The 55,324-nt window shown below is 67.7% G+C and carries 55 protein-coding genes and 2 tRNA genes (1 of these 57 cut by a window edge); 27 read left to right on the forward strand and 30 right to left on the reverse strand.

The window, feature by feature from the left end:
- Window positions 1-130: 130 nt before the first annotated feature.
- The 4 genes from D1610_RS14325 to D1610_RS14340 form a co-directional block, all read right to left on the reverse strand.
- The gene (locus D1610_RS14325; protein WP_182466848.1) at window positions 131-1,345 is read right to left on the reverse strand and encodes an acyl-CoA dehydrogenase family protein; all 1,215 of its coding nucleotides are present in this window, start codon (window positions 1,343-1,345) and stop codon (window positions 131-133) included.
- Window positions 1,346-1,447: 102 nt separating this feature from the next.
- On the reverse strand, window positions 1,448-3,010 hold the full coding sequence (locus D1610_RS14330) for an MFS transporter (RefSeq protein WP_118864888.1): 1,563 nt from the start codon (window positions 3,008-3,010) through the stop codon (window positions 1,448-1,450).
- Window positions 3,011-3,274: 264 nt separating this feature from the next.
- Window positions 3,275-4,129, reverse strand: coding sequence for an HpcH/HpaI aldolase/citrate lyase family protein (locus D1610_RS14335; protein WP_118864889.1), 855 nt, complete (start codon window positions 4,127-4,129; stop codon window positions 3,275-3,277).
- 23 nt (window positions 4,130-4,152) lie between these two features.
- Window positions 4,153-4,229, reverse strand: a tRNA-Arg gene (locus tag D1610_RS14340).
- A 73-nt stretch (window positions 4,230-4,302) separates the two neighbouring features.
- On the opposite strand from D1610_RS14340, the gene D1610_RS14345 reads away from it, so the two are divergent.
- Window positions 4,303-4,788 (forward strand): hypothetical protein, encoded by a 486-nt coding sequence (locus D1610_RS14345; RefSeq protein ID WP_118864890.1) that lies wholly within the window; start codon window positions 4,303-4,305, stop codon window positions 4,786-4,788.
- Between the two features lie 171 nt (window positions 4,789-4,959).
- Here the strand turns inward: D1610_RS14345 and D1610_RS14350 are convergent, their stop codons facing one another.
- Window positions 4,960-7,224, reverse strand: coding sequence for a spermidine synthase (locus tag D1610_RS14350; RefSeq protein WP_425453241.1), 2,265 nt, complete (start codon window positions 7,222-7,224; stop codon window positions 4,960-4,962).
- A 2-nt stretch (window positions 7,225-7,226) separates the two neighbouring features.
- Window positions 7,227-8,216 carry a porphobilinogen synthase gene (gene hemB / locus D1610_RS14355; RefSeq protein ID WP_118864891.1) on the reverse strand — a complete coding sequence of 330 codons (990 nt, stop codon included), beginning with the start codon at window positions 8,214-8,216 and terminating at the stop codon, window positions 7,227-7,229.
- 90 nt (window positions 8,217-8,306) lie between these two features.
- On the opposite strand from hemB, the gene D1610_RS14360 reads away from it, so the two are divergent.
- Window positions 8,307-9,200 (forward strand): diacylglycerol/lipid kinase family protein, encoded by an 894-nt coding sequence (locus D1610_RS14360; protein WP_118864892.1) that lies wholly within the window; start codon window positions 8,307-8,309, stop codon window positions 9,198-9,200.
- Here the strand turns inward: D1610_RS14360 and D1610_RS14365 are convergent.
- The 6 genes from D1610_RS14365 to D1610_RS14390 are packed head-to-tail and all read right to left on the reverse strand — an operon-like array spanning window position 9,197 to window position 15,857.
- A complete protein-coding gene (locus tag D1610_RS14365; protein WP_118865012.1) occupies window positions 9,197-12,145 on the reverse strand; it encodes a valine--tRNA ligase in 2,949 nt (982 codons plus the stop codon). The genes D1610_RS14360 and D1610_RS14365 overlap by 4 nt on opposite strands.
- A gap of 54 nt (window positions 12,146-12,199) precedes the next feature.
- A complete protein-coding gene (locus tag D1610_RS14370; RefSeq protein WP_118864893.1) occupies window positions 12,200-12,841 on the reverse strand; it encodes an ATPase in 642 nt (213 codons plus the stop codon).
- Window positions 12,816-13,022, reverse strand: coding sequence for a hypothetical protein (locus D1610_RS17285; RefSeq protein WP_118864894.1), 207 nt, complete (start codon window positions 13,020-13,022; stop codon window positions 12,816-12,818). The genes D1610_RS14370 and D1610_RS17285 overlap by 26 nt, the downstream gene beginning before the upstream one ends.
- Window positions 13,023-13,068: 46 nt before the next feature.
- Entirely contained in the window at window positions 13,069-13,569 is a 501-nt protein-coding gene (locus tag D1610_RS14380; RefSeq protein WP_118864895.1) for a DUF2497 domain-containing protein, read from the reverse strand.
- An 18-nt stretch (window positions 13,570-13,587) separates the two neighbouring features.
- On the reverse strand, window positions 13,588-15,180 hold the full coding sequence (locus D1610_RS14385) for a TolC family outer membrane protein (RefSeq protein ID WP_245942273.1): 1,593 nt from the start codon (window positions 15,178-15,180) through the stop codon (window positions 13,588-13,590).
- Between the two features lie 8 nt (window positions 15,181-15,188).
- Entirely contained in the window at window positions 15,189-15,857 is a 669-nt protein-coding gene (locus D1610_RS14390) for a protein-L-isoaspartate O-methyltransferase family protein (protein WP_118864896.1), read from the reverse strand.
- A 174-nt stretch (window positions 15,858-16,031) separates the two neighbouring features.
- Between D1610_RS14390 and D1610_RS14395 the strand changes: the two genes are divergently transcribed.
- Together D1610_RS14395 and D1610_RS14400 are read left to right on the forward strand one after the other, a co-directional pair.
- Window positions 16,032-16,105, forward strand: a tRNA-Cys gene (locus D1610_RS14395).
- Between the two features lie 122 nt (window positions 16,106-16,227).
- Window positions 16,228-16,767 (forward strand): hemerythrin domain-containing protein, encoded by a 540-nt coding sequence (locus D1610_RS14400; protein WP_118864897.1) that lies wholly within the window; start codon window positions 16,228-16,230, stop codon window positions 16,765-16,767.
- A 12-nt stretch (window positions 16,768-16,779) separates the two neighbouring features.
- Here D1610_RS14400 and D1610_RS14405 read toward each other — a convergent pair whose 3' ends face one another.
- From D1610_RS14405 to D1610_RS14415, 3 genes are read right to left on the reverse strand one after another with little or no spacing between them, the layout of a single operon-like run.
- Window positions 16,780-17,172 (reverse strand): YdbL family probable chaperone protein, encoded by a 393-nt coding sequence (locus D1610_RS14405; RefSeq protein WP_118864898.1) that lies wholly within the window; start codon window positions 17,170-17,172, stop codon window positions 16,780-16,782.
- Window positions 17,169-17,354: a YnbE family lipoprotein gene (locus D1610_RS14410; protein ID WP_118865014.1), complete on the reverse strand. Its 186-nt coding sequence runs from the start codon at window positions 17,352-17,354 to the stop codon at window positions 17,169-17,171. Before D1610_RS14410 ends, D1610_RS14405 begins: the two co-directional genes overlap by 4 nt.
- Window positions 17,355-17,401: 47 nt before the next feature.
- Entirely contained in the window at window positions 17,402-20,536 is a 3,135-nt protein-coding gene (locus D1610_RS14415; protein ID WP_118864899.1) for an intermembrane phospholipid transport YdbH family protein, read from the reverse strand.
- A gap of 130 nt (window positions 20,537-20,666) precedes the next feature.
- Here D1610_RS14415 and radC point away from each other — a divergent pair, with 130 nt between their 5' ends.
- Window positions 20,667-21,350, forward strand: a complete 684-nt coding sequence (gene radC, locus D1610_RS14420; RefSeq protein ID WP_118864900.1) for a RadC family protein — start codon at window positions 20,667-20,669, stop codon at window positions 21,348-21,350.
- A gap of 210 nt (window positions 21,351-21,560) precedes the next feature.
- Here radC and D1610_RS14425 read toward each other — a convergent pair whose 3' ends face one another.
- A complete protein-coding gene (locus tag D1610_RS14425; protein WP_118864901.1) occupies window positions 21,561-22,019 on the reverse strand; it encodes an EF-hand domain-containing protein in 459 nt (152 codons plus the stop codon).
- A 209-nt stretch (window positions 22,020-22,228) separates the two neighbouring features.
- On the opposite strand from D1610_RS14425, the gene purB reads away from it, so the two are divergent.
- Complete coding sequence (gene purB / locus D1610_RS14430; protein WP_118864902.1) at window positions 22,229-23,527, forward strand: adenylosuccinate lyase; 1,299 nt, start codon at window positions 22,229-22,231, stop codon at window positions 23,525-23,527.
- Window positions 23,528-23,937: 410 nt separating this feature from the next.
- Here the strand turns inward: purB and dnaJ are convergent, their stop codons facing one another.
- Entirely contained in the window at window positions 23,938-25,044 is a 1,107-nt protein-coding gene (dnaJ, locus tag D1610_RS14435; RefSeq protein ID WP_118864903.1) for a molecular chaperone DnaJ, read from the reverse strand.
- A 194-nt stretch (window positions 25,045-25,238) separates the two neighbouring features.
- Window positions 25,239-27,152 (reverse strand): molecular chaperone DnaK, encoded by a 1,914-nt coding sequence (gene dnaK, locus D1610_RS14440; RefSeq protein WP_118864904.1) that lies wholly within the window; start codon window positions 27,150-27,152, stop codon window positions 25,239-25,241.
- A 158-nt stretch (window positions 27,153-27,310) separates the two neighbouring features.
- Between dnaK and D1610_RS14445 the strand changes: the two genes are divergently transcribed.
- Genes D1610_RS14445 through D1610_RS14460 form a run of 4 tightly spaced genes read left to right on the forward strand, consistent with a single transcriptional unit; the run spans window position 27,311 to window position 29,258 of the window.
- Window positions 27,311-27,754, forward strand: a complete 444-nt coding sequence (locus D1610_RS14445) for a copper chaperone PCu(A)C (protein ID WP_118864905.1) — start codon at window positions 27,311-27,313, stop codon at window positions 27,752-27,754.
- The gene (locus D1610_RS14450) at window positions 27,751-28,224 is read left to right on the forward strand and encodes a vgr related protein (protein ID WP_118864906.1); all 474 of its coding nucleotides are present in this window, start codon (window positions 27,751-27,753) and stop codon (window positions 28,222-28,224) included. Before D1610_RS14445 ends, D1610_RS14450 begins: the two co-directional genes overlap by 4 nt.
- Before the next feature lie 27 nt (window positions 28,225-28,251).
- Window positions 28,252-28,767 carry a PH domain-containing protein gene (locus D1610_RS14455; protein ID WP_118864907.1) on the forward strand — a complete coding sequence of 172 codons (516 nt, stop codon included), beginning with the start codon at window positions 28,252-28,254 and terminating at the stop codon, window positions 28,765-28,767.
- Between the two features lie 41 nt (window positions 28,768-28,808).
- Window positions 28,809-29,258, forward strand: a complete 450-nt coding sequence (locus D1610_RS14460; protein WP_118864908.1) for a hypothetical protein — start codon at window positions 28,809-28,811, stop codon at window positions 29,256-29,258.
- Window positions 29,259-29,368: 110 nt separating this feature from the next.
- Here D1610_RS14460 and grpE read toward each other — a convergent pair whose 3' ends face one another.
- Together grpE and hrcA are read right to left on the reverse strand one after the other, a co-directional pair.
- On the reverse strand, window positions 29,369-29,932 hold the full coding sequence (gene grpE, locus D1610_RS14465; protein WP_182466849.1) for a nucleotide exchange factor GrpE: 564 nt from the start codon (window positions 29,930-29,932) through the stop codon (window positions 29,369-29,371).
- A complete protein-coding gene (gene hrcA, locus D1610_RS14470) occupies window positions 29,929-30,969 on the reverse strand; it encodes a heat-inducible transcriptional repressor HrcA (protein WP_118864910.1) in 1,041 nt (346 codons plus the stop codon). Before hrcA ends, grpE begins: the two co-directional genes overlap by 4 nt.
- Window positions 30,970-31,312: 343 nt before the next feature.
- Here hrcA and rph point away from each other — a divergent pair, with 343 nt between their 5' ends.
- The gene (rph, locus tag D1610_RS14475) at window positions 31,313-32,017 is read left to right on the forward strand and encodes a ribonuclease PH (protein ID WP_118864911.1); all 705 of its coding nucleotides are present in this window, start codon (window positions 31,313-31,315) and stop codon (window positions 32,015-32,017) included.
- Complete coding sequence (rdgB, locus tag D1610_RS14480) at window positions 32,014-32,643, forward strand: RdgB/HAM1 family non-canonical purine NTP pyrophosphatase (protein ID WP_118864912.1); 630 nt, start codon at window positions 32,014-32,016, stop codon at window positions 32,641-32,643. The genes rph and rdgB overlap by 4 nt, the downstream gene beginning before the upstream one ends.
- A gap of 149 nt (window positions 32,644-32,792) precedes the next feature.
- On the opposite strand, the gene D1610_RS14485 is transcribed toward rdgB, so the two are convergent.
- Entirely contained in the window at window positions 32,793-33,338 is a 546-nt protein-coding gene (locus D1610_RS14485) for a CAP domain-containing protein (protein WP_118864913.1), read from the reverse strand.
- A 20-nt stretch (window positions 33,339-33,358) separates the two neighbouring features.
- On the opposite strand from D1610_RS14485, the gene hemW reads away from it, so the two are divergent.
- Entirely contained in the window at window positions 33,359-34,519 is a 1,161-nt protein-coding gene (gene hemW / locus D1610_RS14490; RefSeq protein ID WP_118864914.1) for a radical SAM family heme chaperone HemW, read from the forward strand.
- Window positions 34,520-34,617: 98 nt separating this feature from the next.
- On the opposite strand, the gene D1610_RS14495 is transcribed toward hemW, so the two are convergent.
- Window positions 34,618-35,811 carry a penicillin-binding protein activator gene (locus D1610_RS14495; RefSeq protein WP_118864915.1) on the reverse strand — a complete coding sequence of 398 codons (1,194 nt, stop codon included), beginning with the start codon at window positions 35,809-35,811 and terminating at the stop codon, window positions 34,618-34,620.
- 13 nt (window positions 35,812-35,824) lie between these two features.
- Between D1610_RS14495 and rsmI the strand changes: the two genes are divergently transcribed.
- The 4 genes from rsmI to D1610_RS14515 are packed head-to-tail and all read left to right on the forward strand — an operon-like array spanning window position 35,825 to window position 38,626.
- A complete protein-coding gene (rsmI, locus tag D1610_RS14500) occupies window positions 35,825-36,661 on the forward strand; it encodes a 16S rRNA (cytidine(1402)-2'-O)-methyltransferase (RefSeq protein ID WP_118864916.1) in 837 nt (278 codons plus the stop codon).
- Window positions 36,658-37,011 (forward strand): YraN family protein, encoded by a 354-nt coding sequence (locus D1610_RS14505; RefSeq protein WP_118864917.1) that lies wholly within the window; start codon window positions 36,658-36,660, stop codon window positions 37,009-37,011. The genes rsmI and D1610_RS14505 overlap by 4 nt, the downstream gene beginning before the upstream one ends.
- Before the next feature lie 53 nt (window positions 37,012-37,064).
- Window positions 37,065-38,024, forward strand: coding sequence for a glutathione synthase (gene gshB / locus D1610_RS14510; RefSeq protein WP_118864918.1), 960 nt, complete (start codon window positions 37,065-37,067; stop codon window positions 38,022-38,024).
- Complete coding sequence (locus D1610_RS14515; protein ID WP_118864919.1) at window positions 38,021-38,626, forward strand: DedA family protein; 606 nt, start codon at window positions 38,021-38,023, stop codon at window positions 38,624-38,626. The genes gshB and D1610_RS14515 overlap by 4 nt, the downstream gene beginning before the upstream one ends.
- Window positions 38,627-38,795: 169 nt before the next feature.
- On the opposite strand, the gene D1610_RS14520 is transcribed toward D1610_RS14515, so the two are convergent.
- Both D1610_RS14520 and fsa read right to left on the reverse strand, forming a co-directional pair.
- Window positions 38,796-39,662: a tyrosine recombinase XerC gene (locus D1610_RS14520; RefSeq protein ID WP_118864920.1), complete on the reverse strand. Its 867-nt coding sequence runs from the start codon at window positions 39,660-39,662 to the stop codon at window positions 38,796-38,798.
- Between the two features lie 174 nt (window positions 39,663-39,836).
- On the reverse strand, window positions 39,837-40,490 hold the full coding sequence (gene fsa / locus D1610_RS14525) for a fructose-6-phosphate aldolase (RefSeq protein WP_118864921.1): 654 nt from the start codon (window positions 40,488-40,490) through the stop codon (window positions 39,837-39,839).
- 64 nt (window positions 40,491-40,554) lie between these two features.
- On the opposite strand from fsa, the gene D1610_RS14530 reads away from it, so the two are divergent.
- Window positions 40,555-41,307 (forward strand): DUF2490 domain-containing protein, encoded by a 753-nt coding sequence (locus D1610_RS14530; protein ID WP_118864922.1) that lies wholly within the window; start codon window positions 40,555-40,557, stop codon window positions 41,305-41,307.
- Here the strand turns inward: D1610_RS14530 and D1610_RS14535 are convergent.
- Window positions 41,295-41,726 carry a hypothetical protein gene (locus D1610_RS14535; protein WP_245942275.1) on the reverse strand — a complete coding sequence of 144 codons (432 nt, stop codon included), beginning with the start codon at window positions 41,724-41,726 and terminating at the stop codon, window positions 41,295-41,297. The genes D1610_RS14530 and D1610_RS14535 overlap by 13 nt on opposite strands.
- Window positions 41,727-41,808: 82 nt before the next feature.
- On the opposite strand from D1610_RS14535, the gene D1610_RS14540 reads away from it, so the two are divergent.
- Complete coding sequence (locus tag D1610_RS14540) at window positions 41,809-43,977, forward strand: primosomal protein N' (protein ID WP_118864923.1); 2,169 nt, start codon at window positions 41,809-41,811, stop codon at window positions 43,975-43,977.
- Here D1610_RS14540 and ada read toward each other — a convergent pair whose 3' ends face one another.
- The 4 genes from ada to D1610_RS14560 all read right to left on the reverse strand — a co-directional run bounded on the left by ada (window position 43,978) and on the right by D1610_RS14560 (window position 46,307).
- Window positions 43,978-45,009 (reverse strand): bifunctional DNA-binding transcriptional regulator/O6-methylguanine-DNA methyltransferase Ada, encoded by a 1,032-nt coding sequence (ada, locus tag D1610_RS14545; RefSeq protein ID WP_118864924.1) that lies wholly within the window; start codon window positions 45,007-45,009, stop codon window positions 43,978-43,980.
- Between the two features lie 62 nt (window positions 45,010-45,071).
- Entirely contained in the window at window positions 45,072-45,347 is a 276-nt protein-coding gene (locus D1610_RS14550; RefSeq protein WP_118864925.1) for a Txe/YoeB family addiction module toxin, read from the reverse strand.
- Entirely contained in the window at window positions 45,344-45,598 is a 255-nt protein-coding gene (locus D1610_RS14555; protein ID WP_118864926.1) for a type II toxin-antitoxin system Phd/YefM family antitoxin, read from the reverse strand. The genes D1610_RS14550 and D1610_RS14555 overlap by 4 nt, the downstream gene beginning before the upstream one ends.
- A gap of 31 nt (window positions 45,599-45,629) precedes the next feature.
- Window positions 45,630-46,307, reverse strand: a complete 678-nt coding sequence (locus D1610_RS14560) for a dienelactone hydrolase family protein (protein WP_118864927.1) — start codon at window positions 46,305-46,307, stop codon at window positions 45,630-45,632.
- A 175-nt stretch (window positions 46,308-46,482) separates the two neighbouring features.
- Here D1610_RS14560 and D1610_RS14565 point away from each other — a divergent pair, with 175 nt between their 5' ends.
- The 5 genes from D1610_RS14565 to D1610_RS14585 all read left to right on the forward strand — a co-directional run bounded on the left by D1610_RS14565 (window position 46,483) and on the right by D1610_RS14585 (window position 51,435).
- Window positions 46,483-47,037: a F0F1 ATP synthase subunit delta gene (locus D1610_RS14565; protein ID WP_118865016.1), complete on the forward strand. Its 555-nt coding sequence runs from the start codon at window positions 46,483-46,485 to the stop codon at window positions 47,035-47,037.
- Between the two features lie 10 nt (window positions 47,038-47,047).
- Window positions 47,048-48,577 carry a F0F1 ATP synthase subunit alpha gene (gene atpA, locus D1610_RS14570; protein ID WP_118864928.1) on the forward strand — a complete coding sequence of 510 codons (1,530 nt, stop codon included), beginning with the start codon at window positions 47,048-47,050 and terminating at the stop codon, window positions 48,575-48,577.
- Between the two features lie 123 nt (window positions 48,578-48,700).
- A complete protein-coding gene (locus tag D1610_RS14575; protein ID WP_118864929.1) occupies window positions 48,701-49,576 on the forward strand; it encodes a F0F1 ATP synthase subunit gamma in 876 nt (291 codons plus the stop codon).
- Window positions 49,577-49,601: 25 nt separating this feature from the next.
- On the forward strand, window positions 49,602-51,059 hold the full coding sequence (atpD, locus tag D1610_RS14580) for a F0F1 ATP synthase subunit beta (RefSeq protein WP_118864930.1): 1,458 nt from the start codon (window positions 49,602-49,604) through the stop codon (window positions 51,057-51,059).
- A gap of 124 nt (window positions 51,060-51,183) precedes the next feature.
- Entirely contained in the window at window positions 51,184-51,435 is a 252-nt protein-coding gene (locus D1610_RS14585) for an ATP synthase F1 subunit epsilon (protein WP_118864931.1), read from the forward strand.
- Here D1610_RS14585 and D1610_RS14590 read toward each other — a convergent pair whose 3' ends face one another.
- Window positions 51,436-51,876: a DUF6265 family protein gene (locus tag D1610_RS14590; protein ID WP_118864932.1), complete on the reverse strand. Its 441-nt coding sequence runs from the start codon at window positions 51,874-51,876 to the stop codon at window positions 51,436-51,438.
- 118 nt (window positions 51,877-51,994) lie between these two features.
- Between D1610_RS14590 and D1610_RS14595 the strand changes: the two genes are divergently transcribed.
- The 3 genes from D1610_RS14595 to D1610_RS14605 form a co-directional block, all read left to right on the forward strand.
- Window positions 51,995-53,503: a TadA family conjugal transfer-associated ATPase gene (locus D1610_RS14595; protein WP_118864933.1), complete on the forward strand. Its 1,509-nt coding sequence runs from the start codon at window positions 51,995-51,997 to the stop codon at window positions 53,501-53,503.
- 18 nt (window positions 53,504-53,521) lie between these two features.
- Window positions 53,522-54,982: a glycosyltransferase family protein gene (locus D1610_RS14600; RefSeq protein ID WP_222927021.1), complete on the forward strand. Its 1,461-nt coding sequence runs from the start codon at window positions 53,522-53,524 to the stop codon at window positions 54,980-54,982.
- Between the two features lie 327 nt (window positions 54,983-55,309).
- Window positions 55,310-55,324 carry the start of an ArnT family glycosyltransferase gene (locus D1610_RS14605; protein WP_245942276.1) on the forward strand. The gene runs 1,443 nt beyond the window's last position, so 15 of the gene's 1,458 nt are visible here — the first part of the coding sequence; it begins with the start codon at window positions 55,310-55,312; its stop codon lies off the right edge, out of view.

Below are 55,324 nucleotides of genomic sequence, written 5' to 3' on the forward strand. Positions count from 1 at the left end.
GCTGTGTGTCGGGCTTTTGGTTTCCCCCCCCCCCTTCGGGGGTGTGGGCTTGGGTGGGGGCCCTGTTCGCCACCTCTCGAACTGCCCCTCTCCCCGACCCTCTCCCCTGAAGGGGAGAGGGAGGTTTCAATTACTGATGGTCCAGCATCCCCAGGATGCGCTTCGCCACCACGTTGTTCTGGATCTCGGTCGACCCGCCATAGATCGTCGTTGCCTTGCCGAAGAGCCAGGCGCGGACGTTCGAGAGCTCGGTGGGGCTGAAGCCTTCGCCTTCCCAGCCGAGGCCCTGCATCCCCATGATCTCGATCAGCAGCTCGGCGCGTTCCTGGCCCAGCCTGGTGCCGACGGTCTTGAGGATCGACGACACCTCCGAGACGCCGCCCGCCGCCTTCGATTCGGCCTGGACGCGCATCGCCGTCAGCAGGAAGGCGCGCCAGTCCATCTCGAACTTGGCGATGCGCACGCGAAGCTCGGGATCGGCGATGCGCCCTTCCTCGTCCGCGCCCACATATCTCTTGGCGATGTCGGCGAGGGTCGGCCCGCTCGGCATCAGCCGAGACCCGCCGCCCGAAAGGTTGGTGCGCTCGTGCTGGAGCAGCCGCTTGCCGATCGTCCAGCCCTGCCCCTCCTCGCCGACCAGATTCTCCTTGGGCACCTTCACATTGGTGAAGAAGGTTTCGCAGAAGGGCGACATGCCGCTGATCATCCGGATCGGCTTCACCTCGACGCCGGGCGAATCCATGTCGATCAAGAGGAAGCTGATGCCCTCATGCTTGTGGCTCTTGTCGGTGCGCACCAGCGCGAAGCACTTGTCCGCCCATTGCCCGCCCGAGGTCCAGGTCTTCTGCCCGTTGACCAGATAATGATCGCCCTTGTCCTCCGCGAACATCTGGAGGTTGGCGAGGTCGGAGCCGGCATTGGGCTCCGAATAGCCCTGGCACCAGCGGACGTCCGCTTTCGCAATCGCGGGGATATGCTCGCGCTTCTGCGCTTCGTTGCCATATTCGAGCAGCGTCGGGCCGAACATCATCACGCCCATGCCGCCGATCGGGTTCCACGCGCCGATCCGCGCCATCTCCTCGGAGAGGATGCGCGCCTCGGCGCGGCTCAGTCCGCCGCCGCCATATTCCCTGGGCCAGGTCGGCACCCCCCAGCCCTTCTCGCCCATCGCCTTGCGCCACGCCTCGCCATCGGGCGTCGGCTCGCTCGGCCCCTCGATCGAGGCGAGCGCATTGTCCTTGCCCTTCAGCGAGGGCGGGAAGTTCGCCGCAAGCCATTCGCGCGCCTCGGCGCGGAAGCGCTCGAGCGGATCGGTGGGCGCGTCGGTCGCCACCAATGTTGCCATGATCCAGTGCTTCTCCCTCGCGGCGACGGCGAAAGGCCGTAGCGCCATACTCTGATTTCCAATCCTTTAGAATTTGCGGTATGTGGAGGCTGGCGTCAAGCCTCAGCGTGCGGGCGCGCCGACCGCGGCATCCTGCGCCTCGGCGCTCATCGCCTCCGCCTGACGCGCGCGCAGCAGCTCGACGTTGCGCGCATGGCGTTGCTTGGTGATCGGATAGAACAGCAGGAACAGGCTGCCGATCGCCCATAAGCCGAACGAGCAGGGGATGTAGTGGATGAGCAGGCTGTCGGTCATCGCCTCCGTCACCGACGCCGGATCGACGCGCGCGGGGAAGGCCGACCAGGCGAGGATGGCGGACGCCGCCGAGATGCCCAGCGCGTTGGAGCATTGCTGCATGAAGCTCGACGCCGCGAAGAAGGTGCCGGCGGTGTGGCGACCGGTCTCGACCGCGCTGTCCTCCACCACGTCGGCAAGCATCGACGAAGTGTTGATCAGCGAGATCGCCACCATCGCGCCGTACACCGCGCCGTTGACGAACAGCACCGGCACCAGCATCGGATCGCCGGGCACGAAGAACAGGTCGAGATAGCTCAGCATCAAGGGCGTCAGCCCGATCGCCACGCCCAGCACGGCGAAGATCATCGAGCTCGCCCGCTTGCCGATCCGGTCCGAGAACCACGGCGCGAGCGGCGCGGCGAGCGTCGCCGCGACCAGGCTGTCGAAGGTCAGCAGCGCGAGCTGGGCGGTGTCGAGCTTGAACAGATAGGTGCTGAAATAGAGCGTCGTCGCGCTGTAGAGCCCGATCGCGGTGTATTTGAACACGCCGAAGCCGAAGATCGCCAGGAAAGCGCGATTGCGGAAGGATTCGAGCATTTCGCGGAAGTGCCGCCCCACCGGCATCGAATCCTCGCCGAAATCGCGCTGGCGCAGCCAGGGGATGCGGTTGTGCGTGCCGAGCCCGCAGATGAGGATCGCGGCGAAGATCAGCAGCGCACCGAAGATCGCGAAATTGACGTAGCTCGCCGGGTTGAGCTGGCCCTGCGGGTAGGCGGGCGTCTCGACGAAGATCAGCGCGAGCGACAGCGCGGCGAAGCCGAAGGCGCCGGCATAGCCGAACCAGTATCGATAGGAGAACAGCCGCGTCCGCTCGCGGTAGTCCTCCGCCATTTCGGGCGCCATCGCCGATGTCGTGATCTCGAATGCGCTGATCGAGATGCGCGTGAGCGCCGCCATGGCGAAGATCCAGAAACCCATCGCCATGTCGCTCAACCCGGTGGGCGGGAACCAGGTGAGCAGGAAGAACAAGGCGGTCGGCAGGATCGCGCCGTAGATGAAGGGATGCCGCCGACCCCAGCGCGACCGCGTCACGTCCGACCAGCGGCCAAGGAACGGATCGGCCACGGCATCGACGATCAGCGTCGCGGCGAGCGCGGCGCCGACGATCGCCGCGGGCACGCCGATCACCTGGTTGAAATAGAGCATCAGATAGCTGGTGAAGGCGGCGTTCTTGACGCCGTTGGCGATCGCGCCAGCGCCGTAGCTCATCCGCGTGCCGAGACGAATGGGCGGCGGCGCGGCTATGGCCGGTTTGTCGTCGACCGCCGGTACGCCGTCAGCCGCCGGCGACGCCGATCCGGCGCCGCCTTCCTCAACGCTCCACGCCATGTCCTCATCCTTCCCGATCGTCCGTCGCGACCGATGTTTAGAAGGTGCGGTATGGCCAGCCGCGCGTCAACCCCCAGGCGTGACTCCATACAGAACCGTTCGTGCTGAGTAGAGACCGAGTAGCGCGCCAGCGCGTATCGAGGGTTCGTATCGAAGCACTATCCCGGCGCCGGTCCTTCGATACGCCGTCTCGATACGCTGCTACGCAGCTACTCGACGGCTACTCAGGACAAACGGATTCCAGAAAAGTCTTGCGCTCCAGATTTAACGCTCAGCTCGGGCGAGCAACGCTTCGGCTTGCTTGAGATGCGGCCGGTCGAGCATCCGGCCGTCGAGGCCGACCGTTCCCGCCTGCGGATCGGCGGCGAAAGCGGCCACGACACGCCGGGCATGCGCGATTTCGGCCTCATCGGGCGTAAAGGCGGCGTTGATCGGATCGACCTGCGCCGGGTGGATCGCGAGCATCCCGGTAAAGCCCTCGCGCCGCGCGGCGCGCGCCATCGCCACCAATCCTGCCTCGTCGCGGAAATCGGCGTAGAGCGTCTCGACCGGCTGCACCCCGGCGGCGACCGCCCCCGCCAGGGTCAGCGAGCGCGCCATGCGATAGGTGAAGCTCAGGCCGCCATCGGCACCGGTCTTCGCCGAGGCGCCGAGCGCGGCGGAGAGGTCCTCCGCGCCCCAACTGAGCGCCGCCAGCCGCGGGCTGCCGCCATAGCTGCCGAGCTGGAACAGGCTGGCGGCGGTCTCGGTCGCCACCGCATGGATCTGCATCATGCCGCCGCCCCGCAGGTCGATCAGCTTGGCGAGCGAGGCGATGTCGCTTCCGCCCTGCGCCTTGGGCAGCACCACGCCGTCCGCGCCGATTGCGATGGCGACGCCGACATCCTGCGCCATGTCGGGATGATCGAGCGGGTTGATCCGCACCCATAAGGACGGCCCACCCGCGCGCGATCGAGGCACGAGATCGGGCAGCATCGCGCGCGCCTCCGCCTTGCGATCGGGCGCGACGGCGTCTTCCAGATCGAGGATCACCGCGTCGGCGGCGCTCGCCAGCCCCTTCGCGATCTTCTTCTCGCTATCCGCGGGAACGAACAGCCAGCTGCGGGGCGCGAATGTCATGGAGGCCTCCGGCGGGAGGAAAGTGGCGCGCCCGGAACGATTCGAACGTCCGACCCTCAGATTCGTAGTCTGATGCTCTATCCAGCTGAGCTACGGGCGCGCATTGGAGGGGGCGACATAGAGAGGGCTTCGGAGCATTGCAAGCCTGATCCGCGCACCCTAGACCCGCCGCCATGCGCACCCTTGCCGCCCTGCCGCTGGCGCTTGCCGCCGTGGCTTGCTCATCCTCCACGGGCGATTTCCCGGAGCTTGGCGTTCGTCCGATCGAAAGCCGCGGCGACGAGGTCCAGGGGCCGCCGCCCTCGACCGCGACGGCCGATCCCGCGGTCGCCGCGCGCGCCAGGGCGATCGCCGCCGAATCGGCCGATGCGGGCGCCGCGTTCGACGCAGCGCTGCCGGTCGCGCGGGCCAAGGCGGCGCGCGCAGGCCCCGCCGGCAGCGAAACATGGATCGAGGCGCAGCTGGCGCTGACCGCGCTCGACCAGGCCCGCGCGCGGACGGTGAGCGGGCTCGCCGAGATCGACCGGCTGCTCGTCGCCGAATATGCCGCCAACCGCCCCGTCGCGCCCGAGACAGCGGCGGTGGCGACCGAGCTGCAGGTCCGCGCCGAACAGCAGGCGCAGGCGATCGAGGCGGTGAAAGAGAGTCTTGCGCGCTAATGTTTAGGGGCGGGTGATTTGCCTCATCCTTCAACCCCGTCCGTCACCCCGGACCTGTTCCGGGGTCCATCGTGCCGCGAGAGCAACGGAGGCGGCGCTTGGGGAGACATGGACCCCGGAACAGGTCCGGGGTGACGGGGAAGTATGGATCCGCTGCGATCCCGAACAGGCCTACTCCTTCGGATTGAGCGCCTTCACCAGCGGCAGGATGGTCGAGAAATCGTCGGTCCAGGGCGTGAAGCCGGGCCGCGCCCTCAATGCGCGCCAGTTCGAATCGCCCGCCGCCAGCGCCTCCAGCTTGGCCGGGTTGCGCGACAGCGCGATCCAGGACGACGAAGCGGCGAGCGAATCGCTCTCGGCCAGAGCGCTCGGCTTGTAGTCGAGCATCGCGACGCTCCACCCGCCCGCGCGCGCCGCCGCCGCGACCACCGGATCGAGATCGAGATAGCGGTTGGAGACATGCACCAGCAGCAGCCCGTCGCGCGTCAGCACGCGGCCATAGGTCTCGAACGCCTCGGTGGTCAGCAGGTGCATCGGCACCGCGTCCGAGGAGAAGGCGTCGAGCGCGAGCAGGTCGAGGCTGCCCACCTCTCCTTCGGCCAGGCGGAGGCGCGCGTCGCCCATCACCACCTTGGCGTTCGGCAGGCAGCGCGCCAGGAAGGTGAACAGCCGCGGATTGGCGGCGATGTCGACCACCGTCGGATCGATCTCGTAGAAGCGCCAGTCCTGCCCCGGCTGCGAATAGCAGGCGAGCGTGCCCGCTCCCAGCCCGACCACGCCGACGCGGGCGTTGGGGCCGTAGAGCTGGGGCAGCGCCAGCATCGCCTGGCCGATGCCCGATTCGGCGACATAATAGCTGGTCGGCCGCCGCTCGCGATCGGGCGTGCCGTAGAGCTGAAGGCCGTGATAGGTGGTGCCGTGCGCCAGCGAGCGGATGCCCGCCGAGGGCAGGTCGCGCAGCGTGTAGACGCCGAAATAGCTGCGCGTTCGGGCATGGGGATCGAGGCTCAGGCTGATCGCGCGCCAGCCGCCGAACAGGAACAGCGCGCCCGCCAATGCGATGACGAAGGCGGCGCGGTAGCCGATGGCGAGGAAGCCGATCGCGGCGAGCGCGATGAACGCGATCCCCTCATGCTTCTCGCCCAGCCAGCCGCCCGGATTGAGCACGCCGATGATGACGATGTCGATCACCAGCAGCGTGAAGAACGCCAGGCGGATCACGCGCGCGCGCGGCGTGCCGCGCCAGAGCGCCGAGATTTTCTCGATCAGCCATTGCTGCGGCGCGAGCGCGCCCGCGGCGAGGATCAGGATCGGATACTCATAGGTCCAATCGAAGATCACCGGCGCGATCACCGCGGCGAACACGCCGCCCAGCGCACCCCCTACCGACATGGCGAGATAGAAGCCGGTCAGCCGGTCGGGCTCCGGCCGGCTGCGGTACATGGCGGTGTGCAGCGCGACCGCGATGATGAACAAGAGGAGGATGGCGATCGCCGCCGACAGGATCGGCCGCTCCTGGTTGCCCGAGACGACCACCCCGCCAAAGGCCAGGATCGATAATGGCGCGAGCCTGGTGATGGTGTCGGCCAGCGCGCGCCTGGGGCTGAACGCGACCGAGAAGCTGAGCAGATAGAGGCCGAGCGGGATCACCCACAATAGCGGCATCGCGACGATGTCGGTGGTGATGAAGGTCGTCGTCGCCAGCATCAGGCCCGAGGGGACCAGCGCGCAGGCGATCCAGTAGACGATGCGCCGCGCGGCCGGGCGCGCGCTGGTCGGCGGCTGCACCTCGCGCCCGACCACACCGCGCGGCAGGCGCAGCGCGCAGGCGATCACCAAAAGGGCGAGCAGCAGATAGCCGCCGCTCCACAGCCAGCTCTGGTTGTGGAGCGCCATCTGCGGCTCGACCAGCAGGGGATAGGCGATCAGCCCGCCGAAGCTGCCCAGGTTCGACGCGGCGTAGAGCGCGTAGGGATCCTTGCCGCCCGAGGCGAGCGCGTACCACCGCTGCATCAGCGGCGCCTGCGCGGCGACGGCGAAGAATAGCGGCCCGATCGACAGGCTGAGCAGCCACGGCACCCACACCACCGGATCGGCGGTGATCGACGGGTTCATCGCGATCAGCCCGATCGGCAGCCACAAGGCGGCGACGGCGAGCAGGGTGATGTGGATCAGCGACTGGTTGCGCGGCGAGAACCGGCCGATGCCGTGGGCATAGGCGTAGCCGCCGAGCAGCAGCGCCTGATAGACCAGCATCGCCGAGTTCCACACCGCCGGCGCGCCGCCGAGCCGGGGCAGCGCCATGCGCGCGATCATCGGCTGAACGAGGAACAGCAGGAACGAGCCGACCAGGATCGTCGCGACGAACAGCCAACCGCTGCGGCGCGGTGCGCTCTCGCCTTCTGCGGTTCGCGCCTCCAGCGCCGGAGCGTCCAAGCTCAAATCCCCAGCAGCCGCGCGGCATGCGCCGCATGATAGGTCAGCACGCCCGAGCAGCCGGCACGCTTGAACGCCATCAGCGTCTCCAGCACCAGCGCGTCGCGGTCTCCGGCTCCGGCCGCCGCGGCCGCCTCGATCATCGCATATTCGCCGGACACCTGATAGGCGAACACGGGCACGCGGAACTCCGCCTTCACCCGCGCAACGATGTCGAGATAAGGCAGGCCCGGCTTGACCATCACGCTGTCCGCGCCTTCGGCAAGGTCGAGCGCGACTTCGCGCAGCGCTTCCTCGCTGTTGGCCGGGTCCATCTGATAGGTCGCCTTGTCGCCCTTCAGCAGCCCGCGGCTGCCGACCGCGTCGCGGAACGGGCCGTAGAAGGCGCTGGCGTATTTGGCGGCATAGGTCATGATCTGGACGTTGGGCAGGCCGTTCTCCTCCAGCGCCGCGCGGATCGCGCCGACGCGTCCGTCCATCATGTCCGAAGGCGCGATCACGTCCGCCCCCGCCAGCGCCTGCACCACCGCCTGCTCGACCAGCACGTCGACCGTCTCGTCGTTCAGGACATAGCCCGCATCGTCGACGATGCCGTCATGCCCGTGCGCGGTGTAGGGATCGAGCGCGACATCGGTCAGCACGCCGATTTGGGGCGCCGCGTCCTTCAGCTCGCGGATCGCGCGGCACATCAGGTTATCGGGGTTGAGCGCTTCCTCGCCGCGCTCGCTGCGGCGGTCATGCGGCGTATTGGGAAACAACGCCACGCAGGGAATGCCGAGCGACGCCGCCTCGCGCGCGCGCTCGGCGATCCGCGCCACCGGCCAGCGCGATACGCCCGGAAGGCTGGCGATCGGCTCCTCATCGTCGCCGCTCGCGATAAACAGCGGCCAGATCAGATCGGCGGGGGTGAGCGTGTTTTCGGCATGAAGCCGGCGGCTCCACGCGGAGGCGCGCGTGCGGCGCAGGCGGAGCGCGGGAAAGCTGGCGGTCATCGCCGTCTTGCCTAGCCGGTTTCGATCCGAACGCAAAAGGGCTTCGGTTGCGAATGCACCCGAACCGATCGTTGCTGCGTTGCAGCGCATATGCGCCAGATCAAAACCGCCGCGATGGTCATCAACGCCAAATCCCGCAAGGGACAGGCATTGTTCGAGCAAGCGCGCGACATCGTCCGCGATTTCCCCTTCCCGGTCGAGTGCCACGCGGTGGAGAGGCCGGAAAAGCTGGACGAGATCGTGCTCGCGGCGCTGGCGAAGAAGCCCGATATCCTGATCCTGGGCGGCGGGGACGGCACCATCTCCGGCCTGGTCGATCACCTCGTCCATTCGGACTGCGCGCTCGGCGTGCTGCCCCTCGGCACCGCCAACAGCTTTGCGCGCACGCTCGGCATTCCGCTCGATCTGCCGGGCGCGCTCGACGTGATCCGCACAGGCCAGCTCAAGCGCATCGATCTCGGCATGATCGACAAGGATTATTACGCCAATTGCGCCGCGATCGGCATCTCGCCGCAGATCGCCGAAAGCGTGCCGCACAACCTCAAGAAATATCTCGGCCGCGCCGGCTATCTCAGCTGGGCGGTGTGGCAGTACGTCAAGTTCCGCCCCTTCACCCTCATCGTGGACGACGGCACAGACGTGACGCGGATGCGCGTGGTGGAGGTGCGCATCTCCAACGGCCGCTTCCATGGCGGCACCGAATTGGTCGAGGAGGCCGAGCTCGATTCGGGCGAGATCATCGTCCAGGCGGTGCGCGGCGGGGTGAAGCGCAACCTGCTATGGAGCTGGTTCGCCAGCGCGACCAAGCTGGAGGCGCGCCACGCCACGCTGATGCACTTCACCGGCAAGACGCTGAAGGTCGACACTCTCCCCCGCCTGCCCATCTCGATCGACGGCGAGGTGCTGGCGCACACCCCGGTGACCGCACGCGTCGCGGCGGGAGTGATCGAGGTGGCCGTGCCGGTCGAGGATGCCGGCGTCTAGCCCAACCGTTCGAGCGCCGCCGTCAGCCGCTCGGCCTCCGCCGCCTTGTCGGCATGGTCGGCCCGCGCCTTCTCCACCGCCTCCGGCTTAGCGCGCTCGACAAAGGAGGGGTTGTTGAGGCGGCCTGCTAGAGCATCGCGTTCCTTGGCGGCGGCGGCAATGCCCTTTTCGAGGCGCGTGCGCTCGGCGTCCAGATCGATCACACCTTCGAGTGGGATCATATAAACTACACCATTTGACACGATTTGAATTACGCTGCGGGCATCCACTGGGGCATCTTTACGACTGATTTCCTCACCCGTTTCAAGGTCGAGAGCCAAGTTCGAACTTAGAATGTCGAGCCGCTTCAAGCGCGCCACCTTGGCAAACGCAGACCGATGACGGGAGAACAATGCCATTATCGGTTCCGCTGGAACTTCTTTTCCCCACATGCCCTCGATTGAGAACTTAGAGTCCACCCATAGGTCCGTGCGAGCGCTAGGCGGAATATTCAATTCCGTCCGCGCGGTTCTAATCTCGCTCACCAGTGACATTAGCCAATCGACCTCGCGCGCCGCCACAGGATCGATCGCGCGCGCATCAGCCATCGGCCATTTAGCGACGATCAGGTCGTAGGGCCGCTCGCCCATCGCATGCCACAGCTCCTCGGTGATGAAGGGCATGAACGGGTGCAGCATGACGAGGATCTGGTCGATCACCCAGCCGGCGACCGTCTTGGTCTCCTCGTCGATCGCGCCCTTGATCAACTCCAGATACCAGTCGCAGAAGCGGCTCCAGACGAACTGGTAGATCGCGTTCGCCGCGGCGTCGAAACGCAAGTCGGCGAGCGCGAGGTCCACCGCCTGCACGGTCTTCACCGTTTCGCCGATGATCCACTTGTTGACCGCTTGGGCAGCCGCGGGCGGCTCCAGCGATGTGCTCGCGCCGATGCCGTTCGACTGGCAGAAGCGCGCGGCATTCCACAGCTTGGTGGCGAAGTTGCGATACCCCTCGACCCGCCTTTCATCCATCTTGATGTCGCGGCCCTGACTTTCCATCGCCGCCATGAAGAAGCGGAGCGCATCGGCGCCGTAGCGGTCGATCAGGCCCAGCGGATCGACCGTGTTGCCCTTGGACTTGGACATTTTCTGCCCGTCCGCCGCGCGCACCAGCCCGTGCAGGTACAGCCGCTTGAACGGGACATCGCCGAGGAAATGCATCCCCTGCATCATCATCCTCGCGTCCCAGAAGAACAGGATGTCGAAGCCGGAGATCAGCAGATCGTTGGGATAACGGCCGCTTAGGGTCTCCCTCGCCCCTTCAGGGGAGAGGGGCCTGTCCGCGGACGATAGACTCGGTGAGAAATCCCCCTCTCCCAACCCTCTCCCCTGAAGGGGAGAGGGCTCTTTTTCCGGCCAGCCGATCGTCGCGAAGGGCCAGAGCGCGGACGAGAACCAGGTGTCGAGCACGTCGCTGTCGCGCGTGACATAGACCTCCACCCGCTCGCCGCCGGCATCGGCAAGGATACGCCGCACCGCCTCTTCGTCGTCCTCGACGATGACGACATGGCGGCCTTCGCCATAATAGGCGCACATCTCCGCGAGCGCGGCCTCCTCGCTCTCGGCGACGAACAGCCGCTGCGCATTGCGGTCGCCGGGCGCGATCTTGAGCGTATCGCCCTCCAGCACGGGACCGTACCAGGCGGGGATGCGGTGACCCCACCACAGCTGGCGGCTGACGCACCAGGGCTGGATGTTCTCCATCCAGTTGAAGAAGGTCTTCTCCCAGGTCTTGGGCACGATCTCGATCGCGCCCGATCGCACCGCCTCGATCGCCGGCTGGGCCAATGTCGCCGCATCGACATACCATTGATCGGTCAGCCAGGGTTCGATCACCACGCCGGAACGGTCACCGAACGGTGTCTGGATCACGCGGTCCTCGACGCGTTCGAGATGGCCCGACGCATCGAGCATCTCGACCACCTTCGTTCGCGCCTCGAACCGGTCGAGCCCGAGCAGTTCCTCGGGGATCAGCCCGTCCGCGGTCTGGCAGACACGCGCGGTCGGCCCAAGCATGTTGAGCATCTGCCCCGCCTGCACGCCCGCGCGCCTGGCCACCTCGAAATCGTTGAAGTCGTGTCCCGGCGTGATCTTGACCGCGCCCGATCCCAGCTCCGGATCGGCATGCGCATCGGCGACGATCGGCACCAGCCGTCCCGTGATGGGAAGGCGCACCTCCTTGCCGATCAGCGCGGTGTAGCGCGGATCGTCGGGGTGAACGGCCACCGCGATGTCGGCGAGCATCGTCTCGGGCCGCGTCGTCGCGACCGACACGCTGCCGCTGCCGTCCGCCAGCGGATAGGTCAGATGCCAGAACTTGCCTTGCACCTCGCGCGTCTCGACCTCCAGGTCGCTGATCGCGGTGCCGAGCTTCGGATCCCAGTTGACCAGGCGCTTGTCGCGGTAGAGCAGCCCCTCGCGGTGGAGTTGGGCGAACACCTTGAGCACCGCGGCGGAGAAGCCCTCGTCCATGGTGAAGCGCTCGTCGCTCCAGTCCATCGAGCAGCCCAGCCGGCGCAGCTGGCGCGTGATCTGTCCGCCCGATTGCGCCTTCCACTCCCACACATGATCGAGGAACGCCTCGCGCCCCATTTCGCGCCGGTCGATACCCTGGCTGGCGAGATTGCGCTCGACCACCATCTGCGTCGCGATGCCGGCATGATCGGTGCCGACCACCCAACGCGCATCCTTCCCGCGCAGCCGCTCGTAGCGCGTCATCACGTCCTGCAGCGTATTGTCCAGCGCATGGCCGATATGCAGGCTGCCCGTCACGTTGGGCGGCGGGTTGACCAGCGTCCACGGCTCCGCCGTCGGGCGATCGGGGCGGAACAGCCCCTTCTCCTCCCAATGCGCATACCAGCGCGGTTCGATTGTGGCCGGGTCGAAGGTCTTGGCGAGTTCGGTCATGCGGCCGCGCATAACCGCGCCGCCCGCGCGGCGCCAGTGCCGGAGAATCGGGCTTCAGCCGTCGCGCGGCAACCGACGCGCGAAAATGCCCGAATCATCAATCGTCCGCTGAAGATCGGACGGCAGGTCGTGGAGAATCATCAGGTCGCCTTCGACCTTCTCCGCAACCAGCAATGGCTCCCCAGTCGAATTGTCGAACACATAGCAGTGGTCGACATGCTCCGCGAACCAAGGAAACTGCTCGAACGATCGCCGCCGCCGGGCGACGATCTTGTCGACCGGCACATCATGGCCGCCATTCCTCACCCGCTGACGAACCCGATCGATCTGCAGCTGAGCCGATTCGAGGAGGACATATATCATCCGTACTTCAAAGCCGGCCGCTTTGGCACGCTCGACCAGAGGGCGGTATTTGCCGGAAGATAATACCGTCTCGACCCCGATGGTCTGATACACGGCGATCGATGCGTTCAGCCATTCCTCGATGCGCTCAACGGCATGCAGATTGGCGGTTTCCAGGTCGGCATGCTCCATATCCAGGATATGCGCCGTCAGCAGGTCCGGATTGATGATCCAGACCGAGCCGCCCCAGCCTTCGATATCGGTGTGGTTATAAAGCGAGCTTTTGCCAGACCCGTTCGGCCCCGCGACCATCCATAATATTGGCCGTTCAGGCCGTCGCGGTGTCAGGCTCATGCTTCCGGCGATCAGCCGCTCTGATCCGACGGACGTTCGACCGGAAGGCCGCCTGAAGATCCAGGCCCAATGTCGGGCTGTCGGCTTGCACCACCTTCATGCGCACGATCGTGCCGTCGGCCGCCCGGACAGTCTTCGTCGGAAGGTCGCTCGGACGGATGGATTGGGTGCGCTTCGCCATAGTGTCAATGTGCGACTTTCGCACGTGAAGCGCAAGCCTGCGGCGTTCAGCGCCCCGTGATTCGCGCGATTTCGCGGGCGACCTGCTGATCGACGATCTGCGGCAGGTTGGCGTCGAGCCATTCGGCCAGCATCGGCTTCAGCATCTCGCGAACCATGCCCTCCAGCGTATCGCTGCCGGTCACCTCCGGGCGGACGACGAGGCGCGACAGCGCGTCGAGAGAGGTCTTGCTGGCGGCGGCGGCCTGGGCGGAGACCAGCTCCGCCTTGGGCGTTTCCTCCGCCGCGGCGTCGGTATCGACCTCGACTTGGGGGCCAAGCGCTTCGGGCATGTCGGCCATGGTCTCGCCGTCCTCCTGGTTGGTTTCGGCCATGGGCTCGCTCAGCTCCAGCACATCGTCTTCGGCCGTCTGGACCTCACGCGCCAGCGGCATGCGCGGCCGGCGCTCGCGGCGCTCGGCCACCGCCGCCTCGCCGTCTTCGGCGATGATGCGTTTGATGGAGGACAGGATATGTTCCATCGACGGCTCGCCACTCATGTCACCCATCCGCCGTCGACCCTATAGCTACGGTGCCGCTGTTCCTGCGGGATCATAGGGGGCCGTGTCAACGGGCCTGTCGAGCGCGGGATCCTCGATCGGCCCGACGACCGCCGATTGCGGGCGCGTGCCCGTGGTCGGCGGGGCGATGGGCCTTGGTGCGGGATCATCGTCCCAATCCCAGATCTTGCCGCGCACGCGGTCGTAATTCGCCACCGGATCATAGAGCGGGCCGCCGTCGAGGCCCAGGTCGTTGGCCTCGGCGCGGCCCATCGCCGCGAGCAGCGCGAAGCCCGCGACATAGGCGTCGCGCCGTGCGGTGACGAGCGTCACCTGCGAGTTGAGCAGTTCCTGCTCCGCATTGAGGATGTCGAGGATGGTGCGGTTGCCGACGCTGTTCTCGGCGCGCACGCCCTCCAGGCTCAGCCGGTTGGCGTCGACCGCGACCTGCGACGATTCGATCACCGCCAGCGCCGAACGCCAGCTCGAATAGGCGGCGCGGACATTGGCGATCACCGAGCGCTCGGTCTCGGTCACCTGCTCCAGCGCCTGGCTCCTGAGCGCCTGCGCCTGGCGCACGCGCGCCGCGGGCTCGCCGCCCTGGAACAGCGGCAGCGTCAGCGACAGGCCGCCGCTCGCCGCGGTGCCCGACTGGCCGACATTCACGCCGGTGTCGTCACCCAGCGAGCCGAGATAATTGGTGTAGTTGCCGCCGACGACCGCCGAGATCCGCGGCAGACGGCTGGCGCGCGCGACGCCGACATCGTAGCGGGTCGCGTCGGCCTGCTGGCGCGCCGCGCCCAGAAAGGGGTTCTCGGTCAGCGCGACATCGACCGCGGTGGTCGGCGCGTCGGGCATGTTGGGCAAGGGCGGCGGCGGGGTCAGCGTGCCGGGCGCGTCGCCGACCAGGCGGACATAGTTCTCGCGGCTGGAGATCAGCCCCGCCTCGGCCCCGCGCAGCTGCCCGCGCGCGATCGCCAGGCGCGCCTCGGACTGGGCGACGTCGGTGCGCGTCAGATCGCCCACCTCGAACCGGTCCTGCGTCGCCTGCAGATTGACCTCGAGCACCCGGACATTCTGCTGGTTGAGCTGGACGATCGATTCGTCGCGGATCACGTCCATATAGGCGCTGACGACATCGGTGAAGAGATCGGATTCGGTGCCGCGCAACCCCTGCCGCGCGGCGAGCACGCGCGCTTCGGCGGCATTGACGCTGTTGCGCACCAATCCGCCCTGGAACAGCGGCACCGACAGGTTGACGCCGGCGCGCAGCGAACGATCGGGCGAGGCCAGGCTGTTCGAATCGCTGATGATGTTGTTGTCGAAATCGGCCGTCGCGCCGATGCTGGGAAGGCCGGCGGCGCGCGCGATCGGCACATTCTCGTCGGTCGCGCGCACCTGCGCCCGCGCGCCCGAGAGCGTCGGGTTGCCGTTATACGCCTTCACCAGCGCCTCGCGCAGCGTCGAAACCGGTCCCGTCGCGGCGATCTGCGCCTGGGTCGGCGCGGGGGGCTGCGTCGCGGCCAGGGGCGTGGCAGGCGTCGCGGTCTGCGCCATTACAGGCGCTGCGAGCGACATCGCCGAAACCGCGGCGAGCAGGAAGGACGGGCGCTTGATCATGCTGTCTCTCAGAAACTGAAGCTCTTGGGACGTGCGAAGCCGGGCAGCGTTGCACAGTCCGCATCGGCGAAATCGATCAGGCCGAAGCCGGAAGAGGTCTTGCTGCCCACGGCAAGCCGCGTCACGCCGTGCTCGACGAGGCCGGTCGTCATACGGCCGCCGGGGGCGAGCTGCGCGACCAGCGCATCGGGCACCTGCTCCAGCGCCCCGTCGACGACGATCACGTCATAGGGCGCGCCGACGGCATGGCCTTCCGCAAGCGCACCTTCGACCAGCTCGACATTGCCGATGTTCGCCAGCGCGGCGCGGGCATGCGCCACGAGCGCGGCATCGCTCTCCACCGCGACCACCTTGGCCGCAAGCCGCGCGAGCACCGCTGCGGTATAGCCTCCCGCCGCGCCGATCAGCAGCACCTTGTCGGCGGGCGCCATGCGCGCCTCGGTCAGCAGCCGCCCCGTCGCCATCGGCGGGTTCTGCGTCCGCCCGCCGCCCAGCGCCACGCCGGTGTCGCGATAGGCGAGCGCGCGCGCTTCGGTCGGCACGAAATCCTCGCGCGGCACCCGCGACATCGCCTCGACGACGCGCGGATCGTTCACCGCATTCGTGCGCAGCTGGCTCGCGACCATCGCGTGGCGCATCGTCTCGAAGCTGGCGGAATCGATCGCGGGGCTGTTCATCCGGTCCTCGTGGCACAACTGTGTTATTGGCGCAATACACTATTGCTGCAGCGCCTTCTATCCGTTCGCCGCGCCGCCAACAAGGCGTTGCATTATGAAACTGAAATTATCTTCGCGGCACAGCCAGCTTGACACGGCCCCCGCCAGACCGCATCTGCCGCGCCTCACCTCCGGGGCCCGATGGCGGAGTGGTGACGCAGAGGACTGCAAATCCTTGCACCCGGGTTCGATTCCCGGTCGGGCCTCCAATCACGGAACTTGATATAGGTTAATATTGTTAATTATTTCAGGAACATAAGCGCTTCGCGCCCTGTTTAGGCTGGGATCGGTGTCTCGCCGGTCAGCCATGCTGAGCAGGAGTAGTTTTCCGATGTCCGTTCTCGACAAAGTCATCGCTGCCGTCACGCCGCCCGAAGGCGAAGAGGCCCGCGCAGATGCCCGCCAGCGAGCGCGCGCCACAGCACAACCCGGCGACTGGTTCTCGCTGATCCTCGACCATCATCTGAAGCTCGAAGATGCCTTCGCCGCCGTGAAGGCTGCCGGCGATCCCGCATCGCGCCGCGCCGCGCAAAAGCATCTCGGTGTCGTCCTCACCGGCCACGCCATCGCAGAGGAAGCGGTGATCTATCCCGCGATGGGCGAGACCGGTGAAAAGATGCATGCCGAACTGGGCTATAACGAGCAAGCCATGGTCAAGATGCAGATGGCGATGCTCGAGGCGCTCGATCCTATGAGCCAGGATTATCTCGACAAGCTCGAGCACATCCGTGGCGCGGTCGCGCACCACATGTACCAGGAGGAAGGCACTTGGTTCATCGACCTGAAGGAAAGCGCCCCGATGGCCGAGCAGGCGACGCTGACCGCGCGTTACAAGGAAGAATGGGACCGCTACGTCGGAAGTGACGCCTGATCGCGGGCAGCCTCAGGCGCAGTAATCGGGCAGCGGGATCGGGGTCGATCCGCTGCGCGTGCGCCATACGCCGTCGTTCAGCTTGTACGCCTGGCCTGCGCCGACGCGATTCTTGAGCGTGGTGCAGCCGACCGAGGCGGCGACGTCCTGCACCGTCACGCCCCGTTTGGCGGCGAGATCGGTATAGGCGGCGCGGCGCTTGATGTTGATCTGCTCCACCTCGGCGCGCAGCGCCGCGGAAGGCGAGCCGTTGAAGCCGAGATAGCCGTCGGCCTGCTCGCCGACCGCGCCCTTGGCGATCGCCGCCTGCACCGATGCCGATTGCGCATAGGCGACGCGCGACGCGCCCAATGCCGTGCCGGCGATGAGCGCGGCGGCGATGATCAGCTTGGTCCTGGTCTTCATTGCGGAAACAGCTCCGGATTGTTCTGGATGAGGTCCTGCGCATCCTGCTGAAGGCGCACCACCACTTCCTGGCGTACGTTCACGTTCAGGTTGATCTCGATGGGCTTTTCGGGCGCGGTGACCTGGACGCAGCCCGCCAGCGCCAATGCGGCGCCGATCAGCGGGAGGCCCAGTGTCTTCATGCCCGTCGGCTTCGCATCGCGACAGTCCGGCGTCAACATGGTTGGGATCATGGCAGCTCCTCGCTTTCCTGAGGCTGAACGTTCGGTTTTGGCGATGAAATGTCGGGCGAATCGATCTCGGGCAGCTGGCTGCGGATCAACTCGCTGGGATCGGTGAAGCTGCGCGCGGTGCTCAACAGCCCGCGGAACGGCGCCCGAATCGTGATGTTGAAGATGAACGGCAGGCCGATCAGCTCCTTGAAATAGCCCGCCTGCCCCTCGGTCGTGCCCTGGTTGACGCCGTTGAAGCGAATCTGCGTGACGATCTCGCCATCGATCGCGCCATCGAGATCGATCGTCAGGCGATCGTAGCGGATCGACTTGAGCGCATCGAAGGCGAGCTTGCCCCAGGTGCCGAGATCGGCGTTGGACACCTCGCCGACATAAGCCAGTGTGCCGCCGCCCGGCCGCACCGTCAGCCGGCCGTCGTCGATGCGTCCCCCGTTCGCGTCGAACACCATCGGCAGCTTGCCGTCGAAGATGCCGGTCGCAGCGACATTCTCGAACTCGAGCTGCTGGATGAAGCGCGCCGCGTCGAGCCCGTCGACGGTGAAGGTCAGCCGCCGCTCCGCCTGCTCGCCGAAATCGAGCACTGTCGGCTCCAGGATCAGTTCGCCGCCCGCGAAAGGCCAGCGTCCACCCTCGACCTGGACCTTCTGGTCGGCGAGCAGGCGGTAACGGATGACCCCGTCATTGACTGCGATCCCCGGATTGACCTCGGCGACCGTTGCGGTCTGACCGGGCGCCGAAACCAACCCGAGCAGGTCGGTGAAGCGGATCTCGGTCGTCAGCCCCTTCACCGGTCCGAAAGCGGCGGCGAGATCGGCGCCTGCGGTGCGGAACACGCCGGTGCTCGTCACGCCGCGCTGATCCCAGTCGATCCGGCCCTCGCCGGTCACGGTGCCGCGCACATTGGCGGCGACGCCCAGCGTCAGGCGCGTCAGCATCTCGGGCTGGAGGCCTTCATCGAAGGTGATGCCCGGCACCGCGAGCAGCGCGCGGCCCTCGCCCGCCGACAGGTCATGGCGGATATCGACATCGCCGACGCGCCGCGATGTCGTGGGCTCGGTTATGGTGCCGGTCGCGGTGATGACATTGTCGGCCAGCTTCAGCGCGACATCGGGCACGGTCATCGGTTGGAAACGCGGCGGCGTCTGCTCGTCGCTCACGCCCGTCGCGCCGGTCACGTCGAGCACGCCGTCCAGCAGCCGCCAGCGCCCCGCCGCGTCGGACAGGATCAGCGGCACGTTGGCGATCTGCCCGCCGCCGCCGCTGAACGCGCCCGATACCGCATCGCCCTCGATCCGGCCTTCGAGCCTGCCGAAGTCGAGCCGCGTCACCCGCCCCTCCGCGCCCAGCCGCGCGGCGAGGCCGTCGATCGCGAAGCCGCCCTGCGCCAGGCTGACGTCCGATCCGGCGGCCGCGAGCGTCACCGGCGTGCTGCCCAGCCGCCCGCTGAGGCGCGGCGCGGCGATGCGCGCGCCGCCGGTCACCCGCCCGTCCGCGATGCGTAACATGGCGCCCGATGCCGGGCACAGCCTGAGCGTCGCCGGATCGAGCACCAGCCCGGAGATCGCCAGTCGCTGGAACGCCATCGCCCCGCAATCGGGGTTGAGCGCCAGCGCGCCCGCGCCGTCCCAGGTTCCGGACAAGGGCAGCGTCAGCCCGTCGACCCGACCATCGCCGAGCGGCCCCGACAGCTCGATCCGCGTGGAGAAACGCGTGCCACCGCCCGGCGCCACGGTGAAATCGACCGGCCTGAGCGCCAGCCGCGCGCCTTCACCGGTGAGCGGCGACACCAGGGCGGTGCCGGTGATCGCCCCGCCCGGCCCCGCCTGCGCGATACGCACCGTCGCCGAAGGGAAGCCGCCGCCGCTCAGCGTCGCCAGCCCGTCAACCTCGGGACGGCCGCCCGGCCAGGCGAAGCGCAGCCCGTCCCCGTCGGAAAGCGTCAGACGCGCGCCCGATCCGCTTCGCGCGTCAAGCCCGGAGAGCGCCGCCCAGCCGCGTCCGTCATGCTGCTCGATGGCCAGCGCGGCGCGCGCGCGCACCTCGCCGCTCGCGCGTCGGGCCGCCTGCGCCAGTCGGTCGAGCAGCGGGCCGGCGGGGGTTCCGTCCGCCGCGCCGCGCGCACCATCCAGCGAGGCGATCATGGCCGGGGCGATCCGCGCGCGCCGCACCGCGACCGTGCCGTCGAACCGCCGCCCGGTCTGACCGAGCATATAGCCGCCCGCAGCCTCCAGCCCCTGCCCGCGATTGCCCGCGAGCAGGAAGTCGCGCACGGCGAGGCGCAGATTGCCGTCAGTGCGCGGCGTGCCGCCGTTGAAATCGATCTCGCCCGAAACCCCGCCCAGCCAATTCTCGCCGCTCGCCACTCGCGCGACCGCGATCTCCGCCTTGCCGCGCCAGCGGTCGAGGCTCTCCTCCAGCGCGAGATCGACGTCGATCGTGCCGTCCTGCGCACGAGCCTCACCGCAATCGGCCGCGTCGAAGCGCACCGGCCCGGCGATATGCGGCTGGCGCTCGACGACGCTGACCCGCACCCACGCAGTCGGGCTGGCGAGCGTACACCCTCCCGCCGCCAGCTGCTCGGACACCGCCGCCAGGCGGCCGGAGAAGCCGTCGGTGAGCGGCCCCGCGCCGTCCAGCTTGAGGCCGATCACGCCCGCCGGAGTCTCCAGCCGCATCCGCGCATCGGTGAAGCCGGCGGCGATGTCGGGCAGCGTGAAGGGCTTTCCCGAAGGCGGGGGGAGCAGCTTGTCGATCTCGCCGAGCGACAGCCGCCCGTCGACCAGCCGCCCGCGCACGCGCAGCCCCTCGGCATGGAAGCCGTGCAGCTCGGCCCCCGAAAAGCCGACCGAGATGTTGAGGTCGATCACCCGCGCGGTAAGATCGGGATTGAGCGGATCGCCGATCACAACATCGGTCAGCCGCTGGCGGTTGAACCCCAGATCGGCGATCTCGTAGCGCGCCTCCACCCCGCGCGCGGTGAGCTCGCGGTTGACATAGCCTTCGACGATCGGCTTGCGCTGAGTCCACACGCCCAGCAGCCCGACCGCCGCCACGCCTCCGGCGACGAGCGCGACACGCATCCGCCAGCGGCGCCGCGGCGGCGAATCGACCTCTGGGCCGGGATCATCCATGATGGCAGAAAGCTCTCGCCGGGAACGCGGTCATCGCAAGGCTTGCTAGCACGCCCCCATCCCCTTCGTCACGCACACAGGCGCGAAGCGGATTGCGACCGCCTGCGCAACGACTTAATCCCCCAGAAGCATGAGCGTTCCCGATCCAGAAACAGCCGGCCACCGCGCGCGCCTGCGCAAACGGCTGATCGAGAGCGGCGGCGATGCGCTGCTCGATCACGAGCTGCTCGAATTCCTGCTGACCCTCGCCATTCCACGGCGCGACACCAAGCCCATCGCCAAGGCGCTGCTGCGCGAGTTCGGCGGGCTGGCGGCGGTGTTCACCGCCGACGCCGAGGCGCTGTCACGCGTCGACGGGGTGGGCGAAGGCGCGGTGTCGGCGATCAAGATCGCGCAGGCCGCCGCGCTGCGCCTGCTGCGCGACCAGGCGAGCGAGCGGCCGGTGCTGGCGAGCTGGCAGGCGCTGCTCGACTATCTGCGCGCCGACATGGCGCACCATGCGATCGAGCGCGTCCGCGTGCTCCACCTCAACAGCCGCAACATGCTCATCCGCGACGAGCTGGTGAGCCAGGGCACCATCGACGAATCGGCGGTGCATGTTCGGGAGGTGATCCGCCGCGCGATCGATCTCGGCTCCGCTGCGATCATCCTCGTCCACAACCACCCGAGCGGCGATCCCGCCCCCAGCCGCGCCGATATCGAGCTCACCCGCCACATCATCGAAGCCGGCAGGCGCCTCGGCATCGCGGTGCACGATCACGTCATCATCGGCACCAAGGGTCATGCCAGCCTGCGCGCGATGGGATTGATCTGAGTCCACCTCGTCGCCCCTGCCCTTCGACTGCCTGCAAGGCAGGCGCTCAGGATAAACTTCAGCCTGCGGCTGAAGGCAGGGGCCGCTGAGCTTGTGGCGCTTCCGACGTCCCGTTTGCCGACTGCGGCCCCTGCCTTCGCAGGGGCGACGAATACGAAAACGGCCGCCGGATCGCTCCGGCGGCCGCATCGAGGCATGCATTGCCTTGGCTTAGGACGGCTGGCCAGCCGTCAGGAAGGTGGTCAGCTCACCCTCGGTCACCGCCTTGTCCTTGTCGGTGTCCGCACTGGCGAACGCACCCTCGATCCAGGTCTTCACTTCGGCACTTTCGGTGTCGACCGTCGGCTCGCTGGCCTTGCGCAGCGCGCCCATCCACGAAGCGAATTCGGTGTCGCTGAGCGAGCCGCTCGAATCCTTGTCATAGGTCGGGAACTCGGCCTTCACGACTTCGGCGACCTGCGCAGGGCCGGCTGCCGGGGCCTGCTCGGTCGGGGCGGACGCCGTCGTGTCGGGCGTCGCGGGCTGGGCCTGCGGCGCCTGCTGCATCGGATCGGTCTGCGGCGCGGTCTGCGTGGGCGCCTGCTGCTGCGGCGCCGGGGTCGTCATATCCTGGGCGATCGCCGGGGCGCCTATCGCGAGGGCGCTCGCAAGAAGGGCATATTTCAACATGATTTGCTCCTGACGTTGTGGTTGGGAATGCCGCTAGGGGGAAGCGCGCATTCCCGTGGGGATTGGTCACTTGAACAATCCCTAGATGGGCGGCATGGCTCCGCGCGGCCAGCCTTTGGGCGAATCCCCCGCCTCCCCGATGGCCCGATCCGTCCCGATTCCGTGGCGGTTGCGCGACGAACCGTTCATTGACGCGAAAGGCAGTCCCTATGGTCCCCCGTTATTCGCGGCCCGAAATGGCCAAAATCTGGGAACCCGAGACGCGATTCCGCATCTGGTTCGAGATCGAGGCGCACGCCACCGACGCGCTGGCCGAGCTGGGCGTGGTGCCCAAGGAAGCCGCCGCCGCGATCTGGGAGAAGGGCGCGTTCGAGGTCGAGCGAATCGACGAGATCGAGCGCGAGACCAAGCATGACGTCATCGCCTTCCTGACCAATGTCGCCGAACATGTGGGGCCCGAAGCGCGCTTCATGCACCAGGGCATGACCAGCTCGGACGTGCTCGACACCTGCCTGGCGGTGCAGCTGGCGCGCGCGAGCGACATTTTGATCGCCGATCTCGACGCGCTGCTGGAAGTGATCAAGCGCCGCGCGCTGGAGCACAAACTGACCCCGACGATCGGCCGCAGCCACGGCATCCACGCCGAGCCGGTCACCTTCGGCCTCAAGCTCGCCCAGGCTTATGCCGAATTCGCACGCAACCGGGAGAGGTTGATCGCGGCGCGCGCCGATGTCGCCACCTGCGCGATCTCCGGCGCGGTCGGCACCTTCGCCAATATCGATCCGCGCGTGGAAGCACATGTCGCCGAAAAGCTCGGCCTGGCTGTCGAGCCCGTCTCCACCCAGGTCATCCCGCGCGACCGCCACGCCATGTTCTTCGCGACCCTCGGCGTCATCGCCAGCTCGATCGAACGGCTAGCGACCGAGATCCGCCACCTCCAGCGCACCGAGGTGCTGGAGGCCGAGGAATATTTCTCGCCGGGCCAGAAGGGCTCGTCGGCGATGCCGCACAAGCGCAACCCGGTGCTGACCGAGAATCTCACCGGCCTCGCCCGTATGGTGCGCGGCTATGTCACCCCCGCGCTCGAGAATGTCGCGCTGTGGCACGAGCGCGACATCAGCCATTCGTCGGTCGAGCGCTATATCGGCCCCGACGCCACGATCACGCTCGATTTCGCGCTCGCGCGCCTCACCGGCGTGATCGACAAGCTCGTCGTCTATCCCGCCCGGATGGAGAAGAACCTCGACCGCATGGGCGGCCTGGTCCATTCGCAACGCGTGCTGCTGGCGCTGACGCAAGCCGGCGTCAGCCGCGAGGACGCCTACGCCCAAGTCCAGCGCAACGCGATGAAGGTGTGGGAGAGCGATGGCGCGCTGTCGCTGCTCGATCTGCTCAAGGCCGATACAGAGGTGACCGCCGCACTGTCGCCCGAGGAAATCGAGAGCCGTTTCGATCTCGATTATCACTTCAAGCACGTCGATACGATCTTCACGCGGGTGTTCGGCTAGCCTCGATTCACATAGACGCGATCACCCTCCCCGTTCGTCACCTCTCTCCCCGTTCGTGCTGAGCTTGTCGAAGCACCGTTCTGCCTTTTGCACGCCCAAGAAGGCCGCACTTCGACCAGATCGGTGCAAACAGGCTTGGACGGTTCAACCTGGTGGAAAAACAAGCCAGACGATTGCACTTTCTGCAATCGCGATTGATTGTAATAATATTGCGACGAAGCGCAACAAATCATAGGTGAGCCGAGCCGGAGCCAGTCCGGCGTCTCAAGGACCAGACCATGCGCACGCTTGAAAATGTCGTCACCAGCCTTCTTGCGCTGGCGGCACAGGCGCTGGTGGTCGGGGTGTTCGTCGCCCTTTGATCCATCGGCCGCCGCCCCTCGGCAGAGGGGCGGACAGGCCGGATGGGATCAGCCGATCACATCCTTCAGCTTGGCGAAGAAGCCCTTGGACTGGGGGCATTCCTCACCCGTCTCGGTCTCGCGGAACTGCTGGAGCAGCTCCTTTTGCCGGGCGGAGAGCCGGGTCGGCGTCTCGACGTCGATCTGGACGACCATGTCGCCGCGCCCGCGGCCCTGCAGCACCGGCATGCCCCCGCCGCGCTGGCGGATCTGCTTGCCCGACTGGATCCCCGCCGGGATACGGATCTCGTTGGGCTCGCCGTCCAGGCCCGGAATGGTGATCGTCCCGCCCAGCGCGGCGGTGGTGAAGCTGACCGGGCAGCGCGCGAGCAAGGTCGTTCCCTCGCGCTCGAAGATGCGGTGCCGCGCGACATGGAGGAAGATATAGAGGTCGCCCGGAGGCGCGCCTCGCGCCCCGCACTCGCCCTCGCCGGACAGGCGGATGCGCGTGCCTTCGTCGACGCCCGCCGGGATATTGACCGAAAGCGTCTTGGGCTTGTCCACCCGCCCCTCGCCGCGGCAGGCGGTGCACGGATCGGCGATCACCTGGCCCGCGCCGTGGCAGGACGGGCAGGTGCGCTCGACGACGAAGAAGCCCTGCTGCGCACGCACCTTGCCGTGGCCGCCGCAGGTCGGGCATTGCCTGGCGGCGGTGCCCGGCTTGGCGCCGGTGCCGGCGCACGGCTCGCAGGCGGCGGAGACCTCGATGGTCACCTCGGTCTGCTTGCCGTGAAACGCCTCTTCCAGCGTGATTTCCAGATCATAACGCAGATCCGCACCGCGCCGCGCGGCGGCGCGCCCGCCGGCCCGGCCGCCCATGAACTCGCCGAACACGCTTTCGAAGATGTCGGAAAAGCCGCCGAAATCCTGCGCGCCGTGCCCGCCGCCATTCTTGAACGCGGCGTGGCCGAACCGGTCATAGGCGGCGCGCTTCTGCGGGTCCTTCAGGCATTCATAGGCTTCGCTGACCGCCTTGAACTTCGCTTCGTGATCCTTGCAGCCGCCATTCTTGTCGGGATGGTACTTCATCGCGAGCTTGCGATAGGCCGACTTGATCGTCCCGGCATCCGCGCCGCGATCGCATTCGAGCAATTCGTAATAATCGACTTCGGTCATTAAAAAGCCCTCTCCCCTTCAGGGGAGCTTTGGGTCGGCCATGCTCCCAGCATGGCCTCAACAGCGCGGGGCGCTGTTGACCCCAAGCTGGTTGGGAGAGGGGCAGTATCAAATGCAATCATTTGAAACATCGCCACCTTACTCCCCCTCTCCCCGACCCTCTCCCCTGAAGGGGAAAGGGAGGAGACACGTCCTTACGCCTTGTTGTTCTCGTCAACTTCCGAGAATTCGGCGTCGACCACATTGTCGTCCTTGGCCGCTTCGGCCTCGGGCGCGTCGGGCTGCGGAGAGGCCTGCGCGGCCTGCTCCTTCTCGTAGATCGCCTGGCCCAGCTTCATCGCGACCTGCCCGAGCGCGGTGGTCTTTTCCTTCATCGCCTCGGCGTCGCCGCCTTCGACAGCGGTCTTGGCCTCGGCGACCGCCGCCTCGATCTCGGACTTGAGGCTCGCATCGACCTTGTCGCCATGCTCGGCGAGCTGACGCTCGGTCGAATGGATCAGGCTCTCGGCGTTGTTCTTCGCCTCGGCCCCTTCGCGGCGCTTCTTGTCCTCCTCGGCGAACTTCTCCGCGTCCTGCACCATCTGCTCGATATCGGCGTCCGAAAGACCGCCCGACGCCTGGATGCGGATCTGCTGCTCCTTGCCGGTGCCCTTGTCGCGCGCGCTGACGTTGACGATGCCGTTGGCGTCGATGTCGAACGTCACCTCGATCTGCGGCACGCCGCGCGGCGCCGGCGGGATGCCGACCAGATCGAACTGGCCGAGAATCTTGTTGTCCGCCGCCATCTCGCGCTCGCCCTGGAAGACGCGGATGGTCACCGCATTCTGGTTGTCGTCCGCGGTCGAATAGGTCTGCGACTTCTTGGTCGGGATCGTCGTGTTGCGGTCGATCATGCGGGTGAACACGCCGCCCAGCGTCTCGATGCCCAGCGACAGCGGGGTCACGTCGAGCAGCAGCACGTCCTTCACTTCGCCCTGCAGCACGCCCGCCTGGATCGCCGCGCCCATCGCGACGACCTCGTCGGGGTTGACGCCGACATGCGGCTCCTTGCCGAAGAACGCCTTCACCGCGTCGCGCACCTTGGGCATGCGGGTCATGCCGCCGACCAGCACCACCTCGGCGATGTCGGACGCCTTCAGCCCGGCATCGGCGAGCGCCTTCTTGACCGGCTCGATCGAGCGCTGGATCAGCGGTTCGACCAGCTTTTCCAGGTCGGTGCGGCTGATCGACTTGACCAGATGCTTCGGGCCGTTCTGATCGGCGGTGATGAAGGGCAGGTTGACCTCGGTCGACTGCGCCGAGGACAGCTCGATCTTCGCCTTCTCGGCGGCTTCCTTGAGCCGCTGGAGGGCGAGCTTGTCCTTGGTCAGGTCGATGCCCTCGTCCTTCTTGAACCCTTCGGCGAGATATTCGACCAGCTTGGCGTCGAAATCCTCGCCGCCCAGGAAGGTGTCGCCGTTGGTCGCCTTCACCTCGAACACGCCGTCGCCGATCTCGAGGATCGAGATGTCGAAGGTGCCGCCGCCGAGATCGTAGACCGCGATGGTCTTGCCGTCCTGCTTCTCCAGGCCGTAGGCGAGCGCGGCCGCGGTCGGCTCGTTGATGATGCGCAGCACTTCGAGACCCGCGATCTGGCCGGCGTCCTTGGTCGCCTGGCGCTGCGCGTCGTTGAAGTACGCCGGCACGGTGATCACCGCCTGGGTCACCGTCTCGCCGAGATACGCCTCGGCGGTCTCCTTCATCTTCTGGAGGGTGAAGGCCGAAATCTGGCTCGGCGAATAATCCTTCCCGCCCGCCTGCACCCAGGCGTCGCCGTTCGGTCCCTTGACGATGTGGTACGGGACCAGCTCAGTATCCTTCTTGGTGATCGGATCGTCGAACCGGCGGCCGATCAGCCGCTTCACCGCGAAGATCGTGTTGTCGCCGTTGGTGACCGCCTGGCGCTTGGCCGGCTGGCCGACCAGCCGCTCGCCGTCCTTGGCGAAGGCGACGATCGACGGCGTCGTGCGCGCGCCCTCGGCGTTCTCGATCACCTTGGGCTTGCCGCCTTCCATCACCGCGACGCAGCTGTTGGTGGTCCCCAGATCGATCCCGATAACTTTAGCCATGAATGTCCTCTTTCACCCCAAGAATAGATGTGCCCGGCCGCGGCCCGACAGGGTGGCCGCCGCCAGCTTTACCGGGGCGATATAGGGACCGTTTCGGTTGCCGCAAGTCGCCGCCGCCGCTACGAAAGCAGCGAGATTTCCTTGAGGATCGTACCGAAATGAAACCCGTTTCCCTCCTCGCCCCGTTCGCCCTGCTGGCGCTCGCCGGATGCGGGCAGGAGCCGCAGCTGCGCGTCAGCGACGGATGGGTGCGGCTGGCGGCCGCCCCCGGCCGCCCGGCGGCGGCCTATTTCACCGTGCATGGCGGCCCCGCGCCCGCGCGCCTGATCAGCGTCGATTCGAGCGTCGTGGTCCGCGCCGAGATGCACGAGACGACGAAGCAGGACGGCGCGATGCGCATGCGGCCGATCGAGAGCGTCGAGATTCCGGCGGAAGGCGAGGTTTCGTTCGCCCCCGGCGGCAAGCATGTGATGTTCTTCAACGTCAATCCCGGCATCAAGCCCGGCAGCGCGGTGCCGATGATCTTCACCTTCGCCGACGGCATGCGCATCCAGTACAGCGCCCGCGCCTTGGCCGCCGGCGATCCCCCGCCGGAGACGTGAGCCGCGGCCGCCCCCTCACTCCCGCCGAAACCGCGCTCGCCGCATCGGTCTTCGGCGACGCGATCGACTATGCGCGGGTGCGCATCCACAACCTAAAATGGGCGTTCTTCCAGCCGCGGCATGTGACGATGGCGCCCATGGGCGACATCCATTTCCACCCCAAGGGCGGCCTCTATTGCGACGATTTCTGCGCCGCGCCGCTCTCCGCGCAGGGGCTGTTCATCCATGAGATGACGCATGTCTGGCAGGCGCAGACGCGCGGACGCTGGTGGCTGCCGCTGATGCGCCACCCCTTCTGCCGCTACGATTACGCGCTGAGGCCCGGCCTGCCCTTCGAACGCTACGGCATCGAGCAGCAGGCCGAGATCGTCCGCCACGCCTTCCTGACCGCACGGGGCGCGTCGGTCCCCGGCGCGCCCGATGCCGGCGCCTATCGCGCGCTGCTTCCGTTTCGCCCCGCCCCGGCGTAGCATCCGCGCACGAAGGGGGGCTCAACCATGTCACAGACGCTCGATCGTTTCCGCTCGTCCACCTGGGGCTGGCTGCGCGGCACATTCGCCGGCTGGGGAACGCTGGCGCTGTTCGTCGCCGGCCCGGTCGGGATGGTGCTGGCGGGCGGCGGCGTGATCGCCGTGCCGTCAGCCGCGCCGCTCGTTCTCAGTCTTGCAGCGCTGGTGATCGTCCTGGTGAAATGGATAGCCAACCTCTCCACCACCTATGAGGTGACCGAGGACCGCCTCGTCCTCCACCGCGGCATCATCATGAAGTCGATCGACGAGATCGAGCTCTACCGCATCAAGGACGTGCGGATCGATTTCTCGCTGCTCAACCAGACCGCCGACATCGGCACCATCGGCATCACCTCGTCCGACGAAACGACCCGCGCCGGCCCGCTCGTCCTGCGCGACATCCACCGCGCCCGCGCCCGCCGCGAACGCCTGCGCGACCTCGTCAACGCCGCCCGCAAGAACCGCGGCGTGCGGGAGATCGACATGGTGCATGAGGATATTTGACGATTTACCCGGCTTTCATGCGGAGCCGGTAAGCGGAAGGCATGAACGCCGTCACGCCTATCGCGCCGAAACAGTCAAAGGGTGACAGTTGTGAAGCCGCACATCTTTTTCGCAGCAAGCTGATCGACCTATTTGCGGTCGTGGAAGTGTGGGCGAACGACACGCTCGAACGCGCTAACTCTAAGCCGCAACACCTGCTGGGGCAGAAGCTCGACACGATTCGCAAGCTGGCGATCAGCGAAACGGGCAATTTACCGAATGCCAAGACGGTTCTGCCCCTGCTCGATTCAATTTTGCCGTTTGCTGAACTGCGCAGCGCGCTCTGCCATAGCCAGATCAAGCGCATGAGTGGAACATGGGTCTGTTTCCGCCCGTCCGCCGCGCCGGGCGTCCTGAGATGGCGCCCCGTGCTGCTCGATAACCCGTCCATGGAGCAGATACTTCGCGATCTCGCGGAACTGGTCAGAGCCCTTCGAGACACTCGCCCCTGATCCGTCATGCCGGACTTGTTCCGGCATCCATCTCTCCACCGGCGCGGATCAGGTTTGTGGCACGATGCACCCCGGAACAAGTCCGGGGTGACGGCGGGATTGGGCCCGAACTACCCCGCCTTCGCCACGCCCACCAGCGCCGGGCGCAGCAGGCGGTCCTTGATCATGTACCCCGCCTGGATTTCCTGCACGACCGTGCCGGGCGCGGCGTCGGCGCTCGGCACCTCCATCATCGCCTGGTGCTTGTGCGGGTCGAGCGTCTGGCCGATCGCCTCGATCCGGCTGATGCCGTTGCGGCCGAACACCGCGTCGAGCTCGCGCGCGGTCGCCTCCAGCCCGGCGACCAGCCCCTTGAAGCGTTCGTCGACGCGCAGATCATCGGGGATCGCCGCCAGCGCGCGCGAGACATTGTCGGCCACCGACAGCACGTCGCGGGCGAACCCGGTCGCCGCGTAATCGCGCGCGTTCCTGGCCTCCTGCTCGGCCCGCCTGCGGACATTCTGCGTCTCCGCCTGGGCGTAGAGGATCTGCTGCTTCGCATCGGCCAGCTGCTCTTCCAGCTCGGCCAGCCGGTCATGCTCCTGAAGCTCGGGCGCGCCTGCCGCGGTTTCTTCGCGCAGGTCGGCTTCCGGGGCCTCGGGGGTCTCGTTCTCGGTCATAAAATCCTGTCTCATGTCATGAGCCGCGCAAGCGCCTGCGCGGTGAAGTCAACCATGGGCACGACGCGGGCATAGTTCAACCGGGTCGGGCCGATCACCCCCACCACGCCGACGACGCGACCGTCAAGCCCGCGCATCGGCGCCGCGATCACCGACGATCCCGAAAGCGCGAACAGCTTGTTCTCGGAACCGATGAACACCCGTGTCGAGGCGCCCTCGCGCGCCGAATCGAGCAGGCGCGCGATCTCCTCCTTGCCCTCCAGCTCGTCGAGCAGCTGGCGCACGCGGTCGAGATCGGCCATCGCCCCGTCGATCAGATTGGCCTGGCCGCGCACGATCAGCACCGGCCGCGCGCGCGAATCTTCCGACCATACCGCCAGGCCGTGCTCGATCAGCCCGCGCGCCGCCGCGTCGATCGCCGCGCGCCCCGCCGCCATGTCGCGGTCGATCCGCGCCTGCGCCTCGGCGAGCGTCAGGCCGGACAGCGTCGCGGTCATGTAATTGGCCGCCTCGCCCAGCGCCCCGGCGCTCACGCCCGGCGGCAGGTCGATCACGCGGTTCTCGACTGATCCGTCCATGCCGACCAGCACGGCGAGCGCCTGAGCGGAGGACAGCGGCACGAAGCTGAACTGGCGCAGCACCAGCTCGCGCCGCGGCACCATCACGAGGCCCGCACAGGCGGACAGGCCGGAAAGCGCGGCGGTGGTCGCCGCCAGCGCATCCTCGATCGGTCCGCCCTCGGCGGCACGGCGCTCGATCTCGGCGCGTTCCGCGATGCTGGGTTCCGCCGCCTGCATCATCCCGTCCACGAACAACCGCAGCCCGCTGTCGGTCGGCATCCGCCCGGCGGAAGTATGCGGCGCGGCCAGCAGCCCGAGTTCCTCCAGATCCTGCATCACGCCCCGGATCGATGCGGGCGACAGATTCAGCGCGGAGAATTTGGAGATGGTGCGCGATCCGACCGGCGCGCCGGTTTCCAGATAGCCCTCCACCACCATCCGGAAAACGTCGCGCGCCCGCGATGTCAGTTCGCCAATGGGGGGAGTCGTCATGCGGGTGATGTAGGCGGCTGGCGTGCGGCACTCAATGGAACTAGGGTGTGTACTCATGCCCTGCAATGGTCGTGATCGCCCGGAGAGGCCCGCTGGCAAGGAGCGCGGCGCAGACGCGTAGCTGGTGCTACGCGCAAGCAAGCGACGCGGCCAGCGGGCCTCTCCGGGCGACCGCTTCGCGGCGGGCGGCTTTTGGCGCACAGCGGCGTCGCGCGTCGGTCACGATGCTTCAGCATCGCTCCCTCCTTGCTCCTAGCCATGCGCCAAAATCCGCTCCGTCACGACCGTTGCAGGGCATGAGTACACACCCTAGAGCAGCGGCAAACCAAACCCAGGAGTCCCCATGCGCCCCAGCGGCCGTGCGCCCGATCAGATGCGCGCCATCACCATCGAACCGCGCTACACCCGCCACGCCGAAGGATCGTGCCTGATCGGCTTCGGCGACACCAAGGTGCTCGTCACCGCCTCGGTCGAGGAGCGCGTGCCGCCCTGGCTGCGCGGCAAGGGCCAGGGCTGGGTGACGGCCGAATACGGCATGCTCCCCCGCGCCACGCACACGCGCGGCAACCGTGAGGCGGCGAAGGGCAAGCAATCGGGCCGCACCCAGGAAATCCAGCGGCTTATCGGCCGTTCCTTGCGCGCGGTGACGGATTTGAAGCTGCTCGGGGAACGCCAGATCACGCTCGATTGCGACGTCATCCAGGCCGATGGCGGCACCCGCACCGCCGCGATCTCGGGCGCGTGGGTCGCGCTGCGCATGGCGATCGACGGCCTCGCGCTGGAGGCCGATCCGATCGTCCAGCAGGTCGCCGCGGTCTCGTGCGGCATCCATCAGGGCACGCCGGTGCTCGACCTCGATTATGAAGAGGATTCGGCTGCCGAGACCGACGCCAATTTCGTCATCCTGGGCGACAACCGCATGGCCGAGGTGCAGGCGACCGCGGAGGGCGCCTGCTTCGAGGAGGAGGAGCTGCTGCGCCTGCTCCGCCTCGCGCGGATCGGCTGCAACGCGATCTTCGCCGAGCAGCTGAAGGCGGTCGGCCGATGAGCGGGGAAGGCCCCGAGCCGCAGGCGATCCGCAAGCTCGCCCCCGGCAGGCTGGTCATCGCCAGCCACAACCCCGGCAAGGTTCGCGAGATCCGCGATCTGCTCGGCCCCTACGGCATCGACCCCGTCTCGGCCGCCGATCTCGATCTGCCCGAGCCCGAGGAGACCGGCACGACCTTCGTCGCCAATGCCGAGTTGAAGGCGCGCGCCGCCGCAGACCTGTCCGGCCTCCCCGCACTCGCCGACGACAGCGGCTTGTGCGTCGAGGCGCTGGGCGGCGAGCCCGGCATCTTCTCCGCGCGCTGGGCGGGCGAAGCGAAGGATTTCGGCCTCGCCATGCGGCTGGTCCACGAACATCTCGCCGCCAGGGGGCCGGAAACGCCGCGCGACGCGCATTTCGTCTGCGCATTGGCGCTCGCCTGGCCCGACGGGCATGTCGAATGGTTCGAGGGCCGCGTCGACGGCACGCTGGTCTGGCCGCCGCGCGGCGAGAACGGCTTCGGCTACGACGCGATGTTCATGGGCGTCGGCATGGACCAGACCTTCGGCGAGATCGCGCCCGAGGTCAAGCACGCCATCAGCCATCGCGCGGATGCGTTCCGGCAGCTGGTGGCGGCGGTGTTCTGATGTTCCGTCGCCCCTGCGAAGGCAGGGGCCTCAGGCGGCATAGGCGATGTCGGATGTGCCACAAACCCAGAGGCCCCCGCCTTCAGCCGCAGGCTGAAGTTTATCCTGAGCGCCTGCCTTGCAGCCAGTCGAAGGGCAGGTGCGACGGCTCAGTTCAGCGGGTCCTCGCCCTCGACATTCCCGGCGGGATAATAGCGGCAGACCAGGTAATCGTCGGCCGCATCGCTGGCGACGCCGCACCCGACCTCGCGCGTGTCCTTCCACACGATCTGGGTGTAGTGGCCGACGTCGGAGAGATCGCCGGTCGCGCTCATATTGGGCGCGTCGCGGCGGAAATTGGCCTTCTCGCTCACCCAGTGCGCGACCATCTCGTCGAAACCGTACGCCTCGCGCGTGCCCATCCACAGATTCTCGCCCTGCGGATCGTCGCCGTCGTCCTCGCTATGCTCGAACGCGCCCGCGGCGGCGAGCTCGGCGGCATAGGCGCGCGCGGCCTCGGCCAGCGCGGGGTTCCAGCGCAGCGGCGGCAGGCCGTGTTCGGCGCGCGCGCGGTTGTGCTGGTCGAGCATCGCCCGGGTGAATATGTGCGACCCGCGGGCTGCGGTGCGGGTGTAGCTTTCCTCGGCGAAGACGACCGGCCGCGATTCGGCCTCCGCCGCCAGCGCCGTCATCATCAGGATCGCCGCACCCAACATTGCGCTAGGATGCGGCGGGCATGTTGACGAAGCCTTCGCCGACACCGCTAACGGCGGATTCACCAGATGATGCGCTGGCGCTCTATATCCACTGGCCCTTCTGCGTCTCCAAATGCCCCTATTGCGACTTCAACAGCCATGTCCGCGAGGGCGTGGATCAGGATCGCTGGCGCGCCGGGTTGCTGGCCGACATGGCGCACGAGGCGGGGATGCTGCCGGGGCGCAGGCTGACGTCGATCTTCTTCGGCGGCGGCACGCCTTCGCTGATGCCGCCGGAAACCGTCGCCGCGCTGATCGAGGCGGCCGGGCGGCACTGGCGCATGGCCGACGATGTCGAAATCACGCTGGAGGCGAACCCCTCCTCGGTCGAGGCTGCGCGCTTCGCCGGTCTCGCCGCCGCCGGCGTCAATCGCATATCGCTCGGCCTGCAGGCGCTCGATGACGAGACGCTGCGCTTCCTGGGCCGCGCGCATGACGTGGACGAGGGCCTGTCCGCCCTCGACACCGCGCAGGCGAGCTTCGCCCGCGTCAGCTTCGACCTGATCTACGCGCGCCCCGGCCAGTCCGAAGCCGATTGGGACGCGGAGCTCGCCCGCGCCTTGTCCTTCGGCACCGAACATCTCTCGCTCTACCAGCTGACCATCGAACCGGGCACGCGCTTCGAGACCCTGGTGCGCACCGGCGCGCTCGTCCCGGCCGACCCGGACCATGCCGCGACGCTCTATGAGATCACCCGCGACCGCACCCGGGCGGCGGGCGTTCCGGCCTATGAGATATCCAACCATGCCCGCCCCGGTGCGGAAAGCCGCCACAACCTGACCTACTGGCGCTATGGCGCCTATGCCGGGATCGGCCCCGGCGCGCACGGACGGCGCGGCGGCATGGCGACCCAGCGCCACCGCAAGCCGGAAAATTGGCTGTCGGCCATCGACCGCAACCGCCACGGCATGGTCGAGGAGCTGGCGCTGACCGACGCCGAACGCGCGCGCGAGGCGATATTGATGGGCCTGCGCCTCGCCGAAGGCTTGCGACTGACGCCCCCATTGGAGGCTCATCTCGACCGGCGCGCGATCGCAAAGCTGGCCGATCAGGGGCTGATCGCAACCATGCCCGGCCGCCTGACCGTCACGCCCGCGGGAATGCTCCTGCTCGACGCGATTCTGGCGGAGATCGTCCAATGACCTCGCCCCTGCGAAGGCAGGGGCCGCTGGGTTTGTGGCACATCCGGCGTCGTGCTTGCCGACTGCGGCCCCTGCCTGCGCAGGGGCGACGCAGATGGCTAGTTCCCGAAGCTCCTCGGCGCGGGCGAGACGGTCACGATGCTGCCGCCGCGGACCTCCTGCACCTCCAGCGCGCGTTCGGCCACGCCGTCGCGGCCGAAGCGGAACGGGCCGTCGATTCCCGAAAACCCGTCCTGCCCCGTCAGCCGGCCGGCCGGGAAGTTCGATCCCACCCGCCAATCGCGCGCGATGCGGACCGTCAGCAGCACCGAATCATAGCCCAGGCTCGACAGCCGATAGGGCGCGCTGCCGAAGCGGGCGCGATATTTGCTGGCATATTGCCGGTACAAATTGTTGGGAACGCTGGCGAACCACGCGCCGTTCAGCGCGGCGTTGCCGGCCAGGCCGGTATCGGTGTTCCAGAGTTCGGTCCCCAGGATGCGCGCGGTGCGGCTTTGGCCCTTGCGCAGCATCGGCGCGGCGCGTGCGGCGGTCGAGCTCGCATCGGCGATCAGCACCGCCTGATAGGGCGAGCCCGCCGCCAGCCGCGTGATCGCGCCCGACAGCGATGCGGCGCGCGCGTCGTAGCTCTGCAGCGACACCACCTGCCCGCCCTGGTCCTCGACCGCGCGCAGGAAGGAGGTCGAGGCGCGCTGACCGTAAAGGCCGCCCGGCATCAGCCCGGCGAAATCGCTCACCCCCTGGCTGCGCGCATAGGCGACCACCCGCTCGATCGACTCGGCCGGGGTGTAGCCCATCACGAACACGCCTTCGCCGGCGACCGACACGTCGTTGGAAAAGGATATGACCGGCACGTCCGCGCGCCGGGCGATCGGCGCGGCGGCGCGGACGTCCTCGGCGAGCAGCGGCCCCAGGATCAGGCGGTTGCCGTCGGCGATGGCGCGCTGCGCGGCGGCCGCCGCTCCGGTCGCGGTGTCGTAGGTGGTGATGCGCACCCGCTCGCTCTTGGTGTCGAGCAGCGCGAGCGTCGTCGCATTGGCCAGGCTCTGGCCGACGCGGGCGTTGGCGCCGGTCATCGGCACCAGCAGCGCGACGCGGTGGCGCTCGTCGTCCTGCGGCAATGCCGGGATCGGCGCTGGCGTGGTGGTCGGCGGCGGGGTGACCGGCCGATCGACGGGAGCGCGCCCGCGCGGCACCACCGTCTCGCAGGCGGCGAGCAGCAGCGCCCCCGCGATTCCCGCAAGCCGCTTCCAACCGCCGCCCGATTGCCGGACCTGTACCGCCTCTGCCATGACACCCCTTGATATGAACGCTGAACTGGAACCCGGTCTCTATATCGTCGCCACCCCGATCGGCAATCTCGGCGACCTGACGGTGCGTGCGCGCGACGTGTTGAGCCGCGCCGACGTGATCGCCGTAGAGGACAGCCGCGTCACCGCCAGGCTGCTTCAGCATATCGGCGTCAAGCGCCCGATGACGCCCTATCACGATCACAATGCGGAGAGCGTCCGCCCCGGCCTCGTCGCAAGGATGGGGGGCGAGGCGGTGGCGCTGGTGTCCGACGCCGGCACGCCGCTGATCTCCGATCCCGGCTACAAGCTGGTGCGCGACGCGCGCGCCGCCGGGCACGCTGTCGTGACCATCCCCGGCCCCTGCGCGGCGGTCGCGGCGCTGACCCTCGCCGGGCTGCCGACCGATCGCTTCCTGTTCGTCGGCTTCCTGCCCGCCAAGGCGCAGGCGCGCGCCGCCGCGATCGCCGAGGTGGCGGGCATCCGCGCCACGCTGGTGCTCTACGAATCGGGCCCGCGCCTCGCCGCCACCCTCGCCGCGCTGGCCGAGGGCCTGGGCGACCGCGAGGCGGCGGTCGCGCGCGAGATCACCAAGCGGTTCGAGGAGTGCGTCACCGATCCGCTCTCGATACTCGCCACGCGCTATGCCGACGCCCCGCCCAAGGGAGAGATCGTCATCGTCGTCTCCCCGCCCGGCGAGCCCGAGGCCGCCAGCGAGGACGCCGCCGACGCCGCGCTCGCCGAGGCGCTCACCCGCCTGCCGCCCGGCCAGGCGGCGAGCGAGGTGGCGAAGGCGCTCGGCATCGATCGCAAGGCGCTCTACGCCCGCGCGCTGGCGCTGCGCGGCGGATGAGGGACCGCGCCCGCGCCGAATCGGCCGGCCGGCGGGCGGAGACGCTGGCCGCCTGGTGGCTCCGCCTGCGCGGCTGGCGCGTCCTCGCCCGACGCGCGCGGGTGGCCGGCGGCGAGGTCGACCTGGTCGCGCGCCGCGGCCGCACGCTCGCCTTTGTCGAGGTGAAGGCGCGCGCGACCGCCGGGGAACTCGATTTCGCGATCGACCGCCAGCGCCTCCGCCGCGTCGCCATCGCCGCCGAACGGCTCGCCCCGCGCTACGCCCGGCCGGACGACGATATCCGCATCGACGTCCTCCTCGTCGCCCCCCTCCGCCTGCCGCGCCATCTGACCAATGTCTGGCACGGGTGACATGCCCGCCCCATCTCTTTAGGGACGCCCCCGAACCTTCTCCCGGAGCACGCATGCCCCTCACGGTCGCCGTCCAGATGGACCCGATGGAATCGATCCGCATCAAGGGCGATTCGACCTTCGCGCTGATGCTCTCCGCCCAGGCGCGCGGCCACCGGCTGTTCCACTACCAGGCCGGGGACCTGAGCTGGTCGAACGACCGGCTGTGGACGCAGGCGCACCCGGTCACCGTCCAGCGCGTCGAGGGCGATCATTTCCGCTTCGGCGATCCGGTCCGGCTCGATCTCGGCGAGGAGGCCGATGTCGTGCTGATGCGCCAGGATCCGCCCTTCGACCTCGGCTACATCACCGCCACCCATCTGCTCGAACGGATCGCGGAGCGGACGCTGGTGGTCAACGATCCCGCATCGGTGCGCAACGCGCCCGAGAAGGTGTGGGTGCTCGATTTCGCGCGCTTCATGCCGCCGACCTTGGTCACCCGCAGCCTCGCCGACGCGCGCGCCTTCCTGGCCGAGCATGGCGAGATCGTCGTCAAGCCGCTGCACGGCAATGGCGGCAAGGCGATCTTCAAGGTCGGCCGCGACGGCGCCAACCTCGCCTCGCTGATCGAGGTATTCAACACCGCCTATCGCGAGCCGCACATGGTGCAGGCGTTCCTCCCCACGGTGGCCGAGGGCGACAAGCGCATCGTGCTGGTCGACGGCGAGATCGCCGGCGCGATCAACCGGATACCGGGCGAAGGCGAGATCCGATCCAACCTTGCCGTGGGCGGCTCGGCCGCCAAGACGGAGCTGACTCCGCGCGAGCTGGAAATCTGCGCCGCGCTCGCGCCCGAGCTCAAGCGGCGGGGGCTGCTGTTCGTCGGCATCGACGTGATCGGCGGCGAGTGGCTGACCGAGATCAACGTCACCTCGCCCACCGGCATCGTCGCGATCGACGCCTTCAACGGCACCGACACCGCCGGCATGATCTGGGACGCGATCGAGCGCAAGCATGAGGGAAGCCGCCGATGAGCGACTGGATCATCCGCCTGATCGAGCAGTCGGGCTATCTCGGCGTCGCCTTCCTGATGTTCCTCGAAACGGTGTTTCCGCCGATCCCGTCGGAGGTCATCATGCCGATCGCCGGGCTCAATGCCTCGCGTGGGCAGATGACCCTGTGGGGCGTCATCCTCAGCGGCACCGCGGGGGCGATGCTCGGCAACTGCTTCTGGTATTTCGCCGCGCGGATCATCGGCGTCGACCGCTTCCTGCCGCTGATCGACAAATGGGGCCGCTGGCTCACCATCGACCGGCGCGAGATCGAGAAGGGCGAGCGGCTGTTCGCGCGCTACGGCGCCGCCTTCGTCTTCTTCGGCCGCCTGCTGCCGACGATCCGATCGCTGATCTCGATCCCCGCCGGCCTGCTCAAGCTGCGCCTGTCGACCTTCGTCCTCTGGTCGACCATCGGCACCGCCGGCTGGACCGCGCTGCTCGCGACCGCGGGCTATCAGCTCGGCCAGCAGTTCGACGAGGTCGAGGCGGTGATCGGCCCGGTTTCGACCGCGGTGATCGTGCTCATCGTCGTCGGCTATATCTGGCGGCTGATCACCTGGCGTCCGGCCAAACAGGGCTGACACACACCAACGCCCTCCTGTCCCTGTCCGTGCTGACCTATTCGCGTTCGTGCTGACCCATTGCCGTTCGTGCTGAGCCTGTCGAAGCACCGTCCTTCTGCCCCACGCTTGTAGAAGAAAGGCGGGGTTTCGAACTCAGCCCGAACGGGACAGGCAGCGCCAACTCGCCTCACGCCCGGGGATGGGCGTTGCGATAGACGTCCATCAGATGCGCCGCGTCGACCGCGGTATAGACCTGGGTGGAGCTGAGGCTGGCATGGCCCAGCAGTTCCTGCAGCGAACGCAGGTCCGCCCCGCGACCCAGCAGATGCGTCGCGAAGCTGTGGCGCAGCGCGTGCGGCGTGGTCCGTTCGGACAGGCCCATCATCCGCCGCGCCCCGCGGACCGATCGGCGGACGACGGCGGGCGACAGCGGCCCGCCCTTCGCCCCGCGAAACAGCGGCAGATCGCGCGCCACCCCCCAAGGGGTGAGACGGACATAGTCCTCGATCGCCGCGCGCACCTTGGGCAGCAGCGGGACGATCCGCGTCTTGTCGCGCTTGCCGGTGACGGCCAGCGTCTCGCCCAAAGGCAACACCGCGCCGGTCAGCCCCAGCGCCTCGCCGATGCGCAGGCCCGCGCCGTACAGCAACAGCAGCACCGCAACGTCGCGCGCCGCGATCCACGGCTCGTCATGGCCTTCGGCGACGGTGTCGGCGAGCGCCACCGCCTCGTCAGGGGAAACCGGGCGCGGCACGCCGCGCTTGACCCGCGGTCCGCGCATTCGCGGCGGCTCCACCCCGGCGAAGGTGAGGAACCCGCGCACTGCCGAAAGCTCGCGCGCGGCGGACGCGTTGCCGATCCCGTCGTTACGCCGCCAAGCCAGGAACGCGCGCAGATCGGCGCCCTCGATCCGCTTGAGATCGGGTTCGCCGCCCCAATGCTGGCGAAGAAATGAGACCAACCGCTCCGCCGTCGCCCGATAGGCCCGCACCGTGTGCGCCGACCGCCTGCGATCGCGCGAAAGGTGGGCGGCCCAGGCGGAGGGATCGGTCATGTCCGATTACTAGTCGGCCCGGTCGACGCGCACCACCCAACCCTTTCCGTCGCCCCTGCGAAGGCAGGGGCCCATCCGGGCGCGCCTCGAACATCGGCGATTGCGGAGGGCGCCGATAGGCCCCTGCTTTCGCAGGGGCGACGGGGGCGTGGGGCCCTCATCCGGATATCCCCGCTACCCGATCGTCTGGCCCGACTTCGCCCAATCAGCCAGGAAGCCCTCGATGCCCTTGTCGGTCAGCGGGTGCTTGAACAGCTGGCGGATCACGGCGGGCGGCGCGGTCATCACGTCGGCGCCGATCTTGGCCGATTCGAGGACGTGGATCGGATGGCGCACGCTCGCCACCAGGATCTCGGTCGCGAAGTCATAATTGTCGTAGATCAGGCGGATGTCGCTGATCAGCCCCATGCCGTCCAGCCCGACATCGTCGTGCCGGCCGACGAAGGGCGAGATGAAGGTCGCCCCCGCCTTGGCCGCGAGCAGCGCCTGATTGGCCGAGAAGCACAAGGTCACGTTCACCATCGTGCCGTCGTCCGTCAGCTTCTTGCAGGTCTTGAGGCCGTCGATCGTCAGCGGCACCTTGACCGCGACATTGTCGGCGATCTTCCTGAGGATCTCGGCCTCCTTCATCATCGTATCGTGATCGAGCGCGACCACCTCGGCCGAGACGGGGCCGTCGACGATGCCGCAAATCTCCTCGACCACTTCCAGGAACGCCCTGCCCGATTTGTGGATCAGCGACGGGTTGGTTGTCACGCCGTCGAGCAATCCCGTCGCCGCGAGCTCGCGGATGTCGGCGGTGTCCGCGGTATCGACGAAGAACTTCATACGAATAGGGCCTTTCACAAAAGTGTCGCCGAGATGACGCGGAAGTGTAGTCCATCCGACACATATGCTTCAGCGCGGCGATTCGGTGCCGCTCTATAGCCGCCGCACGGGCTTCGTGCAGCGTCAGGAAGGGATTTCCGTGCGCTCAGTCTATCTTGCCGCGCTGCTGTTGTGCACCCCCGCCGCGGCGTTCGCCCAGACCGACAGCGACAGCCAGGTCTGGCTGACGGCGAGCGCCTCGACCGAGATCGCCGACGGCGTCGAGCTGAGCCTGGAGACCGTGCTGCGCTTCGGCGACGATGCGGACGGGCTGTACGAGGGGGAATATGGCGGCGATCTGGGCTTTGCCGTCGGCGACGGCGTGGAGCTTTCCGCCGGCTATCTGCGCGTGCCGCAATATTCCCGCGCCGGCGTGACCGCGCTCGAGGATCGGGCGCGGCAGGCGATCAGCTTCGGCATGGGCGAGTTCGCCGGCGGCAAGCTTTCGGCGCGCGTTCGGCTGGAGGAGCGCTGGCGCAACACCGGCAGCGACACCGGCTTCCGCCTGCGCCCGCGCCTGTCCTGGAGCAGGCCGTTCACGCCCGAGGGCAAGACCGCGCTCGTCGTTAGTCACGAAAGCTATATCGAGCTGAACGACACCGATTGGGGCCAGTCGTCGGGCTATGAACGGATGCGCAATTTCGTCGGCGTGACGACCCCGCTGGTCGAGGGCGTCAAGGTCGAGGGCGGCTATCTCAACCAATGGGGGGTGAAGCGCGATGGCGACCCGGCATCGGTCGACCACGTCCTGACGCTGAGCCTCGCCTATTCGTTCTGAGCGGGCGCGACCAGCATCACCTTCGCCTGCTGCTTGGCGATCTTGGTCAGCTTCAGCGTATAGGCGCCCGGCGTCAGGTCGAAATCGACGATCTTGCGAATCGTGGTGCAGCTGGGCCCATGGCCATGCCCTGCCGAGGTCAGCGGCTTGCCGCCCTGCACCAGGTCGATCCAGCCCGCCTGATCGAGCGCGACGCGGTAGCGCCCGCCTTTGGCTATGGTGAAGTTCGCGCTGGCCTCGCCATTCGGCGCCGGCAGCAGGAACGCCCGGTCCATCGCCATGCCGGTGCCGGTGGTAGACCATCCCTTGAGCGGCGCGGGCAGATCGGCGTCGATCGCCGGGCACGTCGCTTGCGGCAGCGGGGCCGGTGCGGCCTGCAAGGGGGCGGCGAGCAGGACCAGGGGCAAAAGCGTCATCATCGCGAGAGCTTATACGCTTCAGCCGGCCGGCCGCGCCAGCCCGGATTGCGGTGGAGCGCATTCCGCCGTTAGGGACGTCGCCATGTCCCGCGCCCGTGTCCTCCTGCTCAACGCCGCGCTCGGTCCGCTCGACTATCGCGTGCCGCACGGCATGACGGTGGAGCCCGGATCGATCGTCGTCGCGCCGCTTGGGCCGCGCCAATTGATGGGCGCGGTGTGGGAGGCGGATCGGATGCCGTCCGACGCAGAGGTCGGCGACAACCGGCTGCGCAACCTGCTCGCGGTCGCCGACGTGCCGCCGCTGCGCGCGCCGCTCAGGCGGCTGATCGAGTGGACCGCGGACTATTACCTCGCCCCGCCGGCCGCGGTGCTGCGCATGGCGATGCCGTCGAGCTCGGCGCTGGAGGGCGCGCGCACCGTCACGGAATATCGCGCGACCGGGGTCGTGCCCGATCGGCTGACGCCGCAGCGCGCGCAGGCGCTGGAGCGGATCGCCGACCGGCAGGGGCTGGTTCGCGAGCTGGCGCTCGCCGCGGACGTGTCCGACGGGGTGATCCGCGGGCTGGTCAAGGTCGGCGCGATCGAGGCGGTCGAGGTCGATATCGACACCCCCTTCCCGCCGCCCGATCCCGATCATGCCCAGCCGGCGCTCGGCGCCGAGCAGCGGACGGCGGCGACGGCGATCACCGATGCGGTGGAGGCGCGCGCCTTCCAGCCCTTCCTGCTCGACGGCGTCACCGGATCGGGCAAGACCGAGGTCTATTTCGAGGGTGTGGCGCAGGCGCTGCGTCAGGGCAGGCAGACCTTGGTGCTGCTGCCCGAGATCGCGCTGACCGAGCCGTTCCTCAAGCGCTTCGCCGCGCGCTTCGGTACGGCGCCCGTCGCCTGGCATTCCGGGCTGCGCCAGTCGCAGCGCCGGCGCGCCTGGCGCGCCATCGCCGGCGGCGAGGGCAAGGTGGTGGTCGGCGCGCGCTCCGCCTTGTTCCTGCCCTATGCCGATCTCGGCCTGATCGTCGTCGACGAAGCGCACGAGACCAGCTTCAAGCAGGAGGAAGGCGTCCACTACCACGCCCGCGACGTGGCGGTGATGCGCGGCCGTTTCGAAGGCTGCCCGGTCGTCCTCGCCACCGCCACCCCTGCCATCGAAACACATCAGCAAGTGGAAGTCGGCCACTACACCCACCTCACCCTCCCCGGCCGCTGGGGGGCAGCCGAATTGCCGGCGATCGAGGCGATCGATCTGATCGCCGAGCCGCCCGAACGGGGGCGCTGGATTGCGCCCAGGCTAGTCAAGGCGATGGAGGAGGTGCTGGACCGCGGCGAGCAGTCGCTGCTGTTCCTCAACCGCCGCGGCTTCGCCCCGCTGACCCTGTGCCGCACGTGCGGGCACCGGTTCAAATGCCCCAATTGCACCGCCTGGATGGTCGAGCACCGGCTGGTCCGCCGGCTCGCCTGCCACCATTGCGGGCACATCGAGCCGCCGCCGCGCGCCTGTCCGGAATGCGGCCAGGAGGACAGCTTGGTCGCCTGCGGCCCGGGCGTCGAGCGCATTGCCGACGAGGTGACGGCGCTGTTTCCGGAGGCGCGAACCGCCATCGTCACCAGCGACACGATCTGGTCTCCGGCCAAGGCCGCCGAGTTCGTCGCGCGGATGGAGGCGGGGGCGATCGATATCGTCATCGGCACGCAGCTCGTCACCAAGGGCTATCACTTTCCCAACCTGACGCTGGTGGGGGTGATCGACGCCGATTTGGGGCTGGAGGGCGGCGACCTGCGTGCGGCGGAGCGGACCTTCCAGCAGATCATGCAGGTCGCCGGACGCGCCGGACGGGGCGAGAAGTCGGGGCATGTCTATATCCAGACGCACAGCCCCGACGCCCCCGTCATGCGCGCGCTGGCGACCGGGGACGCCGACAGCTTCATCGCCGCCGAGACCGCGGCGCGGCGCGACGCTGGGGCGCCGCCGTTCGGGCGCTATGCGGCGATCGTCGTGTCGTCCGAGGACCAAGCGGCGGCGCAGGAGACCGCCACGCTGATCGGCCGGACCGCGCCGGAGGTGGAGGGGATGCTGGTCTATGGCCCCGCCCCCGCCCCGCTCGCCATGCTGCGCGGCCGCCACCGCTTCCGCCTGCTGGTCCATGCGCGACGCGCGCTGGATGTGCAGGAGGTGATCCGCGGATGGCTGGGAGCGCTCGACTGGCCGGCGAAGGTGCGGGTAACGGTGGATGTCGATCCGTATAGTTTTCTCTAGCTAGTCGCCCTCCCGTTCCAGCAGCGTCCTTTTGCGTTCCAGGCCATAGGCATAGCCGCCCAGGCTTCCATCGCTTCTCAGCACGCGGTGGCAGGGGATGATGACGGGGACGTGGTTCGATCCGCACGCCGTGCCCGCGGCGCGGACGGCGGCGGGGTTGCCGGCGGCGGCGGCGACTTCGGCATAGGTGCGTGTTTCGCCGGGGGGGATGTCCTTCAATGCCTGCCAGACGGCTTCCTGGAAGGCGGTGCCCTGGACGTCCAAAGGCAGATCGCGGTCGCGGCCGGGGGTTTCGACTTCGGCGACGACGCGTGCCGCCAGGGCCGCGAGCGCCGTGCCGCCTTCGACGATCTCGGCTGCGGGGAAATATCTGGCGAGATCGAGGCCGTCTTCGTCGAACGACACGCGGCAGAGGCCCTTGTCCGTGGCGGCGACCAGCATCTTGCCGAGGCTGGTGTCGACCACCGTCCAGCGGATCGTCACCCCCGCGCCGCCCTTGCGCCAGGCGCTGGGGGTCATGCCGAGGCGCTTGGTGCCTTCGTAGAAGCGGCTGGGGCCGGAATAGCCGGCCGCGTAGATCGCCTCGGTCACGCTGCCCTCCTCATTGAGCGCCACGCCGGCGCGGCGGGCGCGGAGCTGGCGGGCATAGGCGGCAGGGGTGACCCCGGTGGCGCGCTTGAACAGCCGGTGGAAATGGTGCGGGGCATAACCGACGCGACCGGCGAGCTCGTCGAGCGAAATGCCCTCTTCCGCCGATTCGATCAGCGCCACCGCCTCCGCCACGGCGACACGGTCGCGCCCCACCTCATCGGGCTTGCAGCGCAGGCAGGCGCGATAGCCGGCGGCACGCGCCGCCGCGCCATCGATGAAGAACTCGACATTCTCGCGCAGGGGATGCCGCGCGGGGCAGCTGGGCTTGCAATAGATGCCGGTGGTCCTGACCGCGCCGACGAAGCGGCCGTCAAAATCGCGGTCCCGCCGATTGAAGGCGGCCCAGGCGATATCGGGATCGATGATGCTTTGCTGTGTCATGCCGCCGATTTAGCGCGGGGCCATCCGGAGAGCGTCCCGCGCCTTGCGATCAAAGCATCGCCTCAATGCCGGTCGTAGTGAAAGCGGCACTGGATGATCTCCAACTGCTGTCCCTCGCCCGTGCCGCCGATTCGATACACCAGACGGTGTTCGGACGTGATCCGTCGCGACCACCAGCCGCGAAGCTGGTTCTTCAACGGTTCGGGCTTGCCGGTCCCGGTGAATGGATGGCGCCGACACTCCTCGATCAAAGCGTTGACGCGCACCAGCAGTTTGCGATCCTCGGACTGCCAGCCGAGATAGTCTTCCCAGCCTTCGTCGGAAAAGCTGATCCTCACGAATCGATCAGGTCGTGCTCGACACCCTTGCCCGCATTCATCTGCGCAATCGACTTGCGCAGGCGCGCGGCATTGACCGGATTGGATAGGAGGTAATTCGTCTCCTCCAGCGCGTGCCAGTCCTCAAGCGATATCATGACGACCGGCTTGCCGTTCTGGCGAGATATCACGACCGGCGCATGATCGTCGATCACGCTGTCCATCACCGCTTTCAGATTAGCGCGCGCGTCGGAATAGGTAATGACATCCATAAATTTAACATGCACAGATATTAGTACAATGTCAACCGCTGTTCGCGCGGAACAGGGCCAGCGTGCGTTCGCGGGCGAGGTCGGCGCTGGGCTCGTGATAATCCTTGCGGCGATCCGAGTTGAAGCCGTGCCCGGCTTCGTAGACGAAGATTTCGGCATTGGCCGGCTGCCTGGCGATCAGCGCCTCCACCCCTTCCATCGGGATGCCGGAATCGAAGCGGCCGAAATGAGCGACGGTCGGCGCCCTGGGCTCCTCCTCCGAATTGGGGATGAGGCTGCCGTAATAGGCCGAAGCCGCCGCCACGCCGTCGATGCGGCAGGCCGCGAACCAGGTGACCGAGCCGCCATAGCAATAGCCGGTGACGAACACCGGGCCTTTGCCCTTGAGGACGTTCACGCATGTCTCGACATCCGCGAGGGACTGGTCGAACGGATGCAGCTTGCGGGCGAGTTCCACCGCGCGTTCGAAATCCGGGCCGGTATAGTCGGCCTCGAAGCCGGGATGCTCGCGGTCGAACAGGGCGGGGGCGAGCACTTCATAGCCCTCCGCGGCATATTCGTCGCACTGTTCGCGGATGTGGTCGGTGACGCCGAAGATCTCCTGGACCAGCACGAGGCCGCCGCGGCGCTCGCCCAAAGGCTGGACGTGATAGACGGCGATCTCGGCGCCGTCGGCCATCGTCATCTGCTTCATTGCGCCATTGGCCATGCTTTTTCTCCCGACTCGCTGAACGGGTTTGTAGCAGCCGCCCGATTTCCGGCCAGCCGCTTGCATCCCCCGCCCCCCTTTGCTAACCGCGCGGCGACCCATCGGGGGGCGCCTGTCGCGCACCCCCTTTTCGCATGGGGCGAGCTCCTTCTTGGACCATGAGGATAAGGATCGCGTGGAGACTTCCGGCGGCATTCAGGCGAGTTTAGCGGGGCGCTACGCGACCGCGCTGTTCGAACTCGCGTGCGAGGCGAAGACCATCGACGCGGTCGAATCGAGCCTGGCGAAGGTTCGCGCGGCGCTAGACGAATCGGATGCGTTCCGCACGCTCGCCACCAGCCCGATCCTGTCGCGCGGCGATGCCGCCAAGGGCGTGGCCGCCGCCGCCGATTCGATGAAGCTCGACGGCACCACGCGCAATTTCCTAGGCGTGCTGGCCGAGAACCGCCGGCTTTCGCAGCTGCCGCAGATCATCCGCGCCTATCGCACGCTCGCCGCGCAGCATCGCGGCGAGACGACCGCGGAGGTCTCCTCCGCCCATCCGCTGACCGACGATCAGGTGGCCGAGTTGAAGAAGCAGCTGCGCGCCCGCGTCGGCAGCGACGTCACCGTCGACCTGAAGGTCGATCCCTCGCTTCTTGGCGGCCTGGTCGTCCGGCTCGGCTCGCAGATGATCGATTCGTCGATCCGTACCCGTCTCAACACCCTCGCGCATGCGATGAAAGGCTAAGGCAGTTCCAATGGATATCCGCGCCGCAGAAATCTCCCGGGTCATCAAGGACCAGATCGCCAGCTTCGGCAACGAGGCCGAGGTCTCCGAGACCGGCCAGGTCTTGAGCGTCGGTGACGGCATTGCCCGCATCCACGGGCTGGACAAGGTCCAGGCCGGCGAGATGGTCGAGTTCTCGAACGGCGTGCAGGGCATGGCGCTGAACCTGGAGGCCGACAATGTCGGCGTCGTGATCTTCGGCTCCGACGCCGAGATCACCGAGGGCGACACGGTGAAGCGCACCGGCACCATCGTTGACGTGCCCGTCGGCAAGGGCCTGCTCGGCCGCGTGGTCGACGGCCTGGGCAACCCGATCGACGGCAAGGGCCCGATCGTCTCCGACCAGCGCAGCCGCGTCGAGGTGAAGGCGCCGGGCATCATCCCGCGCACCTCGGTCAACGAGCCGATGCAGACCGGCCTCAAGGCGATCGACGCGCTGGTGCCCGTCGGCCGCGGCCAGCGCGAGCTGATCATCGGCGACCGCCAGACCGGCAAGTCCGCCGTCGCGCTCGACACCTTCATCAACCAGAAGTCGGTCAACGCCGGCGACGACGAATCGAAAAAGCTCTACTGCGTCTATGTCGCGGTCGGCCAGAAGCGCTCGACCGTCGCCCAGCTGGTCCGCCAGCTCGAAGAAAACGGCGCGATGGAATATTCGATCGTGGTCGCGGCGACCGCGTCCGACCCGGCGCCGCTCCAGTTCCTCGCACCCTATACCGGCTGCGCGATGGGCGAGTATTTCCGCGACAACGGGATGCACGCGCTGATCGTCTATGACGATCTCTCCAAGCAGGCGGTCGCCTATCGCCAGATGTCGCTGCTGCTGCGCCGTCCGCCGGGCCGCGAGGCCTATCCCGGCGACGTGTTCTACCTCCACTCGCGCCTGCTCGAGCGCGCGGCGAAGATGAACAAGGACAACGGCAACGGTTCGCTGACCGCGCTACCGATCATCGAGACGCAGGCGGGCGACGTGTCCGCTTATATCCCGACCAACGTGATCTCGATCACCGACGGGCAGATCTTCCTGGAGACCGATCTGTTCTTCGCCGGCATCCGCCCGGCGATCAACGTCGGCCTGTCGGTGAGCCGCGTGGGCTCCGCCGCGCAGACCAAGGCGATGAAGAAGGTCGCCGGCTCGATCAAGCTGGAGCTCGCGCAGTATCGCGAGATGGCGGCGTTCGCGCAGTTCGGTTCGGACCTGGACGCATCGACGCAGAAGCTCTTGAACCGCGGCGCGCGGCTGACCGAGCTGCTCAAGCAGCCGCAGTTCAACCCAATGCCGTTTGAGGAGCAGACGGTGTCGATCTTCGCCGGCACGCAGGGCTTCCTCGATGCGATCCCGGTCGACGCGGTGGTGCGCTACGAAAGCGCGATGCTGACCGAGATGCGCGGCAGCCACGCCGACATCCTGACCGACATCCGCGACAAGCGCGACCTGTCCGACGAGACCAAGGGCAAGCTGAAGAACGCGCTCGAGGCGTTCGGCAAGACGTTCGCGTAACCAGGTTCCCTCTCCCCTTCAGGGGAGAGGGCTAGGGAGAGGGGCAGTGCGAAGCGCTCGCCGACAGGCCCCTCTCCCCGACCCTCTCCCCTGAAGGGGAGAGGGAGAAGAAGGAACAAAGCGTTGGCCTCTCTCAAGGCGCTGAAAATCCGGATCGGGTCGGTCAAGTCGACCCAGAAGATCACCAAGGCGATGAAGATGGTCGCCGCGGCGAAGCTGCGCCGTGCGCAGGAGGCGGCCGTCCAGGGCCGCCCCTATGCCGAGCGGCTGGAAAAGGTGATGGCCTCGCTCGCGTCCAAGGTGGTGCTGAGCGAATCCAGCCCCAAGCTGCTCGCCGGCACGGGCAAGGACCAGGTGCATCTGATCGTCGTCGCGACCTCCGAGCGGGGCCTGGCCGGCGCGTTCAACACCAATATCGTCCGTGCCGCGCGCAAGAAGGCGGCCGAGCTGGAGAAGGCGGGCAAGACCGTGCGCTTCTACATCGCCGGCAAGAAGGGCCGCGCGGTGATCAAGCGCTTCCACGCCCAGCAGATCGCCGCCGATCACGAGATGGGCCACATCAAGTACGTGACGTTCTCGGATGCGCAGGCGCTCGCGCAGGATATCATCGCGCGCTTCGAGTCGGGCGAGTTCGACGTGGCGCACCTGTTCTACGCCAAGTTCCAGTCGGCGCTGGTGCAGATCCCGACCGGCCAGCAGATCATCCCCGTGCCGATGCCCGAGGGCGGTGCGGCGCAGGGTTCGGCCGCGGTCGAGTACGAGCCCGACGAGGAATCGATCCTGGCCGACCTGCTGCCGCGCAACGTGGCGGTGCAGATCTTCCGCGCGCTCCTTGAGAACGCCGCATCCGAGCAGGGCAGCCGCATGAACGCGATGGACAATGCGACGCGCAACGCCGGCGACATGATCAACCGCCTCAGCATCCAGTACAACCGCTCCCGCCAGGCCGCGATCACGACCGAGCTGGTGGAGATCATCTCGGGCGCGGAAGCGCTCTAAGTTTCGACACGCAAGGAAAGACGCAATGGCAACCGCCGCAGTTCAGACCACCAACAATGTGGGCCGCATCAGCCAGGTCATCGGCGCGGTCGTCGACGTCGCGTTCGACGAGCGCCTGCCGGCGATCCTTTCGGCGCTGGAGACCGACAATAACGGCAACCGGCTGGTGCTGGAGGTCGCGCAGCATCTGGGCGAGGGCGTCGTCCGCACCATCGCGATGGATTCGACCGAGGGCCTGACCCGCGGCCAGAGCGTGACCGACACCGGATCGCAGATCCGCGTGCCCGTCGGCCCCGAGACGCTGGGCCGCATCATGAACGTGATCGGCGAGCCGATCGACGAGCGCGGGCCGGTCAACACCAGCGCCACCGCGCCGATCCACGCTTCCGCGCCGCTGTTCGTCGACCAGTCGACCGAAAGCTCGATCCTCGTCACCGGCATCAAGGTGATCGACCTGCTCGCACCCTACGCCAAGGGCGGCAAGATCGGCCTGTTCGGCGGCGCCGGCGTCGGCAAGACCGTGCTGATCCAGGAGCTGATCAACAACATCGCCAAGGGCCATGGCGGCACGTCGGTGTTCGCCGGGGTCGGCGAGCGCACCCGCGAGGGCAACGACCTGTATCACGAGTTCCTCGACGCGGGCGTCATCGCCAAGGATGCCGACGGCAACGCGACCAGCGAAGGTTCGAAGGTGGCGCTGGTGTTCGGCCAGATGAACGAGCCGCCGGGCGCGCGCGCGCGCGTCGCGCTCTCGGGCCTGACCATCGCGGAATATTTCCGCGACCAGGAAGGCCAGGACGTGCTGTTCTTCGTCGACAACATCTTCCGCTTCACCCAGGCGGGCGCCGAGGTGTCCGCGCTCTTGGGCCGCATTCCTTCGGCGGTGGGCTATCAGCCGACGCTCTCCACCGACATGGGCGCGCTGCAGGAGCGGATCACCTCGACCAACAAGGGCTCGATCACGTCGGTGCAGGCGGTGTACGTCCCCGCGGACGACCTGACCGACCCGGCGCCGGCGACCTCGTTCGCCCACCTGGACGCCACCACCGTGCTGTCGCGCGCGATCTCGGAGCTGGGCATCTATCCGGCGGTCGATCCGCTCGATTCGACCAGCCGCGTGCTGCAGCCCGCGGTGGTCGGCCAGGAGCATTACGAGACCGCGCGCGCGGTGCAGTCGGTGCTGCAGCGCTACAAGGGCCTGCAGGACATCATCGCCATCCTGGGCATGGACGAGCTTTCCGAAGAGGATAAGCTGACCGTCCAGCGCGCGCGCAAGATCCAGCGCTTCCTGTCGCAGCCGTTCCACGTCGCCGAGGTGTTCACCGGCATTCCGGGCAAGTTCGTCCAGATCGAGGACACGGTGAAGAGCTTCAAGGCGGTGGTCGAGGGCGAATACGACCACCTGCCCGAGGCCGCCTTCTACATGGTCGGCGGCATCGAAGAGGCCGTCGCCAAGGCGCAGAAGATGGCGGCCGAGGCCTAATCAATTGTTCCCTCTCCCCTTCAGGGGAGAGGGTTAGGGAGAGGGGCATGTCCGGACACTTGCCCAGCACTCCCCCTCTCCCCAGCCCTCTCCCCTGAAGGGGAGAGGGAGCGAAGGTATCGACATGCTCCACTTCGAACTCGTCACGCCTGAAAAGCTCGTCCGCTCCGAGGAAGTCTATATGGTCGTCGTCCCCGGCAGCGAGGGCGACTTCGGCGTATTGGAGCATCACGCCCCGGTGATGTCGACGATCCGCGACGGCGAGCTTTCGATCTACAAGACCGAAAAGGGCGAGCCCGAGACGATCCGCATCCAGGGCGGCTTCGCCGAGGTCAACGAGAAGGGCCTGACCGTCCTCGCCGAGCAGGCGGGCTGATCAGCCGCCCATCGGCTTGAAGGCGAAGCGCGCCGCCTTGCCGCCGTCCATCAGCGAGATTTCGGCGTTGAGCCCGGAATCGTCGCGCCAGTAACGGATCTTCTGCGGGTAATCGTGCGCCGGATTGGCGAAGACTATCTCGCGCGCGCGCGATGACATCATCGGGAAGGTCACCGCCGCGCCGCCGCCGGGCTGGGCGATGAAGGCGAGCTTGCCGTCTTCGCCGCGGACGATGCGCATCGCTTCCCAGCTGGCGAGCTTCCCGCCCTTCCCCGTCCGTCCAGCGCCGATCATGATGCCGCCGCGCGGCGGGGTCCAGAATTCCTCCACCCAGGCGTCGCCCTTGGCCTCGACCCACGCGCCCGCCATCCAGCCGGGCTCCGCGACGGGCGCGTCCTGCGCGCCCAGCAGCATCAGCAACGCGACGATCGCCGTCTTCATGTCCCGTCCCCTCTCCCGCCGACGAGGTTCACGATCGGTTAGCCAATTGTCAAACCTTCCGGCCTATTCACCTTGGCAGACAGTAAACCCGCGTGTCCGGGGTGATGGGGATTTATTGATGAGCGCATTCGGCAAGCGACCCGGCTCCGCGGGCAACGGGGGCAGACCGAGCTTCGGCGTCGCCCGCCCGATGAAGGGCGGCGGCGCGCCCGCGCCCGAGCCGATCGGCGGCGAGCAGTTCCCGCCGTTGCCGGCCTCGCCCGAGCTCCTGTCCGACACGCCCGCGGGCGCGATCGATGCGATGCAGCGGCTGGCGGATCGCCAGGCGGCGTCGGCCGACCAGGGCAACAGCCGCGTCGAGGGCTTCGAGGCCTCGATCCACCGCATCAAGGAGCAGGTGCTGCCGCGCCTCCTGGAACGAGTCGATCCGGAGGCGGCGGCGACGCTCAACAAGGACGAGCTGGCCGAGGAATTCCGCCCGATCATCGGCGAGGTCCTCGCCGAGCTGAAGCTGACGCTCAACCGCCGCGAGCAGTTCGCGCTGGAGAAGGTGCTGGTCGACGAGCTGCTCGGCCTCGGCCCGCTCGAGGAGCTGCTGGCCGATCCGGATGTCAGCGACATCATGGTCAACGGGCCCGAGCAGACGTACATAGAGCGCAAGGGCAAGCTGCAGCTCGCCCAGATCCAGTTCCGCGACGAGGAGCATCTGTTCCAGATCGCGCAACGCATCTGCAACTCGGTCGGCCGCCGCGTCGACCAGACCACGCCGCTCGCCGACGCGCGCCTGAAGGACGGCAGCCGCGTCAACGTGATCGTGCCGCCGCTCAGCCTGCGGGGCACCGCGATCTCGATCCGCAAATTCTCCGAAAAGCCGATCACGCTCGACATGATGGCGGGCTTCGGATCGATGTCCTCGAAGATGGCGACGATGCTGAAGATCGCCGGCGCGTGCCGCTTCAACATCGTCATCTCGGGTGGCACGGGCTCGGGCAAGACGACCATGCTCAACGCATTGTCAAAGATGATCGACCCGGGCGAGCGCGTGCTGACGATCGAGGACGCGGCCGAGCTTCGGCTGCAGCAGCCGCACTGGCTGCCGCTCGAAACCCGGCCGGCCAATCTTGAGGGCCAGGGCGCGATCACCATCGGCGATCTCGTCAAGAACGCGCTGCGTATGCGCCCCGACCGCATCATCCTGGGCGAAATCCGCGGCGCCGAGTGCTTCGACCTGCTGGCGGCGATGAACACCGGCCATGACGGATCGATGTGCACGCTCCACTCCAACAGCCCGCGCGAATGCCTGGGCCGTATGGAGAACATGGTGCTGATGGGCGACATCAAGATCCCGAAGGAGGCGATCTCCAAGCAGATCTCCGATTCGGTCGACCTGATCGTCCAGGTGAAGCGCCTGCGCGACGGCAGCCGCCGCACGACCAACATCACCGAGGTGATCGGGATGGAGGGCGACGTGATCGTCACCCAGGAGCTGTTCAAGTTCGAGTATCTGGACGAGACGCCCGAGGGCAAGATCATCGGCGAGTACCGATCGATGGGTCTGCGCCCCTACACGCTCGAAAAGGCGCGCGCGTTCGGCTTCGACCAGGCGCTGTTGCAGGCGTGTTTATAAGCTAAACCGCCCCCCATGGTGAATTGGGCCAACGCACGTCCTGATTCGTGCGTTCGCACCGCGCCGCTCTTCGGCCTGATCGCGCTCGCGCTGATCCTGCGCGTCGCGGCAGCGCTTTGGCCCAATGTCCACCATCCGGACGCGATCTTCCAATATATGGAGCCGGCCTGGCGGATGCTGGGCGGCGACGGCGTCATCAGCTGGGAATATCGCTACGGAATGCGCGGCCAGCTGCTGCCGGTGCTGATCGCCGGACCGATGGCGCTGGGCGAATGGATCGATCCTGGCGGCAGCTTCGCCTTCTTCCTGCCCAGGATCGTAGCGGCCATCTGTTCGCTGTCGATCGTCTGGTCGGCCTGGACGCTGGGCGCGCGAGTCTCGTCGATCCATGCCGTGCTGGCCGGCTTCGTCGGCGCGATCTGGTTCGAGCTGGTCCATTTCGCGCCGCATACGCTGGGCGAGCCGCTCGCCACCGCTGCGATCATCCCTGCGGCGGTGCTGCTGACACGCGATGCGCCATCGCGGCGCGCGCTGGCGGCCAGCGGCCTGCTGCTCGGTCTGGGGTTCCTGCTGCGGTTCCAATATGCACCAGCGATCGGGGTGCTGGTGGCGCTAACCTGCTGGCGCGATCCTTCGCGGTTGCCGCCGCTGATCGCCGGAGGATCGATCGCGCTAGCCGCGGGCGCGGCGGCCGATCTGGCCAATGGCGCGACGCCGTTCGCCTGGCTGATCGAGAATGTGCGGCAGAACCTGATCAACGACCGCGCCGCGGGCTTCGGCGTGTCGCCGCCCAGCGCCTATCTCGGCCGGTTCTGGGCGATGTGGTCGGTGCTGATCGTCCCGATCGTCGCGGCGATATGGCGGGGCCATCGCCATGCGCCCGCGCTGTTCTGGGCGGCGCTGGCCAATCTCCTGTTTCACAGCTTGATCGCGCACAAGGAATATCGCTTCATCTTCCTGTCGGTCGCGATCCTGATCCTGCTCGCGGCGCTCGGCAGCGGCGACTGGACGCGGCGCCTGCGGGAGCGCGGCGTTCGGTTCGTCGCCCTCGCCGCCGCACTGCTGTGGCTCGGCGCGTCGCTGGTGCTCGGCATGACGGGCGACATGGCCGCATTCTGGCGTGACGGCGCCGGCAGCGTTCGGCTGTTCGACCGCCTGCGCGCCGACGATCGGGTTTGCGGCGTTGCGCTGGACGGCGTTCCCTTCCATCGCTCGCCGGGCCTCAACCGGCTGCGTCCGGGCACGCCGCTCTACCTGATCGATCCGGACGATCCGCTCGCCCGCAGCGACCATTACATGCCGGGCTATAACCGCATCCTGGCATGGGCGCCGGCGCGCCTGCCGAAAGGATATTCCACCGTCGCATGCGAGGAGGAGGGTGGCGGAAAGTTGTGCCTGTTCGCCCGCGCGGGCGGATGCGACGCCGATGCCGCGCGGCCGATCGCGGTCAATACGGTGCTGCGGCGATTGGATCGCTAGGACGGATCGACATTTACCGCCTCGCGGGATTTGGGTTCACGCGAAGGCGCTGAGGCGCGAAGAAGAAGGAAGATTGGTTCACGCAGAGGCGCAGAGACGCAGAGATGTGGTCCTGCCGCGCTGGCGGCTCTCATCTTCCTGAGGTTTCGCTTGGCGCAGCGTAGGGAGGTGAATGCGCTTCGTGCAGGGCACCGGCATCTCTGCGCTCTCCGCGTGAAAAACCGTCTTCGCGCCTTAGCGCCTTCGCGTGAACCAATCTTCCGAATCTCGATCCATCCCAGGTCCTGGCGGTTGACGATCGCGTCTCGCCCGCTAACCCGCGAGCGCATGACCCGCCCCTTC

Source organism: Sphingomonas gilva (genome assembly GCF_003515075.1).
Classification (GTDB): Bacteria; Pseudomonadota; Alphaproteobacteria; order Sphingomonadales; family Sphingomonadaceae; genus Sphingomonas; species Sphingomonas gilva.

Bases quoted from the DNA above. Each gene is read 5' to 3' on its own strand.
- gshB (WP_118864918.1), top strand. From the start codon at position 37,065: ATGCCCCTCACGGTCGCCGTCCAGATGGACCCGATGGAATCGATCCGC.
- D1610_RS14460 (WP_118864908.1), top strand. From the start codon at position 28,809: ATGAACGCCGTCACGCCTATCGCGCCGAAACAGTCAAAGGGTGACAGT.
- D1610_RS17285 (WP_118864894.1), bottom strand. From the start codon at position 13,022: ATGGCGAAGCGCACCCAATCCATCCGTCCGAGCGACCTTCCGACGAAG.
- hemB (WP_118864891.1), bottom strand. From the start codon at position 8,216: ATGACCGCCAGCTTTCCCGCGCTCCGCCTGCGCCGCACGCGCGCCTCC.
- D1610_RS14390 (WP_118864896.1), bottom strand. From the start codon at position 15,857: ATGAACAGCCCCGCGATCGATTCCGCCAGCTTCGAGACGATGCGCCAC.
- rsmI (WP_118864916.1), top strand. From the start codon at position 35,825: ATGAACGCTGAACTGGAACCCGGTCTCTATATCGTCGCCACCCCGATC.
- D1610_RS14540 (WP_118864923.1), top strand. From the start codon at position 41,809: ATGTCCCGCGCCCGTGTCCTCCTGCTCAACGCCGCGCTCGGTCCGCTC.
- hemW (WP_118864914.1), top strand. From the start codon at position 33,359: ATGTTGACGAAGCCTTCGCCGACACCGCTAACGGCGGATTCACCAGAT.
- atpA (WP_118864928.1), top strand. From the start codon at position 47,048: ATGGATATCCGCGCCGCAGAAATCTCCCGGGTCATCAAGGACCAGATC.
- D1610_RS14365 (WP_118865012.1), bottom strand. From the start codon at position 12,145: ATGACCGAACTCGCCAAGACCTTCGACCCGGCCACAATCGAACCGCGC.
- D1610_RS14360 (WP_118864892.1), top strand. From the start codon at position 8,307: ATGCGCCAGATCAAAACCGCCGCGATGGTCATCAACGCCAAATCCCGC.
- D1610_RS14400 (WP_118864897.1), top strand. From the start codon at position 16,228: ATGTCCGTTCTCGACAAAGTCATCGCTGCCGTCACGCCGCCCGAAGGC.
- D1610_RS14515 (WP_118864919.1), top strand. From the start codon at position 38,021: ATGAGCGACTGGATCATCCGCCTGATCGAGCAGTCGGGCTATCTCGGC.
- D1610_RS14495 (WP_118864915.1), bottom strand. From the start codon at position 35,811: ATGGCAGAGGCGGTACAGGTCCGGCAATCGGGCGGCGGTTGGAAGCGG.
- hrcA (WP_118864910.1), bottom strand. From the start codon at position 30,969: ATGACGACTCCCCCCATTGGCGAACTGACATCGCGGGCGCGCGACGTT.
- D1610_RS14535 (WP_245942275.1), bottom strand. From the start codon at position 41,726: ATGATGACGCTTTTGCCCCTGGTCCTGCTCGCCGCCCCCTTGCAGGCC.
- radC (WP_118864900.1), top strand. From the start codon at position 20,667: ATGAGCGTTCCCGATCCAGAAACAGCCGGCCACCGCGCGCGCCTGCGC.
- atpD (WP_118864930.1), top strand. From the start codon at position 49,602: ATGGCAACCGCCGCAGTTCAGACCACCAACAATGTGGGCCGCATCAGC.
- D1610_RS14520 (WP_118864920.1), bottom strand. From the start codon at position 39,662: ATGACCGATCCCTCCGCCTGGGCCGCCCACCTTTCGCGCGATCGCAGG.
- purB (WP_118864902.1), top strand. From the start codon at position 22,229: ATGGTCCCCCGTTATTCGCGGCCCGAAATGGCCAAAATCTGGGAACCC.
- D1610_RS14555 (WP_118864926.1), bottom strand. From the start codon at position 45,598: ATGGATGTCATTACCTATTCCGACGCGCGCGCTAATCTGAAAGCGGTG.
- grpE (WP_182466849.1), bottom strand. From the start codon at position 29,932: ATGAGACAGGATTTTATGACCGAGAACGAGACCCCCGAGGCCCCGGAA.
- dnaJ (WP_118864903.1), bottom strand. From the start codon at position 25,044: ATGACCGAAGTCGATTATTACGAATTGCTCGAATGCGATCGCGGCGCG.
- D1610_RS14370 (WP_118864893.1), bottom strand. From the start codon at position 12,841: ATGAGCCTGACACCGCGACGGCCTGAACGGCCAATATTATGGATGGTC.
- D1610_RS14595 (WP_118864933.1), top strand. From the start codon at position 51,995: ATGAGCGCATTCGGCAAGCGACCCGGCTCCGCGGGCAACGGGGGCAGA.
- D1610_RS14445 (WP_118864905.1), top strand. From the start codon at position 27,311: ATGAAACCCGTTTCCCTCCTCGCCCCGTTCGCCCTGCTGGCGCTCGCC.
- D1610_RS14590 (WP_118864932.1), bottom strand. From the start codon at position 51,876: ATGAAGACGGCGATCGTCGCGTTGCTGATGCTGCTGGGCGCGCAGGAC.
- D1610_RS14455 (WP_118864907.1), top strand. From the start codon at position 28,252: ATGTCACAGACGCTCGATCGTTTCCGCTCGTCCACCTGGGGCTGGCTG.
- D1610_RS14335 (WP_118864889.1), bottom strand. From the start codon at position 4,129: ATGACATTCGCGCCCCGCAGCTGGCTGTTCGTTCCCGCGGATAGCGAG.
- D1610_RS14505 (WP_118864917.1), top strand. From the start codon at position 36,658: ATGAGGGACCGCGCCCGCGCCGAATCGGCCGGCCGGCGGGCGGAGACG.
- dnaK (WP_118864904.1), bottom strand. From the start codon at position 27,152: ATGGCTAAAGTTATCGGGATCGATCTGGGGACCACCAACAGCTGCGTC.
- D1610_RS14415 (WP_118864899.1), bottom strand. From the start codon at position 20,536: ATGGATGATCCCGGCCCAGAGGTCGATTCGCCGCCGCGGCGCCGCTGG.
- fsa (WP_118864921.1), bottom strand. From the start codon at position 40,490: ATGAAGTTCTTCGTCGATACCGCGGACACCGCCGACATCCGCGAGCTC.
- D1610_RS14385 (WP_245942273.1), bottom strand. From the start codon at position 15,180: ATGATCAAGCGCCCGTCCTTCCTGCTCGCCGCGGTTTCGGCGATGTCG.
- D1610_RS14425 (WP_118864901.1), bottom strand. From the start codon at position 22,019: ATGTTGAAATATGCCCTTCTTGCGAGCGCCCTCGCGATAGGCGCCCCG.
- rph (WP_118864911.1), top strand. From the start codon at position 31,313: ATGCGCCCCAGCGGCCGTGCGCCCGATCAGATGCGCGCCATCACCATC.
- rdgB (WP_118864912.1), top strand. From the start codon at position 32,014: ATGAGCGGGGAAGGCCCCGAGCCGCAGGCGATCCGCAAGCTCGCCCCC.
- D1610_RS14530 (WP_118864922.1), top strand. From the start codon at position 40,555: ATGCTTCAGCGCGGCGATTCGGTGCCGCTCTATAGCCGCCGCACGGGC.
- ada (WP_118864924.1), bottom strand. From the start codon at position 45,009: ATGACACAGCAAAGCATCATCGATCCCGATATCGCCTGGGCCGCCTTC.
- D1610_RS14585 (WP_118864931.1), top strand. From the start codon at position 51,184: ATGCTCCACTTCGAACTCGTCACGCCTGAAAAGCTCGTCCGCTCCGAG.
- D1610_RS14330 (WP_118864888.1), bottom strand. From the start codon at position 3,010: ATGGCGTGGAGCGTTGAGGAAGGCGGCGCCGGATCGGCGTCGCCGGCG.
- D1610_RS14345 (WP_118864890.1), top strand. From the start codon at position 4,303: ATGCGCACCCTTGCCGCCCTGCCGCTGGCGCTTGCCGCCGTGGCTTGC.
- D1610_RS14560 (WP_118864927.1), bottom strand. From the start codon at position 46,307: ATGGCCAATGGCGCAATGAAGCAGATGACGATGGCCGACGGCGCCGAG.
- D1610_RS14485 (WP_118864913.1), bottom strand. From the start codon at position 33,338: ATGTTGGGTGCGGCGATCCTGATGATGACGGCGCTGGCGGCGGAGGCC.
- D1610_RS14325 (WP_182466848.1), bottom strand. From the start codon at position 1,345: ATGGCAACATTGGTGGCGACCGACGCGCCCACCGATCCGCTCGAGCGC.
- D1610_RS14380 (WP_118864895.1), bottom strand. From the start codon at position 13,569: ATGGGTGACATGAGTGGCGAGCCGTCGATGGAACATATCCTGTCCTCC.
- D1610_RS14410 (WP_118865014.1), bottom strand. From the start codon at position 17,354: ATGAAGACACTGGGCCTCCCGCTGATCGGCGCCGCATTGGCGCTGGCG.
- D1610_RS14405 (WP_118864898.1), bottom strand. From the start codon at position 17,172: ATGAAGACCAGGACCAAGCTGATCATCGCCGCCGCGCTCATCGCCGGC.